Consider the following 56,467-nt stretch of genomic DNA (forward strand, 5'->3'; position numbering starts at 1 on the left):
GTAGGCGGGTGAGTGCGGTGTCGATCTCCTTGGCGACGCCGGGGCCGTGCCAGTGAGTGCCGGCGCCGATGGCGTCCGGGCCGTCGGGGCGCAGGCGGTGAGCATAGTGCTCGGTGCGGGCGGCGAGTGGCAGCATGGCGAGGGGCGAGTCGTGCGGTGCGGTTTCCGCGGCGCGTCTGGCGAACTCGTCCATGCCGATGAGGGACCCGCATTCGCGAGGGGAGATGGGAGTGGGGTCGGCCGGGCAGGCTTCGGGGGCGCGTAGGCAGAGATTTTCGGCGCGGGCCGCGGCCGCCCGGCCGTGCTCGGGGGACCGGCCGGCCAGTACGTGGGCCTGGACGACAGTCGCATCCGGTGATTCGGGGTGGGCGGTGGCCCAGCGGTCGGCGACGGCCGGCGGCAGGGTCCGGGCAAGTACGCAGATCCGGTGAGAACGGCGGTCCCAGTCGGAGCCGGTCGCGCGGAGTAGATCGGCGACGGGCTGCCAGGCTGCGTGGGCCGGCGCCGAGGCCATGCAGTTGGTGGGAGGGGCGGATCTCTGCGAGGGCGCGGCGCAGGTCGCGGTCGTCGAGTTCGAGGCTGATGCGGACCTTTCGGATCCGGTCTCGGCGTCGCAGCATCTGGGGTCCTGGAGGGGAGGGGGTGCCGCGCTGGGATAACGGCGCGGCACCCCGGGTCGGTCAGCAGCAGCGGCTGCTCGGGTGGGTCTCCCGGTGCTGTGTGCGCAACTGCTCGTACTCCCGGCGGGTGGGGACGGGGGCGTACGGGTGGTTGCGGCGGTGGCGTTCGCAGTAGCGGTCGTAGGCGGTCTCGCCGGTGAACTCCCGTACGTACCAGCGCAGTCCGTCCAGAACGTGACGGAGCGTCATTCGCGGGCTCCGGCAAGCTCCTTGCGGTGTCCCGGTACCGGTGCTTCGATCTGCGAGGCGACGTACGGGGCCTCCGTGGTCGGCAACGGGGCGGGCGAGCGCAGAGCGCGGACGCACACCACGGCCGCGTTGGCGATCACGATCGCGACCAGTAGGAGGAAGACGGCGATGAGGACGCCGTCGACGGTGGAGTTGGTGACCACGGTGTGCATGTCATCCATGTTCTTGGCGGGAGGAAGGATGGTGCCGGCGTCAATGCCGTCGGCGTACTTCTGCCGCTGGGCGAAGAAGCCGACGCGCGGGTCGTCGGAGAAGATCTTCTGCCAGCCGGCTGTGAAGGTGACGGCGACCACCCAGGCCAGTGGGACGGCAGTGACCCATGCCCAGCGCAGCCGTCCGGACTTGACGAGGACGGTGGTGCAGACGGTCAGGGCGACGACGGCAAGCAGCTGGTTGGCGATGCCGAAGAGCGGGAAGAGCTGATTGATCCCGCCGAGCGGGTCGGTGGCACCGGTGTAGAGGAAGTAGCCCCAGGCGGTCACGACCAGTGCACTGGTGATCCAGATGCCCGGCTTCCAGTTGACGCGGCCGATCGGCTTCCAGACGTTGCCGAGCATGTCCTGGAGCATGAAGCGGCCCACCCGGGTGCCCGCGTCGACCGTGGTGAGGATGAACAGCGCCTCAAACATGATCGCGAAGTGGTACCAGAAGGCCTTCATCGCGGCGCCTCCGAAGACCCCGGAGAAGATCTCCGACATTCCGACGGCGAGGGTGGGCGCACCGCCGGAGCGGGCGATCAGCGTCTGCTCCTCCACCGCCTTGGCGGCGGCGGTCAACTGGTCGGGAGTGATGGAAAAGCCGAGGCCGGCCACCGCCTGGGAGGCGGATTCGGCGGTGGTGCCGAGCAGTCCCGCGGGGGCGTTCATGGCGTAGTACAGGCCCGGGTCGAGGACCGCGGCGGCGATCAGGGCCATGACGGCTACGAAGGACTCCATCAGCATCGCGCCGTAGCCGATCATCCGTACCTGGGATTCCTTCTGGATCAGCTTCGGGGTGGTCCCGGAGGCGACCAGGGAGTGGAAGCCGGACAGAGCGCCGCAGGCGATGGTGATGAACAGGAACGGGAAGAGGGAGCCGGCGAAGACCGGTCCGGTGCCGGAGGCGGCGAAGTCGCTCACCGCGTCCGCCTGCAGCGTGGGCGCCGCCACCAGCACGCCGACCGCCAGCAGCGCGATGGTGCCGATCTTCATGAAGGTGGAGAGGTAGTCGCGCGGCGCGAGCAGCATCCACACCGGCAGGACGGACGCGACGAATCCGTAGCCGGCCAGGCAGAAGACGAGGGTCGTGGGGCTCCAGGTGAAGGCGTCCGCGAGTGAGGAGTTCTCGATCCAGCCGCCGCCGACGATGGCGAGGAGCAGCAGCGCGACACCGATCAGGCTGGTCTCGGTGACCCGTCCGGGGCGCAGGTATTGCAGGTAGAAGCCCATGAAGAGGGCAACTGGGACGGTCATGGCAACCGAGAAGGTGCCCCACGGGGAGTGGGCGAGGGCGTTGACCACGACCAGCGCCAGCACACCCAGCAGGATGATCATGATGACGAAGACGGCGATCAGCGCGGCCGCCCCGCCGACCTTGCCGATCTCCTCGCGTGCCATCTGGCCCAGGCTCTTGCCGTCACGTCGCATGGACAGGAAGAGCACCACCATGTCCTGCACCGCCCCGGCGAAGATCACGCCGACGACGATCCAGATGGTCCCCGGCAGATACCCCATCTGGGCCGCGAGCACCGGCCCGACCAGCGGCCCGGCCCCGGCGATCGCCGCGAAATGATGGCCCAGTAGCACCCGGCGGTCGGTCGGCTGGAAGTCGACCCCGTCCTCCAGCCGCTCGGCGGGAGTGGCCCGGCTGTCGTCGAGCTTCAGCACGCGCCGGGCGATGAAGCGTGAGTAGAAGCGGTACGCGATGGCGTACGAACCCAGCGCCGCGACCACCAGCCAGACGGCAGAGATCTCCTCGCCGCGGGCCAGGGCCACCATGCCCCAGGCGACGGCCCCAAGGAGGGCGATACAGGTCCACAAAATAATGGATTTCGGACGCGCGTGGGTGGTTTTGGGCATGGCGGATCCTCGCCTCGGTGGGTCAGGAGAAGGCTGAAAGGGAAGGCGTCAGGGTTTGGGCGGACGCCGGGTCAGCAGATACGCCGCGAGCAGGGCGAGGCTGCACCCCGGCACCCAGGCGAGCTGGTACCAGTAGAAGAACGGCACCCCAGCCAGCTGCGGCCGGTCCTGCGAGTACCAGGGCGCCCAGAGCAGGGCGACCACAGGAGCGACGAGGCAGACACCGGCCGCGACCCGGCGCCAGACGTGGTGAGGGGGTGCGATCCGTACCACAGCGCCTCCTCGTTCCTGTCGGTCTGTGCAAGAGTTGCCGATGTCCGCGATTCGGTTGACAGCAGATTTCCAAGAAATTTCCCCGGAGTTCCTGTCATCGCAGCCGGCTCCCCGCGCAACTCGTATGCGACAGGGATCGCGCACCCCAGGACACCAAGGACGGTGACCGATGATCGAAGGCCCCATGGCCGCGGCGTTCCTCGCCGTCATCGGCGGTGCGTCCCTGCTCGCCGTCACTGCCCGCCGCCTGCATACCAGCAACGACCTGCCCTCCCTGGAGGTCTGGGCGCTGGCCGACCGAAGCCTCGGCACCCTCTGGACGTGGCTGCTGCTGGGCGGCACGATCTTTACCGCGTACACCTTCGCCGCCGTACCCGGCCTGGTGTACGGCAACGGTGCGCCCGCCTTCTTCGCCCTCCCCTACACCGTGATCGTCTGTCCGCTCGCCTTCATTCTGCTGCCCCGGATGTGGAGCGTGGCGCGGGACCACGGCTATGTCACCGCAGCCGACTTCGTGCGCGGACGCTACGGTTCTGCGCCGCTGGCCCTGGTGGTCGCGCTCACGGGCATCCTCGCCACGATGCCCTACCTTGCCCTGCAGCTCCTGGGCATCCGCGCCGTGCTCACCGCGGGCGGGCTCTACCCGAGTGCCGTCACCGGTGACCTGGCGATGGCCGCGGTCTTCGCCGGTCTCGCGGTGGCGACCTACCGGCACGGTCTGCGCGCACCCACCGTCATCTCCGCGCTCAAGGGCGTGGCGGTCTTCGGCTCGGTACTCGCCGTCAGCTGGCTCGTCCTGGCCCGTCTTGGCGGCCCCGGGGCGGTCTTCGACCGGGCCGCCCACCGGCTCACCGGCCCGGACTCCGGCGGCGCCGCCCTCGTCCTCACCCCTGACCAGCAGCCGGCCTTCGCCACTCTGGCTCTGGGTTCGGCACTGGCCCTGCTGATGTACCCGCACGTCCTCACCGCCGCCTTCGCCGCCTCCGGTCCGCGCGTCCTGCGCCGGGTCGCCGTCGCCCTGCCCGCCTGGACCGCGCTGCTCGCGCTGTTCGGACTGCTCGGCATTGCGGCGCTTGCCTCGGGCGTCGAGGCCCCCGAGGGCGGCGCCGAGGCCGCCGTCCCCATCCTGGTGAACCGCCTGATGCCGGCGCCGCTGGCGGGTGTGGTCTTCGGCGCGATCACCGTGGGGGCGCTGGTCCCGGCCGCCGTCATGTCGATCGCGGCCGCGACCTCGTTCGTACGCAATGTGTACACCGAGTACTTCCACCCCACCGCCACCCCCAAGCGTCAGGTACGGATCGCCAAGGCTGTCTCCCTCACTGCGAAGGCGGGAGCGGTCGCGTTCGTCTTCGGGCTGCGGGACCAGGACGCCATCAACCTCCAGCTCCTCGGTGGCATCTGGATCCTCCAGATCTTCCCCGCGGTGGCCATCGGACTGTTCACCCGCCGGCTGCATCACCGGGCACTGCTCACCGGATGGGCCGCCGGGATGGTGTGGGGCACGGTCATGGTCGTACGCGAGGGCTTCTCACCCGTCGTCTCACTCGGCCTGCCCGGCATGTCCGGCCATCCCCCGGAGATCTACGCGGGACTGGCCGCCCTGATCATCAACCTGGTGATCGCGCTGACCGGCACCGCGGTACTGGACCGGATCGGCACACCCCGAGGCACGGACTCCACCACACTTTCCCCCTGCCTGAAAGTCAGGCACCGGCCCGGGACGGGAGCGAGCAACTCATGAGACGCACCATCAGAACCACGGCTGTCCCGCGGCCCGCGGGACACCCGGTGGTGAACGGCAGCGCTGCCGCTGACGCTGCCAGGCCGGGCCGGACGGCCGCGCCGGCTCCTGCGTCCCCCTCGGCCTCGGCCGACCCGGCCGGACAGGAGCGAGAGACTGCCGTCGCCCGGCTCTTCGACCAGCACTATGCCTCAATGCTCCGCCTCGCCGCGCTGCTGGGCGCCGACGACCCTGAGAACATCGTGGCCGAGGCCTACTACCAGATCTACCGGAAGTGGCGAAAACTTCTCGATGCCGAGTCCGCGGAGGCGTATCTGCGCTCCACCGTCTGCAATCTGACCCGCATGCGCATACGCCATCTCCAGGTCGTCCGTCGGCATGCCGAGGTCTCGCCGGCCGACCCGGTCACCTCGGCCGAGAACTCGGCTCTGCTCCGTGATGATCAGCAGGTGCTGGTCAACGCCCTCCAGCAACTGCCCACCCGGCAGCGCGAAGCCCTCGTGCTGCGCCACTGGCTCGGCCTCAAGGAAAGCGAGATCGCCGCGGCGATGGGCATTTCGGCAGGATCGGTCAAGACCCACACCGCGCGCGGCCTCGCCGCTCTCACCCAGGCGATGGAGGCCCGGCGATGACCACCACCCCGGGCTCCCCCGGCACAGAGAAGCAGCTCCGCGAGACCCTTGAAGCCCTCGCCCACCAGGTGCAACCCGCCCCTGACGCCTACCGCACCGCCCGCGGCGACTGGCTCCGCCGAGAACGCAGGCGCCGCTTGGTCCTCGCGGTCCTCATCACGGTCGTCTTCACCCTCGCCGTACTGATCGGCCTCTGGGTCCTCAACCAAGCGCCCTCCGGCTCCGGAGCGATCTTCACCGGCGCCCACAGCCCGGCCGGCTCAGCACCCCACACGCCGATCCGGCCGGTCATCAGCCCATGAACGTGTAGTGCGTATGGGGCGATGGCAGGCCCGAGCTTGATCCGCTTTGACGGACATTCGAGATCAGGGGTTCTGCCCCGGGAGGATGTCCATCATGGAGAGCATGGGGAAGAAGAAGCCTCGCCCCGCCGTTGGTGTTCGACCACCTGGTCCTCAACGTCGCCGATGTCGAACGGTCCCTGGACTTTTACACCAACCTGCTCGGACTGGAGCCGATGCGTAGCGGGGTGGCGGGCTGGCAAGATCCCCTTCCCGTCGGTGCGGATCACCCCCTTTTCGGAGTTCGGCGGTATGAGGATGTCGAGAACGTGCCGCCGGCTCCGTCCCAGGCACATCAGCGGCCGCCACCGCCGTACGCGGAAGAAGGAGAAGCCAGCATGGCGTCCGCTGTGACATCGCGATGGTCCGGACCCCGGACGGTCACAGCCGGCTCGAGCTGGCGAAGTACCGCAGCCCCGCGGTGATCAGCGCCGGGCCGCGCAACCGGCCGCACAACATTCTGGGCACGCACCGTGTCATGTTCGCCGTTGACCACATCGAGGACACCGTTGCCCACCTGCGCCCTCACGGCGCCGAACTCGTCGGCGAGATCGCCCGGTTCGAGGACAGCCATCTGCTCTGCTACGTCCGCGGCCCGGAGGGCCTCATCGTCGGACTGGCCGAGCAACTGCGCTGAGGTTCTGGCCAGAACAAGCGCTTCACTCCACGCCGGTGGAATCCGGATTGCGCGCGGATGCCGCACGTCGGCTCAGTCGATCTGGTCTGCTGGTCAGCCCCTCAACTGGGTGACCTTCCCGGGGCGTCAGCAGTGGTGGGCAATTGCTGCGGACATTGCCTTTTGCAGGACGGGGACGGGCTTTGACTGTGTGGGAGAGGGCGGGTAGACGGTCCTGCCCTCCTTGATGGTCTCCACGACGGTGATGTCCTTGATCTTTTGCTCGGGGATCGTGAGCGGGTTGTGGCTGAGGAGCACGAAGTCGGCGAGCTTGCCCACCTCGATGCTGCCCTTGGTGTCCTCTTCGAAGTACTGGCGGGCGGCGTTGATGGTGATGGACTTCACCGCGTCCAGGACCGACACGCACTGGTCCGGGCCCAGGACGCTTCCTGAGGTGCGGGTGACGCGGGTGACCTGGCTGGACAGGATGGCGATCGAGTTGGGCAGGGCGACGGGGGCGTCGTGGTGTGAGGTGTAGGCCATGCCGCGGTCCACCGCCCACCGGGCCGGCGAGATGTTGACAGCGCGTTCGGGGCCGAGCACGGTCTTGCGGTACCAGTCGCCCCAGTAGTAGGTGTGCATGGAGAAGAACGACGGGATGATGCCGAGTTCCCGAAAAGCCTCGACCTGGTCCTCGCGGGCGGTCTGGCAGTGGATGGCCGTCGTACGCCGGTCCTGTCCGGCTTCCTTGGTGGCCGCGCGCACGCACTGGAGGAGTTGGTCGATGGCGGCGTCGCCGTTCACGTGCGCGATGACGTGCCAGTTGTTGGCGAAACCCGCCCGGACCTGGGCCAGGACGTCCTTGTCCGGCAGGGTCGCATAGCCGCGGTAGTCCTCGTCCTGACCGTCGGGCGGGGTGAGGTAGGGCTCGGTGAGCCAAGCGGTACGCCCTTGGGGTGAGCCATCCAGGACCAGCTTCACCCCGGCTGCGCGCAGGCCCTTCGTGTACTCCCGGCTCGCCCGGACCGCGTCAGGAGATTTCATGGCCTGGTCAGCCTTCACGTAGACGACCACGTCGGTGGGCAGGCCGGCGGGGTGGGCGTCCGCGACCTGCCGCAGGAGGCCCAGGACCTCCAGGCTCGCTGCCCCCTCCTGCACGGTCGTGAAGCCGAAACTCGCCGCCGACAGGAGACCCACGGGCAGGAACTGCCCGCTGTCGATGGGGTCCATCCCAGCGACGGCCAGGTCGGCGGCGGGGGCGAACGCGGTCTCCTCCAGCACCCCGTTCGGCTCCCCGTACACGGGCCCGGATTCGGTCCCGCGCTGCAACCTCCGCCGGATCACCCCGCCCTCCGGGTCCGGTGTCATGGCGGTGTACTTGAGCCGTTCGAGCCCAAGGCTGTTGACCGCTCCCAGATGGAAGGACTGATGGATCGCCAGGACAGGCTTCCCGGTGGATACCATGTCCAGGTCGTGGCGGGTGGGGTGCCTGCCCTCGGTGAGCATGGAGTCGTCGTAACCGAAACCGACGATCCAATCCGAGCGCTTCCCGACCGCACTTTCGGCGAACTCGCGCAGCTTGCCCTGGAGGGAAGCGATGTTGGTGACGTTGCCGTCGGGAGCGGCCAGGAGATTGGCGATCGTGGCCTGCAGGCCGGTGCCGACCACGTGGCCGTGCGCATCGATGAAACCCGGCAGCAGGGCCTGCTCCGGCAGCAATTCGCGCAACCGCGTGTCCGGCCCCCGCCACTCGGCCTGCGCCTGGGACAGGTTGCCGACGAAGACGATCCGGCCGTCCTTGACCGCCACCGCCTCAGGCGCCGCCGACTTCTCATCGGTAACCGTCACGATGGAACCGCCGGAGAAGATGATGTCGGCATCTCCAGACCGCGTACCCAGCGAGATTTCCTGGGACATCACGCACCACCTGCTTCCCTGCGAATGATCAGCCTTCTCTGCGAAGGGTAGTCGCTCGCATGCGGAGCGTGATCGATCGTGGTCGGCCGGTAGCCAGATGAAGCCGACTCGACGCATCGCACACGAAACTCACAGATCTACATCGAGACGGGACGCCAGCGGGCCAGACGCCCGGCTTCGCCTCGACGGCCCGGGTGGCTGCGTGGGCGGTGGTATCGGCCACGAAGGGTGGAGCCAGGAGCCGCCCCAGGGTTGACCGCCGGTCTCACGGTGTGCGACCGGGGAGTGGGCGCTCTCGACTGAGTGGCACATCCGCCACGACCGCGTCTCCGCAGCGGCCGCGCAAACGGGGCTGCTGCTGGTGACCAGCCCCAGGAGCTGCTGAGGTTGTCGACGACGTGAAGACCGCGTCCACGGTCCGCGGTGGCGTCGGCGGAGAGAAGTTCCGGTGGGTGCGGGATCGGGTCGGTGGCCGCGCAGATGAGTTCGTTGGGGAGGAGATGGAGGGCGAGCCAGATGCGTTGGCCATCGGCTGTCCTTGTGTGGCGGATGGCGTTGGCGACGAGCTCGCTCACGATGAGGGTTGCATCATCGACGAGGGGTGTGAGGTTCCACTGGGATAGCGCTGTTAGGAGGAACCGTCGTGCTCTGCCTGCGCTTTGTGGCTCCAGGGCGAGTTCGTGAGCGGCGAAGGCGGCGGGACTGGTCCCCAGGTCCAGGCTTGGGTGTGTCCGGTGGGTCGGTACGCTGCAGCGCCCTTGCCCACTGCAGCGGCGGGATGCAGCTCCCCGACCCGGCCCGTTTGCGCGCGGCGTGGCAGGATATGCGGCATGCCGAGCGACCACGGGACCCATGCCGCGTAGGCCCCCGCGCAACGTCCGGGCCGGGTTCCCCGCCCGCCGACCGGACAGTGATGCCGTGGCCGACATCGACGGCCTATCCGCGCGGACCATGTCCGAGATCCGGCGGATCGAGCGCACTCGCAGCTACCTGGAACCGGGGCAGACTGTAGCTGCGGTGCGGCTCTGGAAGGACCATGTGCGGCTCCCCATGCGCCAGTTGTGGACAGACTGGGAGTGGGGTGACGAACTGCACTGGGACTGCTGCGGCAATCCTTTCCACGCCAGGGATCTTCTGGAGGACATGGTGAACGCCCTCCCGGCCCGCAGCGCGGCCGAGCTGCGCAGGCTGGTCGAGCGGCTCGACGCGCTGGCCGGACGCCAGGACGTACCGCGCCAGGTGCCGCCGGCGGTACCGCCGTGGCATGTGTGGTGACCACGCCCGTACCACTGGGCGGCACCCCAGCCAGCAGCCGTAGCTCGCCATGCCGACGTCTTCGGGCCGCAGCCTGGAGCGTCGGGCGCGCAGGAAGTCTCCCAGGGCGTTGTCGGACATACCCCCAGGTTAAGCAGGCGATGGTTGCGCTGCCTGGGTGTGTGGCACCCAGGCAGCAAACGTCCTGGTTAGCGGCTTCTGGGGCGTCCAGACTCGGTGGCGAGAGGGACGACATCGGACGGGAGGAGGGCCTCGTGCCGCAGGCGAGTGAGGACAGCGTTGACGTGGTCGGGTTGTGGGTGACCGCGGACGGTGACATCCATCAGGAGCTACGGGCGGACGGTCGCTACGACGAAGCCCGCGGGAAGCGACCAAGCGCGTACACGGGCCGCTACACAGTGACCGGCAACCGTCTGCAGTACGTCGATGACTCCGGATTCACCGCGACCGGTGAGGTGCGTGATGGCGTGCTCTATCACGAGCACCTGGTGCTCCACCGCAAGGAGGAGCACCAGTCATGAGGGGCATCGGCAGCCGGCTGTCGCGAAGGCCGTGGCCCGCTCAGTCAGCCGGCCGCCAGGGGCGACATCGACGAGATCGGGGTCGGCCCCGTCGCCAGTGCGCAGCAGCAGCGACCTCGGGCACAGCGGACAGTACGTGTGCGCCCATGGACGCCAGTACAGGCCCTTGAGCGGGAGAACGAAGATGACGACAGACACCGACCGACGCCCCACGCGGGATGGTGACGCCCTGCGTGGCACGGTTGCGGTGGTGACCGGCGCCGCGCGCGGCGTGGGCAGGGCCACCGTGGCGTGGTTGCACGCCCGTGGAGTACGCGTCCTGGCCGAGGACATCCGGCCCGAGGTGGAGGACCTGACCGCGGAGTTCGACGGTGTGACCACCCTGGTCGGCGACGTCTCCCGGGAGGAGACGGCCCTGCGTGCGGTAGAGCTGGCGCAGGAGCGTTTCGGTGGCCTGGACATTCTGGTCAACAACGCGGGTCGGACGCTGAACAAACCCTTCACCGAGACCACGGCAGAAGACTGGGACACCCTGATGGCCGTCAACGCCCGCGGCGCGTTCCTCCATGCCCGGGAGGCGTTCCGTGCCATGCGCGAGCACGGACGAGGCGGGGCGATCGTCAACGTCGGCTCCTACACCTGCACGGTCGCGCTGCCAGAGGGGTCGGCCTACACCGCGTCCAAAGGAGCCCTGGCACAGCTGACCAAGGTCATCGCGCTGGAGGGCGGCCCCCACAACATCCGGGCCAACGTCGTGGCACCGGGCGTGATCGAGACCGACATGCTCGACAACATCCGTGACGACAGCCGCGCCTACCTGCGCTCCTTCGCCGGCGCGCACCCGCTGGGCCGCGTGGCCCAGCCGGAGGAGATCGCCGAGATCATCGGATTCCTCGCCTCGGCGCGCTCCAGCTTCATGACCGGCGCCGTCGTCGCCGCCGACGGCGGCTTCACTGCCGCCTGACCCCACACACCGCCCGCCCCGTTCGAGCGCGGGGCGGTACTGCCCCAGCGAACCACCACCGAGAGAGGACGACACCGCTATGACTGGCCAACGACTTGACGGCAAGGTCGCACTGATCACCGGTGCGACGGGAGGAATCGGCGCAGCGACCGCCAAGCTGTTCGCCCGCGAAGGCGCGCGGCTGGTCGTTACCGATGTCCGCCAGGAGCGCCTCACAGCACTCACGGAGGAGATTGAGGAGACCGGCGCGGAAATCTTCTCCGCTTGCCTGGATGTCTCCTCCGCCCAGCAATGGGACGGGGTGATCACCATCGTCCGCGAGCGGTTCGGCAGTCTGGACACCCTCGTCAACCTCGCGGGCATCCTGGACTGGCCGGGCATCGAAGACACCCGGGAAGACGCGTGGAACCGCGTCATCGACGTGAACCAGAAAGGCACTTGGCTCGGGATGAAGGCTGCCCTACCCCTGCTGCGCGCCACCGGCAATGCCTCGGTGATCAATACCTCGTCCGTCCTGGGACTGGTGGGGAGCGGAGCAGCCGCGGCCTACCAGGCATCCAAGGGCGCGGTGCGCCTGCTCAGCAAAACCGCGGCGGTCGAGTACGCCCGCCAGGGAGTACGGGTCAACTCCATCCACCCCGGAGTCATCGCCACGCCGATGATCCAGGAACTCCTGGACGAGCAGGGCGACCAGCAGCCGGACATCGTGCGTACCCCGATGCGCCGCGCGGGCCGCGCCGACGAGATCGCCTCGGCCATGCTCTTCCTCGCCAGCGACGAGTCCTCGTTCATCACCGGTACCGAGCTGGTGGTCGACGGCGGCCTCACCGCCCACTGACCCCGCCCCACGCGGACGGAGAAGATCCAATAGGTCGCTCACCAGCGACTCCCCGCACCGTCTGACCCCGTCGCCGCGATGTCGCCCAGCGGAGGTCGAGGAGGGTGTCCATATCCAGAGCCGTGGAACGCGGCGCCCACCCGGCACGACAGTCGGGCCGCCGTCACGCCCGAAGAACACCGTCGAACGCAGATCGGCCGCCAGCAAGAGCCGACGGCCAATCACGAAAGATCGAGCCGCGGACCGCCGGGTGACGGTGGACTGCCTCTATGGCTTGACTTTCGTTGGCTCCAGGCGTCGCCTTCCGGTACTGCTGCTCATCCGAAAGGCGACGCTGCGGCTGCGGTATTCTCCTCGGCCAGGGTGCTCGGGTGCTGTGGGGCACTGAAGGAGATACCGCCGGCCACCACAGTCGCCAGCTCCAGGAATTCTTCCTGAGCCCCGAGTTCCTCCGTGGACAATGTGACCGCTACTGCTTGGGGCGTGCGGGGGAATGCCATCTGGAAACTGACGGAGAGTACTTCGGCGGCTCCGTCTGTCGGGACTCCGAAGAATGCTCCTGGCACCGGTACCACGGCGTCTGACACCACGACCGCAGCGATTCCCGCGGGAAGCTCGATGACGCCTTTTTGCAGACTGGTGCCGCCATCTGGATGGGCGTCAAGCACGCTGCAGGCAAAGAGGTTGGGGTCTCCCGGCGGTCGGTCGGCCACAGAGATCTGGCAGGTTCCGGTAAGGAGCAGATCGTCGTCCGTGCAGAGAGTGAAGGAGCTTAAGTGGACCAGCCCGTCCTCGGCCAGCTTGCTCAGTGCGGCTTCGAAGCTGAAGACGCTGGTGATGAGCTGTCTTTGGGTTGCCGAGGGACAGATCTGGGCGAGCGCGTCGTAGTTGGCATCCATACGCGCCGCGGCATCTCCCGAGACATCGATGGGGTGGAAGCCTTCGGGGAGCGTGTACCACATCGGCAGGAGTCCGGTGGATCCTGGAGTCACGGCTTCTTGCATCATCACAGGCCCTTAGCGACGGAAAAAATCTTTTTCAGTGGATCAACTGCCATACCGGCACCGACGATGCCATCGTTCATTTCCGTGCCCTGCGTTGCTCTGTCGGTAGTGCTGTCGCTGTGAGTCCAACCCATATCCAGGGTCTGGGCGGTGGGGACTGCGAGACCCCCGGTCACGACTGCCTGTGTCACGTCAGCGGCCATCTCAGCAGCCCCTTGTGACGACCCGAGTTTCTTGGCTGCCCATTCAATCGGTGTCCCTATGACGCGATTCGAGGGGCTTGCTGCTTTGGCGAAATCCTTGAAGTGCACGGCGCCGGTTTTCGCTGCCTGCGAGACGGTTGTGGCAGTCTTCGCCACCGCGCCGGCGCCACGTGCCGCGCCGAAACCTGCGCGCCCCGCACCGATGGCCGCTTTGGCCCCCCTTACGGCCGGGCCGACGCCGGGGACCGCGCCGAGCACGTCTCCGCCGAGGGTTGCCCATTCACTGATGTTCTTCGATGTCGGCGGGAACATGTCCTTGCCGCTCTTAGCGTACTGGTTGGCGTGTTGGGCTGCCGCAGCCAGGCTGAGACCGATTGCGAGCGGTGCGAGCACCGGGACGAAGATGGCGGCGATGCCGGCAACCGTGGCCGCAATGGTCAGCAGGTCGCCCCCGTGCTCGTCCCACCAGTCCCCGACTGTGTCCCAGAATCCGCCCCCTGGCGCGTGGTCGCTGGAGTGCTTGCGTATCTGGTCGGCGAAGTCCTGCGCGGTATCACCGTGGTGACTTTCCAGCTTCTTCGCGTCGTCGATGAGATCCTGCAGCTTGGTGCTCGCGTGGTCCAATGCCTTTGATGCACTGTCCACACGGCCCTGGGCGATATCAAGGCGGCGTTGGGCACTGTCGAGTTCGGTCTTGGTCTCGAAAGTCTGCCCCGCCAGCCTCAGATCGGGGTGGGTTCGGGCCGTCTCGTACTGTTGCTCAGCGTTTTCGGATTTTTTCCTCGCGTCCTTGGCGTCTTCTTCGAAGTTGTTCGCTTTCACCTTCATGTCGTGCAGCGCGTCGCTCCACTTTCCCAGTTCACCACCAGCGGCTTTGAGCGAGTCATGGGCACGCTTGAGGTAATCGGGAAGATCCGTCACTTTCTCGGCAAATGCCTTGGCCGCTTCTCCGGTCCAGTAGGAGCTTTCCTTGTCCAAGGAGTCCAGAAGGTTATAGGTACTCTGGAGGGTTTCTGCGGTCGCCTTGAGGTTGTCGGCAAGGTTGGTCGCCAAATGGGGGTGGCCCGGAGCCGGGTTCCAGCCAAGTCCGCTCCAGTCGTCGCTCACTTCGCTCCCCCTCCGGCCTTCGCGAACCCGCTCTTGATCTCCTCTTCGGTCTTCTCATACGCCTTGAGGATGGCCGGCAATGCCTCGTTGAGCGTCTTCAGTCGCTTCTTCGTTTCCTTCAGTCCGTGCTCCCAGTCGCCCTCGAAGTCTTCGCATGCCTTGTCGAGCGACCGCTTCCCGAGATTCTTCGGGCCCGTGTCCTTCATCCTGCGCAGAGCCTCTTCCAGCTGACTTTCACTGTCTTCCAGCTTCTTCTTCAGATTCCGCAGCTGAGCCAGGTCGGTCGTGAAATCCGCCATGCCTCCCCCTACTGTTCGATTGATGCGCTTCTTCTCGTACGGTTCTACTGGCCTGGTTTCTTCTGCTGGTTCTCACGTGCGGCGACGGTCTCCCGGTAGGCAGCGACAGTCTTACCGTGCAACCGGTTTCCTTCCTTGCGCAGCCGCCGAGACCGCGTGATCAACCGGATGCTCAGAATCAGTAGCGCCACGGCGCACACCTGGAGAACGGCGTAAGGCAGCCAGAAGCCCCAGGCGATCCCTGCGATTCCTTCTGCTGACAGGCCGGCCAGCATGGCCAGGGCCGCGCCCACGATGGCCCGTTCGCTCTTGGCGCGGGATTGCAGCAATCCCCTTTCCGCCGCTTCCAGGGTGGCTTCGTCCAGGGGGTCGAATCCTTCGCGCTCACGGATCCAACCGGCCGTGCGCTGAGCTGCCGCGTTCTCTCGTACGACCTCAGGAGCGGGGCCACCCCGCACATCCGAATCCGTCGATGAACCTGGCTGCGTGCCCATGCGATAGAAGAGCCACTGCCCCCTTGCTCCATGAGACTGCCGCAGGAACCCCTCTTCACGTGCGATGTCCTCAGCCTGCCCGACGGACGTACCTGGATAGCTGGATGGATCGATTCGAATATGCCCCCGGACATTTGGGGTCCCTGAACGCAAATCATGCCGCAATTCTTCGACAAGCCGCTCCGACGGAACGTTCTGGCGCTGCCTGCGCGTGTCCCAGGAAGCGAAGACACCCAAAAGAAACAACACTCCCAGGCCGACTGCCACCCATTTCAGAAAGCTGGGATCGGCGTGTCCGCCTGGTGGGGCCGCCCACTGGTCGACAGCAAGGAATATCTGACTCACGCCCACCCCTTTAGACGCGCCGGCAACGCCCGGCTTTCGCTACAGAACTGACCAGGATCGCCCTGGTGGAATCATCTCGAGAACAAGTTGCTGCGGCAAAGAACGGCTGACACCTTGCCCATAGTCGGAGATCCGGAATTTGGAGTGCAGATCCCCCAGCGCCAGCGCGTCATTGCCTGCCGTCCCGCAACTCGGCCGGGTTCTCCACCTGGGTGGCGCCGAAGAGCCCGGAGCCGGTGCTCACACCATGCACGCCCTGAGGGTGTGCTGCAGCCGTCGTGACGAATGCATCAGAACTCATCACACATGCCCCCCGAAGTGCCCCGTACGTTCGACGGCCGAACGCCTGAAGCACGAAGATCTTTTCCCGTAACGTATCCCGTGCCGAGGTATCCCCGTAGCAATGGCCTGTGTTTTTGATGCGCCACATACGCGACTGCTGCGGTGGTGCTCATCCTTTTCCGTAACCAAGCGTCACGCTAGCCAGCGTTTCCCGGGTGATCGCCGACGTCTCAGTGGTAGGACCGGTCCTTGGGGCAGTGCCAGTACGGCCACTGGCCTGCGCCGTCGGAGGCCAGTGACATGGGGTGCGGGTGTCTGGCGCGGCAGTGCGGCCAGGCGCGGCCGTTCCGCTTCCTATGGATCGTCGGTTCGCGTGTCACACGGCATGTGAGGGTCGATGCGCCCAGTGGCACGCCTACGGTTTGAATGTGCAGTTGTCGCGCGGCATTGAGCCAGCAGGGCCGTCAAGTCGGCCCCTCTGTGAGGCCCGGACGGTCGGTTCGGATGGGGTTGTCGGCCTGCCCGCTATTCGATGTGGTCAGCGGGAGCGCCACGCCGCATGCGACGGCCGTGCGTATCCGGCGACTGGCCAATACGGTGCCCCCAAGCGCCCTGCGCGGCAAGGGAGATGCGCGCACTTACCAAAGGTAGGCCGGGCGGCGGGATCCTTTCCGCGGCGATCGTCGTTCAACCCAGCCCGGGAATCGCGGAGATCAGCAGATCGATGAGTTTGATACCAAGGAACGGGGCAATCAGACCGCCGAGGCCGTACCGGGCGAGGTTGCGGCGCAGGAGGTCGTGCGCCGACGAGGGCGTGTAACGGACACCACGTAGGGCGAGCGGAATGAGCGCCACGATGATCAATGCGTTGAAGATGATCGCCGAGGTGATCGCCGAGGTCGGGCTGTGCAGGCCCATGATGTTGAGCGTGGCCAGGCCCGGATAGGCGCCGGCGAACATGGCCGGAATGATCGCGAAGTACTTGGCGACGTCATTGGTGATCGAGAAGGTGGTCAACGCACCGCGGGTGATGAGGAGTTGCTTGCCGATCTCGACGATGTCGATGAGCTTGGTGGGGTTGGAGTCGAGGTCGACCATGTTGCCGGCCTCCTTGGCGGCGGAGGTGCCGGTGTTCATGGCGACACCGACGTCCGCCTGCGCCAGGGCCGGGGCGTCGTTGGTGCCGTCGCCGGTCATCGCGACGAGCTTGCTGCCCTCCTGTTCCTGAATGATCAGGGCGAGTTTGTCCTCGGGAGTGGCCTCGGCGAGGTATTCGTCCACGCCCGCTTCCTGGGCGATGGCCTTGGCCGTGAGGGGGTTGTCGCCGGTGATCATCACCGTGCGGATGCCCATGCGGCGCAGTTCGGCGAAGCGTTCGCGGATGCCGTCCTTGACGATGTCCTTGAGGTGGATGATGCCGAGGACCCGTGCCGTGTGCCTGTCGTGCATCGCCACCAGCAGAGGCGTGCCGCCGGACGAGGCAATGGCATCGGTGAACCACCTGGCTTCGGAGGGCACTTCGACGCCGCGCCGTGCCACCCATTCGATGATCTCGGCGGCCGCGCCCTTGCGGATGGCGCACCCCGAACCGTCTGCCCAGTGCAGATTGACGCCGCTCATCCGGGTCTGGGCGCTGAAGTCCACGTATTCGGCGGGTTGCAGTTCTCCCTCGGCCGGCTGGCTCAGCCCGTACTTCTCCTTAGCGAGGACGACGATGGAGTGCCCCTCCGGTGTTTCGTCGGCCAGGGAGGACAGTTGGGCGGCGTCGGCGAGCTGGAGTTCGTCGACGCCGGGCAGGGGGACGAAGGCGACCGCCTCGCGGTTGCCGAGGGTGATAGTGCCGGTCTTGTCGAGGAGCAGGGTGTTGATGTCGCCCGCCGCCTCGACGGCGCGGCCGGACATGGCGAGGACGTTGCGCTGGACGAGGCGGTCCATGCCGGCGATGCCGATCGCGGAGAGAAGAGCGCCGATCGTGGTGGGGATGAGGGTGACGAGGAGGGCGACGAGCACCGTCGTTGTCTGGACCGCGCCGGCGTAGGAGGCCATCGGCTGCAGGGTGATCACGACGAGGATGAACACGATGGTGAGCGCGGCGAGCAGGATGTGCAGGGCGATCTCGTTTGGGGTCCGCTGTCGGCTCGCCCCCTCGACCAGAGCGATCATCCGGTCCAGGAAGGTCTGCCCGGGGCGGGAAGTGACCCGTACCACGAGGCGGTCCGACAGTACCGTCGTGCCGCCAGTGACGCCGGAGCGGTCGCCGCCCGACTCGCGGATGACCGGCGCCGATTCACCGGTCACTGCTGACTCGTCGACGGCGGCGACCCCCTCGACCACCTCACCGTCGGCCGGGATCGCCTCGCCCGCCTGGACGAGTACGAAGTCGAAGGGCTGGAGGTCGGTGGCGGGAACCGACTCGGTCTCGGCGCCGCCGAGGTCGATGCCGACCCGCCAGTTGTCGCGTAGCCGCCGGGCGACGATGTCCGTACGCGCCTTGCGCAACGAATCGGCCTGAGCCTTGCCCCGGCCCTCGGCGACCGCCTCCGCAAGGTTGGCGAAGACCACCGTCAGCCACAGCCAGCCGCTGATTACCCATGCGAAGACGGACGGGCGCAGGAGCGCGGAGAGCGTGGTGAGGACCGAGCCACAGGCCACCACGAACAGCACGGGATTGGTGGCCAGCGCCCGCGGATGGAGCTTGCGCAGTGCCTCGGGGAAAGAGGCCGGCAGAGCCCTTGCCTCGAAGAGCCCCGCTGTCCCACGACGTCGCCGCCGGGCTCTGGCTCTCGCTCCGCCCCGGCCAGGTGTGGGGACGGTCGGGTCGGTCGAGGTTGTCGGCGCCGTCGGGATGTGGGGCGGGGCGGGTGGCATGCGGAATCTTTCCAGGAGACGGCCACCCGGCCGGGTGGCTGAGCGACTGATGGGCCGGCGGATGGATCGCGCATGGGCACGCGAGGGTGTGCCTGCAATCGGTGACAGGGGGCGAATCTATGGCTCAGCCGAAAGGCGCACGTCTGGTTGAGGACCGGATTTGCGGCTCTCTTACGCGCCGTCAACGCTCCGCGTCATGAGGGCATCAACAGCGCCGCAAGGGACGTCAACAGCACATCAACGCCGATCGCGTCGCTGGGCACCGTGATCCTGGCCTTGCCGGTACCGAGGTGCAACTCGATGTCGACCACCGGATGCTCGATGACCGCCCGAGACAGGTCCAGGTGCACCTTTCCGTATGCGGACGCGATTTTCAGGAATCGAGCTGCTCGCCAAGCGCCGCGCCGATAAGCCGGGCGTTGACTGAGAGGCTGCGTGAACTCCCTCCATACGGAACTTTGACGACGAACTCATGTGCGTATCGGAACCACGTGTCAGGTCCCGGCAATCTTGACGATGTGATGTCAACTCTCCATCTGCGTATTCCCGTTGGGCCGCGCTCCCAGCACATGGTGATCTGCGGCGACGACGGGCTCGCACGTCGCCTGGCAGTCACGCTGGACGCGGTGTGCGGCGAGGCGGTCACCGTCGTGCTGCCTTCGCGGCGCGAGGGTCACGCGCCGGACATAGCCGCGCTGCACCGCGATCCGCTGTCGCCGGTCGAGCTGTTGGTGGCCGTCCCGGGTCGATCCGGGGCACCCGAATCGCGTCCATCACGGCGGTGAACTGGGTGCAGTCGTTGGTGTTCCCGCCTGTGACAGTGAAGGCGAGCGGGCGGCCGGTGGCGTCGCAGGCCAGGTGAATCTTGCTGGTCAGACTGCCTCGGGAGCGTCCGAGTCCCGGGAGGCGGCACCCCCTTTTCGGGCCCCGGCGGCGTGCTGGTGGGCACGGACGGCGGTGGAGTCGACCGACACGAGCCAGTTGATGCCCTCCGCCTCGTCCGCCCTGGCCTGGGCGGCGCTGAGCATCCGCTCGAAGGTGCCGTCCAGGGCCCACCGGCGGAAGCGGGTGTGCAGCGTGGCCCACGAACCGTACCGCTCGGGCACGTCCCGCCAGGCCGTGCCGGTCCGGAACTTCCACACGATCCCGTTGAGCACGGTGCGGTCATCCAACCGCTTCCGATCCCGCAAGGAATCAGGTAGCAGCGGCCGAACGAACTCCCATTCGGCATCGGACAGTTCATGGCGACGTATCACCCAACCATGATCCACCACTCAAGATCATTTGAAGACACCACCCAGCGCCGCACTCCTCCACGGGAACCGAGGTCGCTCCGCACCTCAACATGGCACATTGTGGCTATGGCTTCTTCCCCTTCTGCTGTCGATCTGCGTGCCGAGCCGGTCGACGAGGTGCTCGACCGGGTCGAGCGGTTTTTGGGCGTTCTTTTGGAGCGGGGAAGCGTGGTGCGCAAGCGTCGCTCGGTCGGCGCGCGCACGGACCGCGGGACCTGGGTGCGGTTGGAGCGCCGGCCTTTGGCGCGGGTCGACGGCCAGGGGTGGAACGGCACGGAGGCCGCGGCAGCGCTGGAGGGCGTCGCTATGCCGCGGTGGCTGGCCGGCGTCGCGTGGCGGGACGCGTCAGGCGAGGCGATGTGGCGGGCGGATGAGGCGACCCTGCTTCCCGGTGCCCGGTAAAGCCCGGGGGAACCCTTACCGTCGATCCGCAGCTCCCCGGCGCCTGGTGGGGGCAGCTGAACAGGTCCCTGGACGCCCTGGCCGGCCAGACCACCACCCGCGTCGCGACGCCGGACACGGTCACCATCACGCAGGCCCGGGTCACACAGGAGATCACTTCGACCTTCGGCGACCTCGACACCACCCTCGCGGACTGGAGGCCGGCCCACGCGGACTTGAACTGGGCGAACGTGACGGGCCCGACGTTTTGCCTGTTCGACTGGGAGGACTGGGGCATGGCACCCAGGGGCCTGGATTCTGCCTCGCTGTGGGGGAATTCTCTGGCGGCCCCCGGCCTTGCGGAACGGGTGTGGCGGGAGCGCCGCGAGGACTTGGAAAGTAGGGAGGGGCTGCTGATGGCGCTGTTCTACTGCACGAAGGTCGTTGGCCGCTGGGCCGACGAGGCTGATCCCAAGCTCGCGCCAGCCCGGATCGCGGCTGAACGGATCGTGGGCGAACTTCAGGCCCGTTGACGACGCGAGTGGTCGCGCAGCAGCTTTCGGTACTGGCGCACCGTCGCCTCGTTGGCATTGAGGTGCAGTGCGTCGACCAGCTCACGCAGGTGTTCTGCGTCGTCCGAGCCCACCGCGACCGAGGCGACAGGAGGCAGGAGGCAGGAGGTAGGCGGCGCGGAACGCGGCCTGCACCCGCGAGGCTCCGCGGTGCTCGGGCTGCAGGAACATACGGGCGTCTGTGACTCAGTTCACAGTAGATCCAGAACCTGCGCGCCGCACCGGGCGTCTGGCTGGTGTGAGATCACGCAGGAGAGCACTGGACGAACTGGACGAGGAACGCCTTGTCCGGCTGGTGGCCAGAGGTGACCGCGGGGCGTTCGACGAGTTGTACCGGCGCACCTCGCCGTGGCTGGCGGTGCGGTTGCGCCGCCGCTGCGCGGACGAGCAGATCGTCGCCGAGGTCATGCAGGAGACCTATCTGGCGGTGTGGCGCGCGGCCGGCGCGTTCGCCGGGAGCGCGGTCGGCGGGACGGCCGTCGGGTGGCTGTGGACGATCGCGGCGCGTCGCCTCGTCGACGCGTTCCGGCGCCGTGCCCACCACGCCGAACCGCCGGTCGCCGCCGCCGAGCGGGCGGTGATGCCCGCGGCGGAGGAAGAGGCACTCGCCGGGACCGTCGGCGGCGACGTCGGCGACGCCCTGGGGCGGCTGGCGCCGGAACTCCGAGAAGTGCTACGGGCCACGGTGCTCGACGGGCTCTCCATCCGGGAGACCGCCGTCCTGCTCAGACTGCCCGAAGGCACGGTCAAGACCCGCGCCCGCCGGGCCCGGATCGCGATGCGGGAGGCGCTGACATGAGCGGGGAACACGCGTCGAGGCAGTTGATCGACGACTACGCACGTGGTGACGCGACGATGGCCGCGGACACGGTATGGGCGTTGGAGGCCCATCTGGAGACCTGCGCGTTGTGCCGGAGCCACCTGGCGGCCTGTGTGGCCACCGAGGCGCCGGGCATCGCCGCGCTCATCGACACCGTCCGGGCCGGTCTGGAACCGCAGTTGGACGCGGCCGTCAGGGCGCTCTCGCGGCGACACCGCCCGAGGTGGGTCGCTGCCTGGCTGACGCCGGTCATGGCCCCGTGGTTGGTCATGACCGTCCTCGTCACCCTGATGGCGCTGCTGCTGGACGCAGTGGCGCGGCCCATGTTCCTCGGCGGCGTCTCTCCCGTGTTGGCGATCGCACCCGTGCTGCCGCTGTGCGGTGTCGCCGCATCGTGGTCGCGCGGCCTGGACCCGGCGCACGAACTGACGGCCTCGACCGCCCGAGCCGGCCTGCCCCTGCTCCTCCGGCGCACCGCGGCGGTTCTCGTGGTGGTCCTGCCCGCGCTCGTGGTGGAGGGATGGCTGACCGGAACGATGTCGGCCGCGCAGTGGCTGCTGCCCTCCCTGGCCTTCACCTCCACCGCCCTGGCGCTGGGCAGCGTGGTCGGCGTGACCCGCGCCGCCACCGGGCTGGTGGGCGCCTGGGGCGTCGTCGTGGTACTCGCGTGGGCCACCGACCACGGACCCGTGGACCTGGAGCGTGTCCTTCAGCCGGACCAACTGCCCGCGTGGGGGCTGTTCTTGGCGCTCGGCATCGGCGCCGTGATCGCCCGCAGAAACGCGTACTCAACGCTGTGAAACCATCGTCGACCCTCGCAAGGGACTACCGCATGACGCCCACCACGAGCGCAGCCGACACCGCGCCGAAAACCTACGCCTGGCAGATCCGGGCCAGTGGCCTGAGAGTACGCGTCGGACGGAAGAAGATGGCCGTCGACGGGCTCGACCTCTCCCTGGGCATCGGCACCCACGGCCTCCTGGGGCCCAACGGCGCGGGAAAGACCACCCTGATCCGGACGCTGGCCACCGTGCTGCGCCCCACCGAGGGCGAACTGGAGCTGCTCGGCACCTCCCTGGGCAGGATGGTCGACCACCGGGCCCTGCGTCGCCGGATCGGCTACCTGCCGCAGGACTTCGGCTACTACAAGCGCTTCACGGTGCGCGAGTTCGTCGAGTACATGGCCTGGTTGAAAGAGGTCCCGAAGGCGGACGTCCCCGCGGCCGTCCAGCGGGCCGTGGAACGGGTGGGCCTGGCGGACCGCGCCGACCATCGGATGAAGACCCTGTCCGGCGGCATGGTGCGGCGGGCCGGCATCGCCCAGGCCATCGTCAACGACCCCGCGGTGCTGCTGCTGGACGAGCCGACGGCCGGCCTGGACCCGGCGCAGCGACTGCGCTTTCGCGAGCTGCTCCAGGAACTGGGCCGCGACACCTGTGTGGTCGTCTCCACCCACCTGGTCGAGGACGTCGCGGCCGCCTGCTCCGATGTGGTGCTCTTCGCCGACGGCCGCCTCGTCTTCCAGGGCACGCCGGAGGACCTGGCCGCGGCGGGCAGCACCGATTTCCCGGGCGACAGCCCCCTGGAGCGCGGCTACTCGGCGCTGCTCCGCAACTCCGGGCAGCGGGGAGGCACCTGGTGACCGGACGTGTTCTGCGCATCGAGCTGAAGCGCTCCGTCGCCCCGTGGCCCGGCATCGTCGTCCTGGGCGGCAGCCTGGCGATCTTCTGTCTGTACGACGGGCTCTGGTGGAGGGGCACCGCGGGGTGGACGGCCCAGTGGACCTCCATGGCCCTGTGGACCCGGTCCCTGCTGACCTTCTTGTGGCCGCTCGCGGTGGGCACGGGAGCGGTGTACGGGCTGCGCGAACCCCGCTCGCGGATGGCCGAACTGCTGACGACCGTGCCGCGACCGGCCTGGCGCCGTGCGGCGCTGCCGGCCGGTGCGATGGCGCTCGCGCTGGCGTCGGGCTTCGGCCTCCTGGTCCTCGTGGGCGGGGTCCAGGTGGCCCTCGGTGGGACCACCTACACGCCGCTCGATTGGCTGCCGATCTCGCTCGTGGCGGCGCTGGCCCTCGTCGCGGGGGCCGTGTTCGGCATGGGCGTCGCGCGAGCCCTGCCCTCCGTGCTCACCCCGCCGGGCCTGGTCTTGTTCTTCCTCATGCTGACGGCCCTTCTACAGCAGAACAGTGACGAGACACTGCCGTCGAGCATCGCGCCGAACCGGCTCGCCCAGCTGCTCCCGGTGACCGCGGAGCCGCGGGAGATGCTGCTGACCCTGTCCGGCTCCGTGCACCTCGGTCAGACGCTCTGGCTGCTCGGCCTGCTCGCCACCGGCTTCGCACTGCTGTCGGCCGTGACCCGCCGGGCCCGGCTGCTCGCGGTGATCCCCGTCCTGGCCGGTGCGGCCCTGGCCCTGCTGGTCCTCCCGGCCGCTGCACGCGACATCTACGTCGTCGACAAGGCCGCCGCCGCCCTGGTCTGCGACGGACCGGTGTGCGTGACACAGGCAAACCGCTCACGCCTGCCCGAGCTCGCACGGCGCGGCAAGGAGGCGCTGCGCGTGCTGCACGAGGTCCTGGGCGACAAGGCGCCGAACGCGGTGCGGGAGGACACCAGGCTGCGCGCGATCGCCGACAAACGCGAACCCTCCGGCGACGTGGTGCTGGTCGACTTCGACGACCGGCTGCTCGCCGATGCGACAGGTGAGAAACTGACCCGCGCGCTGATCGCCCAGGGTCTGGCACCCAGCTGCTACGGGAACAACGACCGGGAGGGCGGGGGGCAAGGCAACCTCCCTGTCCAGAGCGTCGCCGTGAGCTGGGCCCTGCACGATTCCCGGCTCCAACCGCTGGCGGAGAGGGGCAGCGACCCGTACTTGCGCACGATCTGGCCGGACGCCGACGTCGCCTGGCAGAGGCTGACGGCGCTGTCACCGGCCGAGCAGCGCTCGCGGATCGCCGAACTGCACACGGCCGGCCTCTCCTGCGCGGCGGACAACCAGCTTGCGGTGCTGGCGGGGAAGGCGACGCGATGAGGTGGCTGATCCTGCACGCCCGTTCACGGCAGGTGCCTGCCTCGGCCGCCGCGGTCGCGCTCGTCGCGCTGGCGGTGTGGGCTCTCCACCGCCCAGGGCCGGTGGATCAGGCGATGGCGGTCCTGGTCCTCACCGCGAACGTGGCGGCCGCTTCCGTCGGGCTCGGTGGGTGGGACGTCGTGCTGGAGAGGACGGCCGCGATCCGGTGGATGCCCCGCCGGGCGGCGCACGTGCTGCTGGCCGGCGCGTGCGCCGGTGCGGCGCTGCTGACGGTCCAGGCGGCGGGAGTGAAGCTCGCCCCCGCCGAGGTCGTCGTCCGGGACAGCGCGGGCCTGGTCGGCCTGGCCGCGCTCGGGGCGGCGCTGTGCGGGGCACAGTTCGCATGGACCCTGCCGACCGGCTGGCTCGCGTTCACCCTCTTCGGACCGCCTCCGGGCGGCACCGCGGGAGACGTGGTCATGTGGATGATCTATTCCCCCGCCACGACGGCGTCCACCGGGACCGCGTGGGCCCTGTTCGCGAGCGGCACCGTGGTGTATGCCATCGCAGGACCAAGACGGTAACGGACACGCCCCGCGCCACTGGTGGAGTGTCGGTATTCGAGAGTTGCAGTATTCGCCCGCAGGGCGAGCAGGCCCGCATCCGGCCCGGTCACGTCAGCGAACACGCCGCCCGGAGGCTCCTTCTGCAGATCGCCGTGCTTCCGAGCCCCGGCCGCGTGCTGAAAGACCCGACCCCACGGCCCGTACTCAACAGGCAAGTCCCGCCACGGAACGCCGGTCCGGACCCGGAACCGTATGCCGTCGATCAACTGCCGCCGAGGCCAGACGGGCGGCCGCCAAGTTGCGTTCCGGCTTGTCCGTACTCGGGGGCCGCACAGGACGCCCTCCAGGTTCACCTGTCTCTGATCTTGGGGTAGTTGGCTGTGCCATCGTTCGGGGCCTGAAGAGCGGTCTCCGGTGGCCTGAACTGCCCCCGGCGCAGTCCCACCGCGTTTACACGCCCCCCGGTTCTGAAGAGGTATTGGGCGGCCTAGATCCACGAGGAGGGTTTGTGAGTGACCTGATTGAAGGCAGCCAGTACCTGATCAAGAACAGGAAGACCGGGTTGTACCTGACCGGGAAGCCCAATCCGGACCGCGCCGAGCACGGGACCGTCGAGCTGCAGCCCCTGCGGGAGGGGGAGGCGCGCCAGACGCAGCTGTGGGAGTTGCGGCAGGGCGACGCCCAGGGATGCTTCATGCTGCGGAATATGCAGCGGGGGCAGTCGTACCTGCATCCCGCCGGGCACAGTGGTGCCGCCGGTGCCCGGCTGGAGGAGTTCGTCTACGAGCCGGATCACGCCGACAGCTACATGTGGGAGGTCATCAAGGAGACCACCCCGGACGGTGATGCCTGGATGCTGAAGTGCGTGGCCGGGGGGCGCTGGCTCAACATCGTGGGTCACAATGATGCGGCGGGTGCCCTGACGGAGCTGTGGGACGACCCGTCGGAGTCTCACGCGTACCGGCAGTGGTCGCTGGAACGGGTCGCTTCGCCACAGGCCGGGGCCGGGGTTGAGCTGCCGCTGACGTTCTCCGTCCCCCAGGAGTTCCACTCCCTCGACCTTGCGGCGTCCGCGGAGGAGAACACCGACCTGCTGCTCGAACGGCTCGGGCAGCTGGAGAGCCGGCCGCCGCAGGAGGAGCTCGCCCACGCCGTTCTGGCGCAGCAGACGATGTACGAGATGCTGACCGCGGCCGGTGCCGTCTATGCCGGCGTCCTGCTGGCCAAGACACCGACGGACGCCCCGCCCGAGCAGCAGCATCTGAGCTCGGTGATCCTGACAGTCGTCGCCCGGCCCAGCGAGCTGGCCAACGAGCACACGGTCACGCGCCTGGCACGCACCCTGGGTGCGATCCATCCCGATGCTGAGGTCGGCGTCACCAGGCTGCCCTCGGGGCCCGCAGTGCTGCTGACCCAGGACAGCAAGGTCGAGAAACCGGTCAACCTCCTCGTGAACGACGACCAGCCCACCGTGGTGCGCCAGCTGCATGTCTTCGTGCCCATCCCGGGCCGGCTGGCGATGGCGGACTTCTCCATCGCCAGCGAGAACCTCGCCGAGTGGGATCACTGCGTCGACATCCTGGCCGGTGTCTGCAACACCATCGCCTTCACCTGAAGCCGCCTGCCGCCACGGACAAAGGACCTCGCCATGACGAAGCCGCTGTACACACCCGAAAGCGAAGCCGACACCAAGCTGGACCACCTCGGCTACAACGCCTCCGTGCACGACCTGGTCGTGCAGGCCGCACACATTGAGCTCAACCGGTTCCTTGAGAATGAGGGCGAAGCAGTGCGGATGTGGGGCTGGGACCCCAACTCCCTGCATGCCGCGGACCGGTACCGCATCGCCCAGCTCCTGCGCTCCTTCATCTACCAGGAGCAGTGCATCGTCACCGCTCTGCGCGGGCTGGACGAGGAATACCGCGCCTACGTCGACTCATCGCCGCAGGCCCGCGCGAACGCCGAGGCGTTCATCGCCTCCCTCAACCAGGCCGCCGCCCGCCGCGCGGTCGATCTCATGGCCGACCGCCGGCCGTGGGACGCAGGGGCTTCGTGGCTCACGGATGACGTGCGTGACCGCGCGGCCAAGGATCTGGTGGCCCTGTGGCAGGGCGCGGCCCCGGTTGCCGACGCTCATGCCTCCCAGACAGAGCAGCGTGCGGGTGATGACGGGCCGTCGGCGCGTGCGGCCGATCGGCTTGTGGCTGGGGTGTTCGCGAACGGTCTCAAAGGCACGCCCGGCTTTTCGAAGGTGGCCAAGGCTGTCGCTGAAGACGCCAGGTACCTCACGTCGGGCAGCGACGTTGAGCCCCTCCCGCAATTCGAGCCCGGCACCGACGACGGGCCCAGCATCCCGGTCCCACGCGTCGAGCCCGTCACCGACAACCGGCCCAGCATCCCGGTCCCGCAATTCGAGCCCGTCACCGACGACGGGCCCAGCATCCCGGTCCCGCCCGTCGAGCCCGTCACCGACGTCGCCGAGCGCGTCCCGGACACCGTTGAGGGCCTCTTGGCCGGCGTGTACGTCGCATACCCCGGCAACGGCCCGTCGGCGGGCGAATATCTGCAGCCCCCCTTCCGCCGCATCCACACCATGCGCAGCATCGTGGACTTCCACGCCCCCGAGATCGCTCGCGAACTCGGCCCGCGCAGCGGCATGTTCCCCTTCCGCCGTTTGGACTCGGAAGGGAATGAGGTGCCCGAGGACACGTCATTCAAGGGGTCGGGCTTCGACATGGTTCTGTGGCGGCTGAGGGACCTCGGCTACCCCAGGGAGCGCATCCCCGACGGCCTGCTCTACGACCTGGTGGACACCGTCCTGGCCGTGCAGGCGGAGTATCAGCTCCAGTGCTTCTTCGTGGACCGGGAATTGGCCAGGATCATCGACACCCGGGGCAAGGAAGAGCAGTGGCTGTATCAGAAGACCGCGGAATGGGCCGCCGAGCGTGCCAGGGCTGAAATGGAGGCGAAGGCGAAGAGCAGCGCCTTCTGGGGCCTGGTAGGGGACATCCTCGGACTGGTCAGCGCCGCCGCCGGCGTCCTGGCGCTCATCCCGGTGCTCACCCCGATCATGGCCCCCGTTGCCATCGTCACCGCTGTCGCCTCGATGGGCGCGCACGCGGCGGCCGCCTCCATCTCGGGTAACTGGGACGCCGCCACGATCGCCGGTCTCGGAGCGGATGCGCTGGCCGCCATCCCTGCCGTCGGCGCCGTGGCCAAGGGCGCCAAGGGCGCCTGGGCCGCAGCCCGCATGAACAAGGTCGCCAACGTAATCTTCAGCGAAAGCGGGCGGGCCTTCGTCGGGGCGATCGCCGGCAAGGGCGCCTCCAATGCCGCACGCATCTTCGACCACGTCGGCAAGAAGGGCGCCGCGCTCGTCGAAGGCACCGTCAGCCAGGGCCAGCTCGCCGGGAAGGTGCTGCAGGGATCGGTCAGCCTGGCCACCCAGGTGCCCCTCGTCATCGAACTGTCCAGCGGCTCCACCGTGGACCAAGCGGCGAAGAACGCGGCCACCGGCACCGCACTGACCGCCAATTTCGGCCAGACCGTCGGCGAATGGGACACCGTCGGCACCGCCGTGAAGAAGGCCGGCACCATCAGCATTGAACGCTTCAGCCGCTTCTTCAGCCGGTAGATCTCACTCCCCCGGAACAGGGACCACCCTGTACGGGCGGGCTCCCACCGGTCGCTGGGCCCGCAGAGACCCGGCGGCCGTATTTGCGACACGCTGTGAGCTCCCCGAGCCCTGCCGGCAGCACCTCTTGCGCGTCGAGCGGGTCCAGCCATGCGATTCACCGGACACGCCCTGGGACGGCGCAGTGTCAGGCTCGGGCACTGTTGTACTCCGGCTCTCCGCTTTCGAGCACGCGGAGCAGGGACGCGGTGACGACACGGTGCTACGGCCGATACGCAGCACACGGCATGGAAACTCCCCGCGACGAGCCAGGTCGTACCCCTTCGCCCGCGAGAACCCCAACGCTCTGGAAGCGTCCTCCACGCTTCCCGTTCCATCCCAGGTGGCGCGGGATGCTCGTAGGGCTATATCGGGCGCCTTGCACCTCGTTGGGCCGTTCGTGCATTTTGCGATCTCCGGCGCAAGAATAGTGCAGCCCGCTCCCCTCCTGCGCGGCAGTCGCCACGCGGCCCACACGGCTGCCGCCCGCACGGATTAGCCGATACGAGGGCATCGTCCGCACCGAGGTACTGATCGCGACCCGCCCGTGTCAACAGCGCTACACGTTGTAAGAGCCGTCCATGAGTGTCCATCAGGTCCAGGGAGTCTCCTGAGGCCAGGCCAGGCCCCCTCGTATACGGGGGAGTCCAGGGCGGTTCGGGTGGTCAGGCCTCGTACGTGGGGACCATGACGGCGCGGGCGAGGGTGTGGCTGAACAGCGTGAACCCGAGGAAAGCTGGGGTAGCTGCCGCCGGCAGCTCGAGGGTCGGGACGTCGACCGCATGCACAGCGACGTAGTAGTGGTGTGTGCCATGGCCCGCAGGCGGGGCGGCCCCCAAGTACTGGCGCAGACCGGCATCGTTGGCCAACTGGAACGCACCGCTGGGCAGTTTCTCTCCGCTGCCGTCGCCGGTACCCGACTCCAGCTCGGTGACACGGGCCGGGATGTCGACGACGGCCCAGTGCCAGAAGCCGCTGGCGGTCGGTGCGTCCGGGTCGTATACGGTCACGGCGAAGCTGGCCGTTTCGGCAGGAAAGCCGGACCAGCTCAGGTGCGGGGAGACATCCTCGCCGCCGGCCCCGAAGATTCCGCTGCGCTGTGCCGGCGGGAGAGTTTCCCCATGGGCGACATCGTCGCTGACCACAGTGAAGGCCGGGACCTGCGGCAAAGCGTCATACGGGTGGTGTGTCATGGTGCTTCTCCTGTTCGTCTGAGTGCTACTGCGGGAGGAGGAGGGGCGGCCGGACGGTTCGCGGAATCGGAGCCGGACCGGACGTGGGTGGCCGTCAGGCGTCAGCGGCCCTCGGGCACCAGGATTGCCCGGCCGGTGACCTTGCCGGCCTCCAGATCGCGGATCGCCTCGGCATACGCACCGAGCGGGTAGCTGCTGGTGTGCAGGGTGACCCTGCCATCGGCCGTCAGGGCCATCAGTTCCTCAAGATCGGTGTAGGTGCCGACCAGATTGCCGACGACGCTGATCTCACGGGATATGAGGTCGAGAGTGGGAAGGCTGACCTCGCCCCCGTAACCGATGGTGAAATAGCTCCCGCGATTGCGCAGAAAGGCAAGGCCCAGCTCAGGTGTGCCGTGCTCACCCACGTAGTCGAAGACGACGTCGGCCCCTCCGCCGGTGAGGTCCTGCACCCGTGTGGCCAAGGTGTCGTTCGGCTCGACCGGATTGAGGATGTGGTCTGCACCGAGCTTCCTGATGATGTCCCACATGGCCGAGCCCGCCGAACTGGCCCGGCAGGCCAAGATGATGGAGTCCTACGGCGCGCACTGCGTCTGCGTCACCGACTCAGGCGGCCGCCTCACCATGGACCGCGTACGTGACCGCTTGCGCGCCTACCGCGACGTCCTCGACCCGTCCACCGAGCTGGGCATCCACGCCCACCACAACCTCGGGCTCGGCGTGGCCAACTCGGTCGTCGCAGTCGAAAACGGCGCCACCCGCACCGACGCCTCCCTCGTCGGCCAGGGAGCCGGAGCCGGGAACTGCCCCTGGAAGCGTTCGTCGCGGTCGCCGACCTGAGGGGCTGGGAGCACGGCTGCGACCTGTTCCCCCTGATGGACGCCGCCGACGACGTCGTACGCCCCCTCCAGGACGGCGAGGCGCGGGTGGACCGTGAGGCCCTCACCCTCGGCTACACCGGCGTGTACTCCAGCTTCCTGCGCCACGCTGAGTAGGCCGCCAGCCGCCACGGCATCGACGCCCGCGCCATCCTGATCGAAGTCGGTAGACCGCGCTATGCTTGCATCGGCTGGACCGGGAAGAGGCCCCAGCCCAGCGCTGAGGGAACTGCGACTGGCCCGCGAATGGGGCGTGCCCCTGGAAGGCCTACTTTCTGGCCGCGGTGAACGAGTCCGATGATGCGCAAAACACTGCTGGGCGAGAACGGCGTATTTCACCCCGAGCTACTCCGTTCCATCGCCGACCGCAAACAACGGCTGGGCAAATGCGCCCGAGCTGTCCGGCGTGAGCCGAGGCGGTTACCCGGGACCGACCCTTCGATGTGCGGTTGAGGCACGATGGCAGCAGAACCGGTGATCCACAGGCCGTAGCCCGGCGTCCGTGCTCAGTGATTCCTCGTATGCATAACGAGAAGGGGCCGCCCGAAGTGAACCGATCAAGCTCGGGAAAGCCTTGACTGCCAGGTGCTGGCCCTAAGAGTGCCCTGCCACTACCAGGGCGGCAGGCTGATCGGAGGACGAAAGCATGCCAACTACACCCGTGCTGAATCCGCAGGTCGTGCAGGAGCTGGTGGCCTCGCTCGAAGCTCCGTTCGTCATAGAGCTCGTCAACACGTTCTTGGAAGACTCTCCCCAACTGATCGACGAGATCCACCAGGGTATCCAGGGCAACGAGACGGAACAGGTACACCGTGCCGCGCACACGCTGAAATCGTTCAGCAAGACTTTCGGGCTCGAGCAGCTGGGGTCGTTGTGCCAGGGGCTGGAAAAACTCTCAGCACACGGCGAACTGTCCGAGGGCACGAAGTCGGCCGCAAAGGACACCGAAGCCGCCTACCGCCCCGCTCGACAGGCTCTGGCAGACCTTCGACAGGAGCTTGTCCCCATGACGGCGCCCAGCAGCCGGCCACGGGAGAGCTGATCCCGGGAGGAGGGCGATGAAGAGTCGCCACGCTGCGGTGACCGGCCAAGGCCCGGATGAACCTGGGGCGCAACCGCGGGTAGCGTACGAGCGCGGAGCGAGACGTCGACGGTGCAGGCCACGGATATGGCATAAGCTCGCTGCCATCTGGGTGGCGTTTATGCTCCCTCTGGTACTCGCAACTTTCTTCCTCCTGAATCAGCAGAACTCAGGGATCAGTTTTGCTCGCGCTGAATTGGCGGGGACGCAGTACCTGCGCCCCCTGAGTGCTCTGATCGAAAACGTATTGCAGCACCGGACGCTGTCTCGTCGCGCCACAGAGGAACCGTCTGCCGCGCATCGGGCACAGCTGCTGGAAAAGCGGATCGACCGGCTGTTCTCCGACCTGACTGCCGTGAACGATCGGTTGAGGGAGCGGCTGCAGACCACGCACGGCGAGATGTCCGGTGCCGGCCGGGCGGCACAGCTACCGTCGGCCATGGCCGACCAGTGGGCCAAGATCAAGGACACCCAATCGCCGCGGACCGCGGCTGCGGCCGACACTCGGCTCATTTCCCACTTGCTGCAGCAGTTCTCCTACATTGGCGACACATCCAAGATCATTCTCGATCCGGACTTGGACACCTACTACACAATGGCTGGTCTGCTCCTGACTGAGCCCAGACTGATGGAACGGATTTCCAGCCTCGGCGACACCGCAGATGCGCGGCTGCGTGACGGTGTCCTCAACTTGGCCGACCGGAGAGAGCTCGCACAGGCAGCGGGGTTCCTGACCCAGGACACCAGCGAACTGCGCCGGCAGCTCGACAGAGCCTTTGAAAGCACTGGTGCGTTCAATGACAACAAGCAGCTTCGACCTGTCCTGGCCCCACTGCTGCGCCGTGCGGAACGGAGTACGGGTGCGCTGAAGAGTGCAACCGTTGCCCAAGCCGATCGCCCCGTGAGCCCGCCGGTGGCAGCCGACCGGTATGCGACATTGGTTTCTCGGGCTGCACAGGCGAACTCGTCGCTGTGGCGTGCCATGTTCGACCAGCAAGACGTGATGCTGCGAGCCCGTCTGGACGGTTTCACGGAACGCCGGGCGATTGCGTTCGCCGCCATCGGCGCGGCAATGGCCACATCGGCGACGATCGCCACACTCATGTCCCGGCGCATCACCCGCAATGTGTCCGAGGTGGCCAGGGCCTCGCACATCCTCGCTGAAGGCGACCTGACACGGCGGGCCGGAGTCCGCAGTCAGGACGAGATCGGCGAAATGGCAATCGCATTCAACACAATGGCCGACCGCCTCCAGGGAAGCTACGAGGCCGTTGAACAGCAGGTCCGTCATCGCACAGCCGAACTAAAACGACGTACCGATTCCCTGAGTCTCCTCCAGGCCGTGTCCGCCGCGGCCAGTGAGGCTGCCACCAGGGACGAGGCGCTGCTGAGCGTGTTGAGGCTGGTCTGCCGTCACATGGGCTGGCCGGTCGGGCAGGCCTACCCAGTGGTGTCCAAAGGGGCGGACAGCGCCCCCGAGCTGGGCCCGCCGGTGGGTAGGCAGGTGGAAGAACAAGCCGTAGCCGCTACGCAGCTACGTCGGTTCACTGTCGGGCCCTCGTCGGCCGCGCGGACTGCGCTCGCCTTGCGCCGGCCTGTGGGTCCTCAGCCCGTCGCCACGGAGAAAGGCATCACCTCCGGAGCTGCCGAGGAGTCTTGCATCGCAGGAGTCATGGCATTCCCAGTGATGACGGACAACGAAGTGACCACCGTCCTGGAATTCTTCACTACCGAGGTTTCACCTCTCAGCGACTCCACCCGGGCTCTGATTGACAATCTCACCACACAGTTGGGACGTGTGGAAGAACGGCAGCGGGCGGTAGCGCTTCGACTGTCCATGGAGGCCGCCCAATCAGCCAACCGCGCCAAGAGTGCTTTCCTGGCGACTATGAGCCACGAAGTCAGAACTCCAATGAACGCGGTCATCGGCATGACGGAACTCCTGCTTGACACTCCCCTCACAGCGGAGCAACACAACTTCGCGGAGATCGTTCGTAACAGTGCAGACAATCTTCTGGCGATCACCAACGACATCCTTGACTTCTCCAAGTTCGAGGCGGGGAAATTCGACCTGGAATACATTCCCTTGAACCTGGGCGCTTGTGTTGAATCCGCCTTCGATGTCATCATGACCCGCGCGGACGAAAAGGAAACCCTGGAACTGAGGCACGTCATCGATCCTCGTCTGCCGGATGAGGTGTTGGGGGACAGCGTGCGTATCCGTCAAATTTTGATCAACCTGCTCGACAATGCAGTTAAATTCACCCAATCTGGAGAGGTTGTGCTGTACGTCCGGCGCTTCTCGGGCAAGCGCAGCGGCAACGGCACATCCAGTCACAAAGACTTTCTCCTGCACTTCACCATATGTGACACCGGAATCGGAATACCGCCGGACCGCATTGCGGAGCTGTTCCAGCCATTTGAACAGCTTGACAGCTCCACCACCCGCAGGTTCGGTGGCACGGGGCTGGGGCTGGCCATCAGCCGCCAGTTGACCGAGCTCATGGGAGGTTCCATCTGGGTCGAGAGTGAAGTGGGTCAGGGGTCGAAATTCCACTTCACCATCCGTACTCGGGAAGTTCCTGCGGAGATGCGCCGCCAGGACGCCATGGGCGCGATCCAGCTCACTGATAAACGGCTTCTGATCGTTGACGGCAACCCCACCGACCGTATGATCCTCGCTCGTCAGGCGGAAACCTGGGGCATGCGGGTGCGCGACACCGGATTCCCCACCGAGGCCGCCCAGTGGATCAATAGAGGGGACCCATTCGACGTCGCTATCCTCACCATGCAGATGCCTGACATGGACGGTGTTATGCTCGCGCGCCAGATCCGCAAATACCAGGACGCCAAGGGCTTGCCGTTGATAGCGATGGCCTCCCCGGGCGAGCCGGATGCGAGCGCCGAGGACACGGTCATGTTCTTTGCCCACCACACCAAGCCCGTCAAAGCAGCGCTGCTGCATGCCGACCTGTGCCGCATTCTCTTGGAAAAGCAGGATTCCTCTCCCGCATCGCCCCAGCCGACGCAGCAGGTCCGCCCGGGGGTGACCACGCTGCGCATCCTGCTGGCGGAGGACCACAACGTCAACCGTCAGCTGGCCCTGCGCATGTTGCAGAAACTCGGGTATACCGCAGATGCCGTGGAAAACGGTGTCGAGGCTGTGAACGCTCTCCGGAAGGAGAAATACGATGTGGTCCTCATGGACATCCACATGCCAATGATGAGCGGACTCCAAGCCGCCAGGGAGATCCATCAGGAATTGCCCGCACATCGACGCCCCAGAATCGTGGCGCTGACAGCCAGTGCAATGGCGGAAGACTACGACGCCTGCCTGGCCGCAGGAATGGATGACTTCATCAGCAAACCACTCCATCTGAATGACCTGAGAGCTGTACTGGACAAATGCATCCCGCTGGCCTCAGGTGCCCCCGATGATCCTCACGACGGTCGATAGAAGAGTGGCCAGGCCCCGGCCACCGAAGACCAGCTAAGTGCTTCGCACCGGCGCCCACAGCCCGTCTGTCCGGCTCGCCGACCCGCTGCACCGGTCACTGGTTGGATACCCTGGGAATCGGCAAATGGCACCTGGCTCATTAGGGTGTGAGAGCCGGCTGTACGCCGACATCGACGAGAGACGCCCAGCTACACACCGAGATCGACGAGCGACGCCAGGGTGTCCTGTCGGAGGAGTAGTGGCGATGAAGCGTTCTGTGCGGCGGCGGGTGGGTGTGTCGCTCCGAATGCTCGTGCGTGTTTTCGTCGTGGTCAATGCCCTGTTGCTTGCCGTTGTGCTTACCCTGAGCGTGATTGCAGTGCAGAGCATGCAGGACGCTGCACGGGCCGAGAGCCGGCGGTCGGAATCGCTGCGCCTGGCCGACGAACTGCGCCAGACCTCCGATGACTTGACTCGCATGGCAAGGACGTACACAGTCACCGGAGAGCCACGCTACCGGGACTACTTCGCCGAGATCCTGGCAATCCGTGACGGCAGAGCCCCGCGCCCCGAGCAGTACGACCGTGTCTACTGGGACGTGATCACCGACACCGGACGGCCGCCGACTTCCTCCGGACCGGCCGTCAGCTTCGATACGCTGGCCGCGCGGGCAGGGTTCACCGGTGAAGAGTTGAGCCTGCTCAAGACGGCCCGGTCGCGTTCCGACGCGCTGGCACGACTCGAAGAGAAGGCCTTCGCTGAGATCGACAGGACCGCTGGAACGTCGAGGGCAGCTACCGGCCGGGACAGGGCCGCCGCACTGCTCTACGGTGCGGATTACCACCACGCCAAGGCTCGGATCATGCAACCGATAGGACGCGTGTTCGATCTGGTCGACGTGCGTACACACCGAGAAACCGCGCAGGCAGTCGGCCGGGCGACGGCATACTCGTCGGCAGCGGTCGGCGTCGCACTGGTGATGCTGTGCGGTATGGGGGGCGTCGCGGTGGTGGCGCGGCGAGCGATCATCCGTCCGGTCGGCATGCTCGACCACGCTACCGCGCGCATCGCCGAGGGCGACTTGCGCGTGCGTGCGCCGGTCGGGGGCGTGAGCGAGATCAGCTCACTCGCCACGCGCTTCAACGGCATGACTGAGCGGGTACGGCTCCGAACCGGAGAACTCGAGCTGCTTCAACGCGTCGCGGTCACCGCCAACGAGGCCGCTGACCTGACTGAGGCGACGCAGGTTGTCCTCGACCTCGTCTGTGGCTACACCGGCTGGCAGGTGGGCCATGCATACTGGCTCGCCCCCGATGCGGCACGAGCCGAGGGCGCCGAGCTGATCCCCTCGCGGGTCTGGCACTCCCATGACTCCGCTGAGCTTCGAGTATTCCGGCAGGCGCGGGAAGCCAGCCCGCTGACCCCGGGAGAGGGGTTGCCCGGACGCGTATTTGCCAGCGGCAAGGCTGCGTGGATCGTTGATGTGACCAAGGACGCGGAATTCTCCCGCATCGGACGTGCGGACGACATCGGTGTGCATGCCGCCATGGGATTCCCCGTGCTGGTGGGCGACGAAGTCGTCGCCGTGCTGGAGTTCTTCTCGTTCCAGTCAGCCGAGCCCGACGGGGCATTGCTCGACCTGATGGCAAACATAGGCACGCAGCTGGGCCGGGTCGTGGACCGTATGCGTGCAGAGACTGCGGCACGCAACGTCAATTTGTTGCTGGAATCGACCGCCGAAGGTATCTACGCCACCGACCTCCAAGGAAAGTCCACGTTCGTCAACAAGGCCGCAGCCGAAATGCTGGGATACGAGCCCGACTCCCTGGTCGGCAAGCACATGCACGAGCTGTGCGGCCACACCCACCGCAACGGTCTTCCCTGCTCGATCGAGAAATGTCCGATCTGTGCGGCGTATCGGACCGGTCGTGGGCGCCAGACCGAGGGCGAGATGTTCAGACGGCGCAATGGAACCCTCTTTCCTGTAGCTTGCACTTCCTACCCGATCAGCGAGAAGGGGGAGGTCCGCGGGGCGGTTGTCACCTTCTCCGACGTCACAGCCCGGCGGCGTGCCGAGGAGGCGCTGCAGCAGGCGAAGGAGGCAGCCGAGAGCGCCAACAACGCCAAGAGTGCATTCCTGGCGACAATGAGCCATGAGATCCGCACACCGATGAACACGATCATCGGCATGACCGGACTACTGCTCGACACGGAGCTCGACCACGAGCAGCGCGACTTCGCCGGCGTCGTCCGTGAGAGCGCGGAGGCCTTGCTCGCGCTGATCAATGACATCCTCGACTTCTCGAAGATCGAGGCCAGTAAACTCAAGCTGGAGCACCAGCCGTTCCATGTCGGCGAGTGCGTTGAGGCCACGCTCGAACTCGTGGCCGCCGAGGCGGCCACGAAGAACATCGAGTTGGCCTGCCTGATTGACCCGGACGCGCCCGAGGGCATGGTGGGTGACGTCACCCGGCTCCGGCAGGTGCTGCTCAATCTGCTGAGTAACGCGGTGAAATTCACCGAACGAGGCGAGATAGTAGTTACGGTCGATGCTGAGCCTCTGGCGGATGCCGGCGACGGGTCGGCCGTGTCCCCGCGGTGCCGGTGGCACTTTGCCGTGCGGGATACCGGAATCGGCATCCCGCCCCATCGAATCGAAGGCTTGTTCGATCTCTTCAGTCAGGTCGATGTCTCAACGACCCGCCGCTACGGTGGCACTGGTCTTGGCCTGGCCATCTCAAAGCGCCTATGCGAACTCATGGGCGGGACGATCTTCGTATCCAGTCGGCAAGGTGAGGGCTCGACGTTCCGCTTCACCGTCGAGGGTGGGACCGCAGACGTCCGGCGGCGCGGCCCCGTGCCGGAGGTAAGGCAGGAGCTGGCGGGAAAACGGGTGCTCGTCATCGACGGGAGTGCGGTCAACCGCCAGATCCTGATGACACAGATGGCGGCGTGGGGCATGCAGCCGATCACCACCGAGTCACCGGCCGAAGCGGTCGAGTGGCTTTCGGCCGGAGCCCACTTCGACCTCGGAATCCTTGACGCAAAGATGCCGGAGGGGAATGGCCCCAGCCTCACCGAAACCATCCAGGCGACCCAGCAGCATCACTCCATCCCGCTCCTCATGCTGACTTCGCTCGGTCAGCAGCGCAACGACCTCCCCGACTCCCAGATAGCCGCCTACCTGACCAAGCCGATCAGGCCGTCCCAGCTCTTCGACACCATCATCAGCGTCTTCACAGGGCAGTTGGCCGGTGCTATTTCTGCCGTGGAGAGCGCATCCGGAACGCAACGGAGCGCGCCCCAGGGCACTTTGCGGATCCTCGTCGCAGAAGACCACGCGGTCAATCAGCGACTGGCAATACTGCTGCTGGACAAGCTCGGATACCGAGCCGATGTCGCGAGCACTGGTCTGGAGGTATTGGCGGCGCTCGAACGTCAACCCTACGACGTGATTCTCATGGACGTGCAGATGCCGGAGATGGACGGCCTGGAGGCGACGCAGCGTATCCGCTTGCGTTGGCCGGGCGAGGGGCGCCCCTACATCGTCGCAGTCACCGCCAACGCGATGGAGGGCGATCGGGAACCTTGTATCGAAGCCGGGATGGATGACTACCTCACCAAGCCCATCAATCTCAAGGAGCTGGGCAAAGCCCTCGCCCGCTGTGCACGCCGGGGCGAGCGCCCTCGTGGTGACTTCGACTCGTCAGAGTGACGCCGGAGTGCCGAACACAAAGTAGTCCTGCGGCACCTGGACCGGACCCTCACCGACCACGACGCCAACCTGCTGCGCGACCACATCTACGCCGCCGTTCACCAGGGCAGCGCCCACCAATGGGCGGCAACCCGCTGAGGAGAACCGAGGCCGGCGCCGCCCTACGAGGAAGGCGCCGGCCCACCGGCAGATCACCCGTCCGTTGGGGGAAGCCGGGTCGCGCAGTGGGCGCAGGCCGCCAGGCAGGTCGGGCAGGTGGAAGGAGTAGCAGCCGAGCATGTTGATGTGCTGCCTGACGAACGGCGAGAGGCGGGCCACGTCCTCGCCGCGGACGTCGAAGCCGTCCGCGCGCAGTTGGTCGTGCGGCCTTCTTGCGCTGCTGGTGGCGCACGGGCCCTTCGGGCGGTGCGTGCCACAGGCCGGAGCCCTGTTCGCACTCGCCTCGATGGTGGCCTACGGGCTCCAGATCAGCAGTCGGCAGGCCGACCTGACCATCCCCGCGATGGCTGCCCCCTCCTGCTGTTCGGCATCGGCTTCGGCTCGATCGGCACACCAATCGCCGACATGTCTCGCTAAGTTCCGCACGAGAACGCCGGATCGGCCTCGGGCCTGTCCAACCCCGCGACCCAGCTGGGCATCGCCTTCGGAGCCGCGCTGACCGCCCTCGTGTTCTTCTCCGCCACCGGCGGCTCACCCGACGGCGAAGCCAACCGCGACGCGTTCACCGGCGTGCTCTGGCGGCTCGGCGGCACCTTCGCCGCGATGCGGGCCCTGATGTTCTCCCTGCCCGAACACACGAACAGCCAGGCTGAGTAGGCCAGTTCACTGCGGCGGCGGCACCCGCCCCGGTGCCGCCGCCCCTCACCCTCTTCGCTTCGCGCAGCCACGAGGAGCGAAGCCCTCATGCCCATTAACCAGATCACCGAGAAACGCCTCCCATTGATCTTGGCGTGGCAGGGGCGAGCTCTCATCCGGGGGCGGCGCGTCTATCCGGCGAGGGTGAGGTGGTGCAGGCGGGCGATGCCGCTGATGGCGTGATGAACGCCGTCGCCCTTGAGGCGACAGTCGCGCAGGATCTTCCAGGTCTTCATACGGGCGAAAGCGGGCTCGACGCGGGCGCGGACCTGTTTGTGGGACTTGTTGTGTTCCTGCTTCCAGCCCGGGGAGCTCTTCGCCTTTGCGGCGCCGGTGGGGCATTGCTAGGCCAGTGCCCGGGTAGCCGCCGTCGGCGATGGCCATGGTGTTACCGATGGCGGCCTTGGCCCCGGATTCCTCCCATGCCTTGCAGTTGTTGCGATTCCCGGGAAGGGGCCGGCCGACCACGACGACATGTCGGGTGTCGGCGTCGATGACGACCTGATGAGTGGTGGAGTACCTGTAGTTCTTCGACTGCTCGGCGATGCTGTGGTCACGGGTAGGGACCAGAGTGCCGTCCACGATGAGCACCGTGTCCTTGCGGAAACGCTGCCGCTGCTTGAGCGCGAGCAGTGGGCTGGTGCGGGCAACGATCCGATCGGCTGCGGACTTCGAAATGCCGAACAGCGGGGCGAGCTGCCGGAGTGTCAGATTGGTTCGCCAGTACGCGACGACGAGCAATACCCGGTCCTCCAACGGCAGTGACCACCGGCGCCCTGGCCGCAGCGCCTCAGCTCCTTCGCGGCGGAGCATCGTGATCAGCTTGTAGAAGGCGCGCGGGTTCAGGCCGGTGAACGGGACTATCCAAGACGGCTCCGACGCCGTGATCACTGCTGTCACATCAAGATCGTCCCACCGCGTCGAAGGCCACACTCGCTTAGATCGTTAACTGCCGAGATCTGGCTGGGCGGTCTCGCCGTCGGCCGGTACCGTGCGATGCAGAACGAGGAGGGGTGGGCTGGTGCGCCCAGTGCTGTTGGTGGATGTCGACGGGCCGCTGAATCCGTATGCCGCGAAGCCGCACCGACCGCCCGAGGGTTATCAGACCCACCGGCTTCTGACGCCCCGCTGGGAGGCCGCCGAACGGCGCCGGCTGGCTGAGTGGGGGCTACCGAACAAGCCGGTGAAACCGCTGCGGGTGTGGCTCAACCCGGCTCACGGCCAGGCATTGGACGCGCTCCCCTTCGAGCTGGTGTGGGCGACCACGTGGGAGGAAGAAGCCAACGCTTTCGTCGCACCGGTCCTGGGACTGCCCGAGCTGCCCTTCATCGCAGGCCGAGCCCGGGGACGGTGTGTTCTGGAAGACGCCGGAGATCGTCGTGTGGGCGAAAGGCCGGGCGTTCGCCTGGATCGACGACGAGATCACCGAGGCGGATCGCGCCTGGGTGAGCGAGCATCACAGCGGCCCCGCTCTCCTACACCGGGTCGATCCCCGCTGCGGTCTCACCAGCAACGACTTCGCCACACTCACGGCATGGGCGACCGGTCTGCGCTGACCCACGGCCAGCCGGCAGCCGCCTGCGACGCCGTTCCGCACGATCATTGCGGGACAGCCCTTAGGCCTGGCTTATGCCCAGGCCGACCGGCTGGATGACGCAACAGCGCAGCTGACCGAAGCACTGAGGATCTTTCACGAGAACCATCAACCGTTCTGGGAGGGGCAGGCGAACGTCAGACTCGCGGAGACGTATATGCGGGCACACAGGGGTGATACGGCGGCCAACCACGCCGAGCAGGCGCTCATCGCCTTGAAGGAGTCCGGTGGAAACAGGCACCGAGCCACTGCCCTGATGGTTCTCGCCAAGGCGCTGAATCAGATCGGGCAGACCCGGCGTGCGCGAGTGTGCTCGATAGAAGCGCTCCACATTTCCACCTCTCTGGGTGCGCAAGACCGTGAGCGGGGCGCCGGACTGCTGGGTACCCCTGACGTGTCCCTGCTGGAGCGCCGTACGAGTTGAGCAACTCAGCCCAGCTGAGCCCGTCGCCATGCCGTGTACCCCACCGATCAGAGTCGCCGCCGCAGACCCCCTCGGCCCCTGGTCTTGCTGCCGGGGGTGCGCAGTTCGAACCAGACGGTCTTCCCCGCGGCGGTGTGCCGTGCGCCCCAGCGGGTCGAGAGCTGGTCGACCAGGTGCAGCCCTCGGCCGTGGTCCTCGTCGGCGCGGGCGGGTGGACGGTCAGCGGACGGAGCGGCGGAGCGGCCGTCGGCGATGTCGCAGCGCAGCGTCCGGTCAACGGGGGAGTGGGACATCCGCAGGTGGAGGGGGCCCCAGGCGTGCTGGAGCGCGTTGGTGACCAGTTCGCTCACCAGGAGTTCGGCGATCTCGACATGCTCGGGCAGCCCCCATCGGGCCAGCTCGGTCCGGATGATCCGCCGGGCCTGGGGCACGGCGCACACATGCGACTCGAGCGGCTGTGAGATCACTTTGCCGCGTGTCCCCCTCAGGTACCGGGCCAGCTGAGCAACCAGCGCGGCGGCGGTCGCCGCCAGCCGCCCCAACAGACGGCACAGCGGGAGCAGTACGCCCTCACGTACGGCGACAGAGCGGGTGCGAATGCCGGTGCTCATCACGATGCGGTCCGGGCGAGCGGGATCCGCCGCAGCGGGGGGCTGGAATGGCAGGGGTGGGGGCCGCCATACAGGAGCCCTCGCGTGAGGCTCGGACCAGGAGAGGCCGTACGGCGTCAGGTCTGTGTCCGCCGTCGGTTGTCGGGCCGTGCCCAGGGACGATTCCAGTTTCGGGAACATCTTTCCGCCCTCGCTTCTCTCCGGGACCGTGGGCGGCCGGTGGAGTCAGGAGGCCACCCGGGCTCCGGTGGGGCACCCGGGAGGGCTGTGGTGTGCGAACAACGACCCGGGGCATCACGTCCGCCCCACCTCTTTCCGTGCCGTCGGCTGTGCCGGGGAGCTGATGTATGCCTTCACCGTGCACCCGGCGCCCTGTGGCAGTCGTTAGGGGAACCCCCTAGTACGACCCCTAATCGGGGCGCCGGGTGCACGGCGGTGCGGTGGACGGAGAAACGGGGCGGTGGTGGAGGAGGCGGGGGCGGGCCGGCGCCGGTGTACCGCACCCGCCCGGCCGGCGCGGGTTGCGTCAGGCGAGCAGAGGTTACTCGGCGTGGCGGGCCGTTCCCGGGCCTCGTGCGCCTACCGCTCCGACGTCACGGCCGCGAGTTGCTGAAGCTGTCGTGCCAGACGGCCGACCGAGTCGGTTTGCCCGGCGACCTGGTCCAGGGCTCCGGCCGGGAGCGGACCGCCGGCCATGGCCTGCACGGCCTCGGTGAGTTCGGCGAGCGCCTTTTCCACCTGTTCGAGCCGGATCTTCAGCAGGATGTTGTTGACCCTGGACGTCAGCAGGAGGTGGTCCAGGGGCTTCGGCAGATAGTCCTCGGCGCCCATTTCGAGGCAGCGGATGACACTGTCCAGCTCGCCGACGGCCGACATCATGATCACGGGCGTGCGGCTGAGCTGCTGATCGTGCTTCATCAGATCGAGCGTCGCGTAGCCGTCCATCCCCGGCATGAGGATGTCGAGCAGCACCACATCGAAGTCGCTCTCCCGCAGCATCTGCAGAGCTTCGAGCCCGTTCTCGGATGTCGCGGTCTCCAGCCCGGCCATTTCCAGGCGATAGGTGAGCATCATGCGGTTCGTGCGATCGTCGTCCACGACCAAGATGCGCCCTTTCCTTTCGGTTCTGTCCGTCACGGCGTTGCTATCGGTCATGACCAAGCTCCGCTCTCTGGGCGACCAGCCCGTCTCTCGCAGCGCGGTACTCTCCTTCGATGCGGGTCACCAGCGGTGCTGCTGCGCTGGGATCCCCACTGGCGCCGGTCGTGTGCAGCGGCTCCCTCAGCCGCCGGTCGACCTGCATGAGCGCCGTGAAGTCCGCCCTGACGACGCGGTCGGCTGCCGCGAAGCGGCTCCTCGGTACGGACTCTCCGGTGATCTCGCGGTGCAGCAGCGCGCGGCGGTCGGAGACGTCCTGCACCAATGCGCTCAAGGGACGCAGGTACCGGACGCCGCTCAGCTCGGTCCGAGTAAAGTCGATCTTGCTGTTCTGCTGGTCGACCAGGGAGAACGTGGCCACCCCGAGAGGGACCATGAGGGCGATGCAGAGGGCCAGCAGCTTGTGCCGGATTCGGGGCGCGAAGCGCATTCTGCGGCTGCTGCGGGCTCTGCCCTGCGGTCCATCCGGGGCTGGGGGTGGCTTCGCGTCGGGCACTGCGGACATGAGTTACTCCGGTTCGTCCGCAGTGTGGGACGGCTCCGAGAGTCCACCGAGCTGGCGTCGGCTGGTGACGCCGAGCTTCCGGTAGACGCTGGACAGGTGGACCTCCACTGTCTTGGCCGTGACGAACAGCTGCTGCGCGATCTCCCGGTTGGTGTGCCCGCCGACGGCGAGGTCGTAGACCCGTTGCTCACTCGGTGTCAGCGACTGCAGACCGGTGACCGCATGGCGCCGCGGGCGAATTCCGGCCACATGCAGCTCGTCCTTGATCTGCTGGACGAGGGGCGCCGCGCTACGGGACTCGGCGATGTCCAGGGCGTCGCTGAGCAAGGTCCGCGCCTGGCTCCGTACGCCGTGCCGGCGCAGCGCCGCCCCGTAGTCCGCCAGCGCCTTGGCGTACTCCAGGCGGGCCGGGGAGCCCTCCAGCCGGGTGACCGCCTGGCGCAGCAGACCGACGTCCGCGTTGCCCTCGCACAGCGTGCCGGCGATGCGCAGCGCGCGGCCGAGGGCCCGGGGCGCGCTCCAGTAACGGGCCAGTCTGAGCTCGGCGTCGGCCATGGTCCTGGCCTCCTCGTCCCGGCCGAGCAGATGCAGGCACAGGGCAGCCTCCGACCGCCAGGGGACGATGGCGGGGTTGTCCCCGCCGGCCGCGCTGAACGACGCGCCTGCAGCCAGCGCGGTATTGAGGGCCTCCGTCGTGCGGCCCTGGAGGCGCAGGAGGTGGGAGCGGCTGTACAGCACGCAGTACATCAGCCCGGTGAGCGGCGCGGGATCGGGAACTCCGGTCCACTCCAGTGTGGCCTGCGCACGCGACAGCGCACCCTGCTCGATCTGCACCTCGGCCTGGACGGGGCCGAGGAGCAGCCGGCGCAGATGCAGCGAGGACGCGTCGACGGCGTGCATCGCGTCCGAGGCGTCCGCGGCGGCCTCGTCGAGATTGCCCTGGTACAGCCACGCCATCGCGCGGTAGCACAGGGCGCCGGTCAGGTCGTTGACCGACCCCTGCCGGTGCGCCTGCTCGACCGCGGCGTCCAGACTGCCCAGGACCTCCCTGCGGTCGGCGCTGATCAGAGCCAGCCAGCCGAAGGACAGCGACATCTGTCCGTCGGACGGCCTGGTCGGCGCGTCGTGGAGCGCGCGCTGTGCCCGGACGACCGCCCGCGGGTCGCCGATGACCGCGTCGTGCCCGGCGATGACGCAGTCCAGGTACCGGCCGCCCATGCTCTCGCTCGGTTTGGGGGAGCGCAGTGCCGCAACGCGGCCGAGGATGTCCTTACGCAGATCCGGCCGGCCGGGTTCGTAGAGCGGGATCGACAGGATGCAGGCGTTCAGCTGGTAGATCAGCTCGGTGTCCTGCGGTGTCGTATCGGCCAGGGCCTGCTGCCAGATCGCCAGGGCTTCTTCGGCGCGCCGCAGCGCGAGCAGCGCGTCGCCGAGGGCCAGTGCGATTTCGACGCGCTGCCGGGACGGCCCGGACAGCTCGTGTGCCTCCGTGAGATACGGAACGGCTGCCGCGCTGTCCACCCGCCGCATGGCGCTGCCGAGGGTGAAGAGCAGGTCGAGCCGGTCACCGGTTGGCGGGGGCTCGGCCAGGGCGCGGCGCAGATACTTCGCCGCGGTCTCCGGGGAGCCGCGGGCCAGGGCGCTCCGCGCCGCCGCCCACAGCAGGTTCACGGTCTCGGCGTCCCCGGAGGGCAAGGTGCGCAGCAGGTGCAGGGCGACTTTCTCGATCTCGACCTTGGAGTCCCGGAGCAGGTGCGCGGCGGTCCGGTGTGCGCGGTGGCAATCGGCCGGTGGGATCTCCTCGTACACGGCGGCACGCACGAGCGGATGCACAAACCCCCACCGGGGGTTCATCACGTCCATCGGTACGGCGGTGTGGAGGATTTGGGCGTGTTCGAGGTTCTTCGCTGCCTGAAGTGCCTCGTCTCTGTCAAGCCCCGCCAGCTCCGCCGCATGACTGAGGTTCGCACCGTCTCCGAGCACCGCGATGGCCCAGGTCAGTGGCCCACAGCTTTGGGGGAGGCGCCGCATCCACATCGCCACCCGCCGGGCGATCGCGCGCGGGCCCAGGGCGTAGACCTGCGGAATGTGCACCGCGATGGGTACGACGTGCTCGGCGGCGAGTGCCTCGGTGAGCTCCTTGAGCAGGAGGGGATTCCCGCCGGTAGCAGACCAGCAGGCGGAGAGGAAGTCGCGGTCCTCCGGTTCGGGTGCCCCGGATTTCGCGAATTCACTGATGACGAGCGAGGCCGATGCCTCGGCACTCAACCTGGACGGACAAACGAGCACCGATGGCGATGCGGTGACAATCTGGTCGAGTGTATGCGACTGGGAATTCGTTTCAAATGGTCTGAGGGTCCCCACCACGCAGACCGGGATGTCCTCGAGGCGCGGCATAAGATAATTGAGAAACTTCAGCGAATCGCTGTCCGCCCAGTGCAGATCGTCGACGGCAATGATGAGGGGCTGCTCATCGCAGATATCTGCGGTCAGCCAGTACAGCCCATGAAGCATGGAGAAATCCCCGCCGGGGGAGCGTTCGGGAACCACTCTCTTCAGTACGATCGCCGCCTGACCTGCGGTGCCGGACAGGATACGTTGTCGATCTTCCACCGTCATCCGTGCAAGGAGCGGTTCGAAGAGCTGCCGTACCACTCCGAAGGGGAAGTCGCTCTCGAATTCCGATCCTCGCGCGCAGGCCACCTGAAAACCGGCGGAAACAGCGATCCGCTTGGCTTCGGACAGCAGACTGGTTTTTCCGATTCCGGGCGCACCTTCGATCATCACGGCTTCTCCATGGCCGCCGCGGGTCGCATCCATCGCCGCCCGCAAGACCTTGAGCTCGCCGCTTCGCTCGTACAGTCCGGCCATATGCGGCATACATTCCAGTATGCGCGACAGGGCCATGGGGGTGCCCGTTCAGGAGTGCCCGTGGACCCGGTTCGGCCGGGGATCCGGCGGGCCGTGCAGCTCAAGCACCTGGAGGATCTGCGCCGCGGCCTTGGTGAGTCGACCGCGTCGGAACCCCTGTGCGGGTCCTATGCCCTGGATCTCAGCATCCGCTTCTCCCGCGCGCCATGAGTGGGCGAGCGCCACGGGCTGCGGACCTGGAGGGCCGTCGGCGCGTGGAACAGCGCATCTGCGTGGTGTCCAGGTGCTGCCCACTGCCGGGCCCGTGCGGCGCGCCAAGGGAGATTTTATCGGTCTGCTCCGTAGCGGAGCCCGTCGAGGAGCCGGTCGAGGAGGCGGCCGGCCCGTTCACGTTGGGTGGGAGCGCCGGTGATCAGTGCGACGCCGGCGAGGCTGAAGCCGACGTCGAGGGGGTCGATGTCCGGTCGCATGAGGCCCGCTTCGGCGTCGGCGTGCAGCAGGGTGCCGATCGCGGTGCCGAGCTTGTCGAGCGTCTCGGCGAAGGGGTCCGCGCCGGATGCGACCGCGGCCCGCAGGGCGTCCGCCATGCCGTGCTTGGCGCATGGGTAGAGGGACGGTGCGCGTTTTGCCTCCCTTGGGGAGGTAAAAGTACGGCCGACCTTTCGAGTCCCACCTGAGCTGGCGCCGGACGTTCACCACGCCCGCTGCGAAATCGAAGTCATCCTTGGCCAGCCCAAAGGCCCTCCTTGCTTGCGAAATGATGGGCCTACGTACCGTTTACTGGGCCTTTGAGAGACTTGCCTCCAATTAGCGGTGTTCTGAGAAGCTTCCGCTTAATTCCGTTACATGACCGGCGATACAAGGACACAGGCCACTTCTAGCCTGCTTCTCCAGACGAAGGCGGTAGCCAGCTCAACGGCCCACCTACCTGGCAGAGGCCGCCCGTTCGCGCCTTCGTGTTCTGTCCGGATCGACACCTCCTGGAGTGACACATGTTGAAGCAGTTATCGCCGCGCCGTGGTGGCCTTCGTCTCGCGGCAGGAGTCGCAGTGGCGGCCACCGCGGCGCTCGGTCGGAGCCTGTGCGGTTCCTCGGATCCACATTGCGTACCGCCGGAAAGCATGGCATTCGTGCCGAGGCATCCCTCTGCATTGCCTCACCTGGCTGAGGGACTGAGTGCGGCACCCACACGGTCGGCCCAGCAGCCTAGTGATCACCGGCGGGTGCGGTGCGTTCTGTGCCCGTCGTCCCGGCCACCTCACCGGTCGGCGGCCCTGTGCCCCCGCCTCCCGTTCCAGGAGCGTCCGGCAGGCACAGGGGCGAGGAAGCGCTGCCAGCGATGTCGTCGACGAGCAGCACGTCCAGGCCCGTCAGGTCGCCGAGCGAGGCGGGGTTTCGGGCGGCCGGCAGCCGGGTCTTGGCGGCATTGATGCCGTCGTCGGTGGTGTGGGTGACCTCGACGGTCCGCACGTCGCGGATCCCGAGACGATGGGCGAGCCAAACCGCCGGGAGCACACCGCCGCGCATGGTGCCTACCACGGCTTGCCGATGTGGAGGCTGGGTGGAGATCCGCCCAGCCTCCGGTGCGTCGGCGGGCAGGCATCCGCCTGGCCGGAGCTCCGTGCGGGGCCGGTGGAGTGGGGCGTTCCGCCGCACTGGAGGCCCGTCAGCGTTCAGTGCGACCAAAGAGCTCTTCGTCTCACACATCTCTCACAAACGAGAGCGCACGGGAGCACGCGAGAACCTCTGACCTGGACATTCGCCGTTGCCACGGACCACGGCGGACCAGGTAGATATTACATAGGCTAGGAGCATGGCCTACGAAATTCCGGTGACGCAAGCCCGAGCGGAGCTGGCGGATCTGATCAACCGCGTTGTCTATGGCGGTGAGCGGGTGGTCGTCACCCGTCACGGCAAGCCGCTGGTTGCCCTGGTGTCCGCCGCTGACCTGCAGCTACTTGAAGAGCTGGGGCGGCGTGAGCAGGGTGCGGAGGAGGAGCAGGTGATCAGCACGGTCTCCACCGTGCGGCAGCTGCCGTCCGCTCCGGGCGAATGGCGACGGTTCGGTATCGCCGCAGAACACCGCGACCCGGCTGCCGGGGACCGGCGGCCGGGTCGCGAGAGCTGACGGTCAGCGTGTGCTGACCGTGCGAGGGTGCAGGTGGATCAGGAGCTGAGCTCCCACAGCGCGTGCGCGATGGCGTCGGTGTTGTTGTCCAGCGCCTTGTCGTCGATGTTCTTCGAGGTGTCGCAGGACTGGTGGTAGCAGGCGTCGAACGCCTTGCCGGCCTCGCCGCCCCAGTTCTTCGCCTGCTCCTCGGTCTTCTTGTAGTCGGCGCCGGAGAAGAGGCCGCCGACGCGGATGCCGACGTCCTTGAAGGAGGCGTGGTCCGAGCGGCCGTCGCCCTCGGTCTCCTTCTCGGTGGCGAGGTTCTTCTTGGCGAAGAAGTCCTTGAAGACCTTCTCCAGGCGGGTGTCGTCGTCGTAGACGAAGTAGCCCGGGTTCGGCGAGCCGATCATGTCGAAGTTCAGATATGAGTCGATCTTCGACTTGTCGGCGCCGAGCTTGTCGACGTAGGCCCGCGAGCCGACCATGCCGTCCTCTTCGTCGCCGAACCAGGCGAACCGGAGGTGCTTGGTGGGCTTGAGCTCCGCCTTGGCGACGGCGAGCGCCACCTCGAGGATGCCGGCCGAACCCGAGCCGTTGTCGTTGATGCCGGGGCCCTCGGACACCGAGTCCAGGTGGGCGCCGGCCATCACGGTCTTGCTCTCGTCACCGCCGGGCCAGTCGGCGACGAGGTTGTAGCCCTTGGCGCCGCCGCCGTCGAACTCCTCGACCTTGGTGGTGAATCCGGCCTTGTCCAGCTTGCCCTTGATGAAGTCGACGGACGCCTTGTAGCCCGGCTGCCCGTGGGCGCGGTTGCCGCCGTTGGCGTCGGCGATCGACTGGAGCTGGTCCAGATCGCCCTTGACGGCCTTGACGTCGATGTCCGGGGCGGCCGCCGGAGCGGTCCCGGCGTAGGCGCCGGCCGCGGTGAAGACGGTGGCGGCAACGGCGGCGACGGCGCCGGTGGCCAGCGCGGCCCGGCGTATTCGGGTGGAACGAGTCACGATATGGCTCCTGGTGTGGGGGGTTGGAGCTTGTTTTGACGCGCACATGAGAATTGCGATCACTTTCGAAATCGTCAAGAGCGCATACCGGACAGTCGTGTTCGGCGAGCGAGATGGGTCTGGTTTACGCCGATAGTGGTGATTCATGGCGCATGGCGGTCATCTGTTCCGTGGGCTTGAGTGGCCTTCAAGGGGTGGATTTCGCCACCGGATCCCCTGCCCGGCCCGGGAGGTGACGGGCCTGCGGTCGTTCCGGGAGTCGGTGGCCGCTCCGTAACGGGTGGTGATGACGCCGCGTTACCTCAGGCGTAAGAAGGGGTGCCGACACGTCCCTGGTTGTAACGCCGATGAAATCCCGCCGAACTAGCCTCCTGGCGTGGGGCTCTTGATGGCCAAGTGCTGGAAGTCGGTTTGCTCCTCCTTTAATCGCTGCGTGCTACATCTATCGACACGGGTGTGCCCACGCCTGTGACCTGGGCGAATGTGTCCGGGCGGGAAGACTGTGAGGTGGAAGGTATGCAACTGACCCCGCATGAACAGGAGCGCCTGATGATTCATGTGGCGGCAGACGTGGCCGAAAAACGCCGCTCCCGGGGGGTGAAGCTGAACCATCCGGAGTCGATTGCGCTGCTCACCGTGCACATCCTCGAAGGCGCCCGGGACGGCCGTACCGTCGCCGAGCTGATGTCCTCCGGTCGCAAGGTGCTCACTCGCGACGACGTCATGGACGGCGTCCCCGAGATGATCCACGACGTGCAGGTCGAGGCCACCTTCCCCGACGGCACCAAGCTCGTCACCGTTCACGAACCCATCAACTGAACGGGGAGAGCAGACAATGATCCCGGGCCAGATCCTCCACGCCGACGAGCCGGTGCGCCTCAACGAAGGCCTTCCCTGCACACGGATGACCGTCCTCAACGCCGCCGACCGCCCCGTCCAGGTCGGCTCCCACTACCACTTCGCCGAGGCTAATCCCGGCCTCGACTTCGATCGCGCGGCCGCGCACGGCAAGCGGCTGAACGTCCCGGCCGGCTCCGCCGTGCGCTTCGAGCCCGGCATCCCCACCGAGGTCGAACTCGTCCCCATCGGGGGCAAGCGCATCGTCATGGGCCTGCGGGGCGAGACCGGAGGCACCCTCGATGGCTGAACTCACCCGCCAGGCGTACGCCGACCTCTTCGGCCCCACCGCCGGCGACCGCATCCGGCTCGCCGACACCGACCTCGTCATCGAGATCACCGAAGACCGCTCGGGCGGGCCCGGCCGGGCCGGCGACGAGGCCGTCTTCGGCGGTGGCAAGGTGATCCGCGAATCGATGGGCCAGTCCCGCGCCACCCGTGCCGAGGGCACCCCCGACACCGTGATCACCGGCGCGGTCGTGCTCGACCACTGGGGCATCGTCAAGGCCGACGTCGGCATCCGCGACGGCCGGATCGCCGCCCTCGGCAAGGCCGGCAACCCCGAGACCATGGACGGCGTCCACCCCGACCTGGTCATCGGCCCCGAGACCGAGGTCATCGCGGGCAACGGCAAGATCCTCACCGCCGGCGCCATCGACACCCATGTGCACTTCATCTGCCCGCAGCAGGCGGACGAGGCGCTGGCCTCCGGCGTCACCACGATGATCGGCGGCGGCACCGGACCTGCCGAGGGCAGCAAGGCCACCACCATCACCCCCGGCGCCTGGCATGTCGCCCGGATGCTGGAGTCGATGGACTCGCTCCCGGTCAACGTGGGACTGCTCGGCAAGGGCAACACCACCTCCCTCGCGTCGATGCGGGACCAGCTGCGGGCCGGCATCCTCGGCTTCAAGATCCACGAGGACTGGGGCGCCACGCCCGCCGTCCTCGACGCCTGTCTGACCGTCTGCGAGGAGAGCGGCGCGCAGCTCGCCGTCCACACCGACACCCTCAACGAGGCCGGCTTCCTCGGCGACACCCTCGCCGCCATCGCCGGCCGGTCGATCCACGCCTTCCATGTCGAAGGCGCCGGCGGCGGCCACGCCCCCGACATGATCGCGATGGTCTCCGAGCCGAACGTCCTGCCCGCCTCCACCAACCCCACCCGGCCGCACACCGTCAACACCGTCGAGGAGCACCTCGACATGCTGATGGTCTGTCATCACCTCAACCCGGCCGTCCCCGAGGACCTGGCCTTCGCCGAGTCCCGGATCCGGCCCTCCACCATCGCCGCCGAGGACATCCTGCATGACCTCGGCGCCATCTCGATCATGGCCTCGGACGCCCAGGCGATGGGCCGGATCGGCGAGGTCGTGCTGCGCACCTGGCAGACCGCGCATGTGATGAAGCGGCGCCGCGGCGCCCTGCCCGGCGACGGCCGCGCGGACAACCACCGAGCCCGCCGCTATGTCGCGAAGTACACCCTCAACGCGGCCGTCGCCCAGGGCATCGACCATCTCGTCGGCTCCGTCGAGGACGGTAAGCTCGCCGACCTCGTCCTGTGGGACCCGGCGTTCTTCGGCGTCAAGCCGCAGCTGGTCATCAAGGGCGGCCAGATCGCCTATGCGCAGATGGGCGACGCCAATGCGTCCATCCCTACTCCGCAGCCGGTCCTGCCCCGCCCGATGTTCGGCGCCACCGGCAGGGCCCCGGGCAGCAACTCGGTCAACTTCGTCTCCCCGCAGGCCCTGGCGGACGGTCTCCCCGAGCGCCTCCCGCTGGCCAAGTCCTTCGAGGCGATCCGCAGCACCCGCGGCGTCACCAAGGCCGATATGCGGAACAACGACGCCCTGCCGCGCGTCCATGTCGACCCGGACACCTTCACGGTGACCATCGACGACGAGGTGGTCGAACCCCGTCCCGCCACCGAACTCCCCATGGCCCAGCGGTACTTCCTCTTCTGAGGTGTCACCGATGAGCACCCTGACGAAGGACACGTACCACCGATGAGCCGCGCAGCGCTGCTCGTCCTCGCCGACGGCCGGTTCCCCGCCGGCGGGCACGCCCACTCGGGCGGCGCCGAACCGGCCGTCGCCGCGGGACGTATCAAGGACGCCGCCACCCTGGAGGCCTTCTGCCGGGGCCGGCTGCACACCGCGGGCCTGGTCGCCGCGGGGCTCGCCGCCGCGGCCGCGGCCGGCCACGACCCGCTCCTTCTGGACGACGCCGCCGACGCCCGTACGCCCGTACCGGCGCTGCGGCAGGTCGCCCGGCGGCTCGGCCGGCAGATGATGCGGGCCGCCCGCGCCACCTGGCCGAGCGCCGCACTCGACGCACTCGCCGTGGCCCGCCCCCGGGGTGCCCACCAGCCCGTCGTCCTGGGCCTGGCCGCCCGGTCCGCCGGACTGCCGCCGCTCGATGCCGCGTACGCCGTGGCCTACGAGAACATCAGCGGCCCGGCCACCGCTGCGGTCCGGCTGCTGAGCCTGGACCCCTTCGACGCCACCGCGGTGCTCGCCCGCCTCACCGCCGACCTCGACCGGGTCGCGGAACAGGGCGCCGAAGCCGCGCGACGCGTCGCCACCGAAGGAGCCGACGCACTGCCCGCCGCCTCCGCGCCGCTGCTGGACATCACCGCACAGCAGCATGCCGCCTGGCCGGTACGCCTCTTCGCGTCCTGAACGCCCTCACCACACCCCTGAACGCTTACGGAGACCGGATGCATCTCGACCACAAGGACACCTTCCCCGAGCGCTACACCTACAGCGCCCCCGACCCGGTACGGGAGGACGGCACCCGGCGCGCCCTGCGGATCGGGCTGGGCGGCCCGGTCGGCACCGGCAAGACCGCCACGGTCGCCGCGCTCTGCCGGGCGCTGCGCGACGAGCTGTCCCTCGCCGTCGTCACCAACGACATCTACACCCGCGAGGACGCCGAATTCCTGCTCCGCGAGGCCGTCCTGCCCGCCGAGCGGATCTCCGCCGTCGAGACCGGCGCCTGCCCGCACACCGCCATCCGCGATGACATCTCCGCCAACCTCGAAGCCGTCGAGGACCTGGAAGAAGCGGTCGGTCCACTCGATCTCGTGCTGGTCGAATCGGGCGGCGACAACCTCACCGCGACCTTCTCGAAGGGCCTGGTCGACGCCCAGATCTTCGTCATCGACGTCGCCGGCGGCGACGACATCCCCCGCAAGGGCGGCCCCGGCGTCACCACCTCCGACCTCCTCGTCATCAACAAGACCGACCTCGCCCCCTACGTCGGCGTCGACCTCGACGGCATGGCCCGCGACGCCAAGGCCCAACGCGGCGACCTCCCCGTCGCCTTCACCGCGCTGAAGTCGGCGAACGGCGTCCAGCCCGTGACGGAGTGGGTCCGGGAGCGGCTGGCGGACTGGACCGCGGGCCCGGCATGACCCTCGCCCTCCCCACGTCGGTGGTGCCGCCGCAGACCGTCGCCGCGCCGGCCGCCGGCCTGCGCGCCACCGCCCGCATCGTCGCGCGGGCCGATGAGGGGGGAGGCACCGCCCGGCTGCCCGTCCTCGACGGCGACGGCCCGCTCGCGCTGCGCCGGATCCGCGGGCCCGGCCGGGAGGCCCGGGTCTGCGTCGTGGGCGCCATGAGCGCTCCCCTCGGCGGCGACCGGCTGGCCATCGAAGCCACCGCCGAGGCGGGCACCGCACTGCAGGTCACGGCCGCCGCCGCGACCGTTGCGCTGCCCGGCCGCACGGCCGACCACGCCACCTACGATGTGCGGTTGACGGTGGGCGACGGTGCCCGGCTCGACTGGCTGCCCGAACCGCTGATCTCCGCGGCCGGCAGCGCGCTGCGGATGACCACCACCGTGGAACTGGCCCCCACCGCGCACCTGGTACTCCGCGAGGAACAGGTCCTGGGGCGCAGCGGTGAGGAGACCGGCGCGCTGCGCAGCCGGCTGATCGTCCGCCGGGGCGGGCGGACCCTGCTCGACCAGGAGACGGCGTACGGGCCCGGCGCCCCCGGCTGGGACACCTCGGCCGTCCTGGACGGACACCGCGCCCTCGGTCAACTGCTCGTCGTGAAGCCGGAGTTCGAGCAGTGTCCAGTCGAGGTGCGGCTGTTGGGTGATGCGGCAGGGGAGCGGTCCGACGGCGGCGCGGCGGGGGAGCGGTCCGACGGCGGCGCGGGACAGGGGGTCCTGGCGCAGCTCGCCGGTCCCGCGGCCCTGGCCACGGCCGTCGCCCCGGACGCGCTACGGCTGCGGCGCCTGCTGGACGAGGCCGCCCGGAGCGCCGCCGCCGGGTGACGGCGGCGCTCCGCTCAGACCTCCAGGTCGGCCTCCAGCCGGGCCAGACGGTGGCGCGCCAGCGCGAGGTTGGCGCGCTTGCGGTCCAGTACCAGATACAGGAAGAGGCCGCTGCCGCTCTTGCCCGACACCGGGCGGATGATGTGGTACTGCGCGGTCAGGGTGATGAGCATGTCCTCAATGGCGCCCTGGAGTTCCAGCATCTCCATGGTGCGCATCTTGGCGCGTACGACATCGGTGTTGCCGGCCGCCGCGATATTGAGGTCCAGCGCCTGATTGTCGCCCAGGGTGGCCAGCGCCATACCGCTGGTGTAGTCGACCAGGGCGACGCCGACCGCGCCCTCGATGGTCGACATCGCGTCGGCGAGAGCGGATTCCATTTGAGCCATGAGGGGTCAGACCTTTCGATTCCTTGACGGTGTTTCCGGGTTCCGGGGGTTCCGGGGTTCTGGAATTTCTGCGTGTGGGCGGGGACGTGGGGGGTGTGCTCCAGGCGGGTGCGTGTTCCTATCGGTGGGGCGCCGTGTCCACGAGGGCGCCGATCCGTTCCGCGGCCTTCCGGGCCTGCAGATGGAGTCGCCCCACGTTGGTGTCCGTGCTGGCCACGGCCGTCAGGACCGCTCGGCGCCCGGCCGAATAGGCGGCGATGTAGCCGCCGGCACCGCGGGTCAGGGATTCCTCGAAGGCGCCCTGTCCGGTGGCCTCGGTGAGGCGTTTGGCGACGCCGATCGCGGCGGCGGTGAGCGCGGCCAGTCCGTCCGGTTCGATGTCCGGCAGATCGTGGGCGATCACCATGCCGTCCACGCTCGCCACCATCCCGCCCTGG

General features: G+C 67.9%; 52 protein-coding genes and 8 pseudogenes (2 of these 60 cut by a window edge). 30 read left to right on the forward strand and 30 right to left on the reverse strand.

The genetic code is table 11. From position 1 onward, the window contains the following. From AB0C46_RS07020 to AB0C46_RS07035, 4 genes are all read right to left on the reverse strand, one after another. A protein-coding gene (locus AB0C46_RS07020) for a hypothetical protein (RefSeq protein ID WP_362826303.1) crosses the window boundary here: on the reverse strand, positions 1-514 show its 5' portion. It extends 131 nt beyond the left edge of the window; 514 of the gene's 645 nt are visible here — the first part of the coding sequence; its start codon is at positions 512-514; its stop codon lies off the left edge, out of view. Between the two features lie 166 nt (positions 515-680). Continuing rightward, positions 681-869: a YbdD/YjiX family protein gene (locus AB0C46_RS07025; protein WP_362826304.1), complete on the reverse strand. Its 189-nt coding sequence runs from the start codon at positions 867-869 to the stop codon at positions 681-683. After that, the gene (locus AB0C46_RS07030; RefSeq protein ID WP_362826306.1) at positions 866-2,986 is read right to left on the reverse strand and encodes a carbon starvation CstA family protein; all 2,121 of its coding nucleotides are present in this window, start codon (positions 2,984-2,986) and stop codon (positions 866-868) included. The genes AB0C46_RS07025 and AB0C46_RS07030 overlap by 4 nt, the downstream gene beginning before the upstream one ends. Before the next feature lie 48 nt (positions 2,987-3,034). Then, positions 3,035-3,259 (reverse strand): DUF3311 domain-containing protein, encoded by a 225-nt coding sequence (locus AB0C46_RS07035; RefSeq protein WP_362826308.1) that lies wholly within the window; start codon positions 3,257-3,259, stop codon positions 3,035-3,037. A gap of 169 nt (positions 3,260-3,428) precedes the next feature. On the opposite strand from AB0C46_RS07035, the gene AB0C46_RS07040 reads away from it, so the two are divergent. From AB0C46_RS07040 to AB0C46_RS07060, 5 genes and pseudogenes are all read left to right on the forward strand, one after another. Further along, on the forward strand, positions 3,429-5,000 hold the full coding sequence (locus tag AB0C46_RS07040) for a sodium:solute symporter (protein WP_362826310.1): 1,572 nt from the start codon (positions 3,429-3,431) through the stop codon (positions 4,998-5,000). Beyond that, complete coding sequence (locus AB0C46_RS07045; protein WP_362826311.1) at positions 4,997-5,632, forward strand: sigma-70 family RNA polymerase sigma factor; 636 nt, start codon at positions 4,997-4,999, stop codon at positions 5,630-5,632. The genes AB0C46_RS07040 and AB0C46_RS07045 overlap by 4 nt, the downstream gene beginning before the upstream one ends. Beyond that, complete coding sequence (locus tag AB0C46_RS07050) at positions 5,629-5,934, forward strand: hypothetical protein (RefSeq protein WP_362826313.1); 306 nt, start codon at positions 5,629-5,631, stop codon at positions 5,932-5,934. Before AB0C46_RS07045 ends, AB0C46_RS07050 begins: the two co-directional genes overlap by 4 nt. Before the next feature lie 131 nt (positions 5,935-6,065). Further along, positions 6,066-6,207, forward strand: a pseudogene (locus tag AB0C46_RS07055) (VOC family protein); the annotation flags it as partial. A gap of 106 nt (positions 6,208-6,313) precedes the next feature. Next, positions 6,314-6,610 (forward strand): annotated as a pseudogene (locus AB0C46_RS07060) (VOC family protein); the annotation flags it as partial. A 126-nt stretch (positions 6,611-6,736) separates the two neighbouring features. On the opposite strand, the gene AB0C46_RS07065 reads toward AB0C46_RS07060, so the two are convergent. Together AB0C46_RS07065 and AB0C46_RS07070 are read right to left on the reverse strand one after the other, a co-directional pair. Next, positions 6,737-8,506, reverse strand: a complete 1,770-nt coding sequence (locus AB0C46_RS07065) for an amidohydrolase (RefSeq protein ID WP_362826314.1) — start codon at positions 8,504-8,506, stop codon at positions 6,737-6,739. A 137-nt stretch (positions 8,507-8,643) separates the two neighbouring features. Beyond that, complete coding sequence (locus AB0C46_RS07070; RefSeq protein WP_362826316.1) at positions 8,644-9,459, reverse strand: ATP-binding protein; 816 nt, start codon at positions 9,457-9,459, stop codon at positions 8,644-8,646. On the opposite strand from AB0C46_RS07070, the gene AB0C46_RS07075 reads away from it, so the two are divergent. From AB0C46_RS07075 to AB0C46_RS07090, 4 genes are all read left to right on the forward strand, one after another. Further along, the gene (locus tag AB0C46_RS07075; RefSeq protein WP_362826455.1) at positions 9,425-9,781 is read left to right on the forward strand and encodes a hypothetical protein; all 357 of its coding nucleotides are present in this window, start codon (positions 9,425-9,427) and stop codon (positions 9,779-9,781) included. The genes AB0C46_RS07070 and AB0C46_RS07075 overlap by 35 nt on opposite strands. Positions 9,782-10,035: 254 nt before the next feature. Continuing rightward, positions 10,036-10,302, forward strand: a complete 267-nt coding sequence (locus AB0C46_RS07080; protein WP_362826318.1) for an Atu4866 domain-containing protein — start codon at positions 10,036-10,038, stop codon at positions 10,300-10,302. A 184-nt stretch (positions 10,303-10,486) separates the two neighbouring features. After that, positions 10,487-11,266 (forward strand): SDR family oxidoreductase, encoded by a 780-nt coding sequence (locus AB0C46_RS07085; protein WP_362826319.1) that lies wholly within the window; start codon positions 10,487-10,489, stop codon positions 11,264-11,266. Positions 11,267-11,345: 79 nt separating this feature from the next. After that, positions 11,346-12,104 (forward strand): glucose 1-dehydrogenase, encoded by a 759-nt coding sequence (locus tag AB0C46_RS07090; RefSeq protein ID WP_362826320.1) that lies wholly within the window; start codon positions 11,346-11,348, stop codon positions 12,102-12,104. Positions 12,105-12,421: 317 nt separating this feature from the next. Here AB0C46_RS07090 and AB0C46_RS07095 read toward each other — a convergent pair whose 3' ends face one another. The 8 genes from AB0C46_RS07095 to AB0C46_RS07130 all read right to left on the reverse strand — a co-directional run bounded on the left by AB0C46_RS07095 (position 12,422) and on the right by AB0C46_RS07130 (position 19,980). Further along, positions 12,422-13,066, reverse strand: a complete 645-nt coding sequence (locus AB0C46_RS07095) for a hypothetical protein (RefSeq protein ID WP_362826322.1) — start codon at positions 13,064-13,066, stop codon at positions 12,422-12,424. Between the two features lie 44 nt (positions 13,067-13,110). Further along, the gene (locus AB0C46_RS07100) at positions 13,111-14,418 is read right to left on the reverse strand and encodes a putative T7SS-secreted protein (protein WP_362826324.1); all 1,308 of its coding nucleotides are present in this window, start codon (positions 14,416-14,418) and stop codon (positions 13,111-13,113) included. Then, positions 14,415-14,717 (reverse strand): hypothetical protein, encoded by a 303-nt coding sequence (locus tag AB0C46_RS07105; protein WP_168476973.1) that lies wholly within the window; start codon positions 14,715-14,717, stop codon positions 14,415-14,417. Before AB0C46_RS07105 ends, AB0C46_RS07100 begins: the two co-directional genes overlap by 4 nt. Before the next feature lie 44 nt (positions 14,718-14,761). Continuing rightward, positions 14,762-15,556, reverse strand: coding sequence for a hypothetical protein (locus AB0C46_RS07110; RefSeq protein WP_362826326.1), 795 nt, complete (start codon positions 15,554-15,556; stop codon positions 14,762-14,764). 969 nt (positions 15,557-16,525) lie between these two features. Further along, positions 16,526-18,706, reverse strand: a complete 2,181-nt coding sequence (gene kdpB / locus AB0C46_RS07115) for a potassium-transporting ATPase subunit KdpB (protein WP_362826328.1) — start codon at positions 18,704-18,706, stop codon at positions 16,526-16,528. Positions 18,707-18,900: 194 nt separating this feature from the next. After that, positions 18,901-19,056 (reverse strand): hypothetical protein, encoded by a 156-nt coding sequence (locus AB0C46_RS07120; RefSeq protein WP_362826330.1) that lies wholly within the window; start codon positions 19,054-19,056, stop codon positions 18,901-18,903. A 292-nt stretch (positions 19,057-19,348) separates the two neighbouring features. After that, complete coding sequence (locus AB0C46_RS07125) at positions 19,349-19,687, reverse strand: transposase (protein WP_362826449.1); 339 nt, start codon at positions 19,685-19,687, stop codon at positions 19,349-19,351. Further along, positions 19,579-19,980 carry an IS5 family transposase gene (locus AB0C46_RS07130; protein ID WP_362826332.1) on the reverse strand — a complete coding sequence of 134 codons (402 nt, stop codon included), beginning with the start codon at positions 19,978-19,980 and terminating at the stop codon, positions 19,579-19,581. The genes AB0C46_RS07125 and AB0C46_RS07130 overlap by 109 nt, the downstream gene beginning before the upstream one ends. A gap of 87 nt (positions 19,981-20,067) precedes the next feature. Between AB0C46_RS07130 and AB0C46_RS07135 the strand changes: the two are divergent. Next, positions 20,068-20,915: pseudogene (locus tag AB0C46_RS07135) on the forward strand (hypothetical protein). Here AB0C46_RS07135 and AB0C46_RS07140 read toward each other — a convergent pair. Continuing rightward, positions 20,903-21,028, reverse strand: coding sequence for a hypothetical protein (locus tag AB0C46_RS07140; protein ID WP_362826333.1), 126 nt, complete (start codon positions 21,026-21,028; stop codon positions 20,903-20,905). The pseudogene AB0C46_RS07135 and the gene AB0C46_RS07140 sit on opposite strands and share 13 nt — an antisense overlap. Before the next feature lie 164 nt (positions 21,029-21,192). On the opposite strand from AB0C46_RS07140, the gene AB0C46_RS07145 reads away from it, so the two are divergent. From AB0C46_RS07145 to AB0C46_RS07165, 5 genes are read left to right on the forward strand one after another with little or no spacing between them, the layout of a single operon-like run. Beyond that, positions 21,193-21,753: an RNA polymerase sigma factor gene (locus AB0C46_RS07145; RefSeq protein ID WP_362826335.1), complete on the forward strand. Its 561-nt coding sequence runs from the start codon at positions 21,193-21,195 to the stop codon at positions 21,751-21,753. Next, positions 21,750-22,574: a zf-HC2 domain-containing protein gene (locus tag AB0C46_RS07150; RefSeq protein ID WP_362826337.1), complete on the forward strand. Its 825-nt coding sequence runs from the start codon at positions 21,750-21,752 to the stop codon at positions 22,572-22,574. The genes AB0C46_RS07145 and AB0C46_RS07150 overlap by 4 nt, the downstream gene beginning before the upstream one ends. A gap of 32 nt (positions 22,575-22,606) precedes the next feature. Next, positions 22,607-23,416, forward strand: coding sequence for an ABC transporter ATP-binding protein (locus tag AB0C46_RS07155; protein ID WP_362826338.1), 810 nt, complete (start codon positions 22,607-22,609; stop codon positions 23,414-23,416). Continuing rightward, complete coding sequence (locus tag AB0C46_RS07160) at positions 23,413-24,810, forward strand: hypothetical protein (protein ID WP_362826340.1); 1,398 nt, start codon at positions 23,413-23,415, stop codon at positions 24,808-24,810. The genes AB0C46_RS07155 and AB0C46_RS07160 overlap by 4 nt, the downstream gene beginning before the upstream one ends. After that, positions 24,807-25,373 carry a hypothetical protein gene (locus AB0C46_RS07165; RefSeq protein WP_362826341.1) on the forward strand — a complete coding sequence of 189 codons (567 nt, stop codon included), beginning with the start codon at positions 24,807-24,809 and terminating at the stop codon, positions 25,371-25,373. The genes AB0C46_RS07160 and AB0C46_RS07165 overlap by 4 nt, the downstream gene beginning before the upstream one ends. 131 nt (positions 25,374-25,504) lie before the next feature. Here AB0C46_RS07165 and AB0C46_RS07170 read toward each other — a convergent pair. Continuing rightward, positions 25,505-25,702: pseudogene (locus tag AB0C46_RS07170) on the reverse strand (transposase); the annotation flags it as partial. 161 nt (positions 25,703-25,863) lie between these two features. Between AB0C46_RS07170 and AB0C46_RS07175 the strand changes: the two are divergent. Both AB0C46_RS07175 and AB0C46_RS07180 read left to right on the forward strand, forming a co-directional pair. After that, a complete protein-coding gene (locus tag AB0C46_RS07175; RefSeq protein ID WP_362826343.1) occupies positions 25,864-26,970 on the forward strand; it encodes a hypothetical protein in 1,107 nt (368 codons plus the stop codon). Between the two features lie 33 nt (positions 26,971-27,003). Then, a complete protein-coding gene (locus AB0C46_RS07180; RefSeq protein ID WP_362826345.1) occupies positions 27,004-28,989 on the forward strand; it encodes a hypothetical protein in 1,986 nt (661 codons plus the stop codon). Between the two features lie 704 nt (positions 28,990-29,693). On the opposite strand, the gene AB0C46_RS07185 is transcribed toward AB0C46_RS07180, so the two are convergent. Together AB0C46_RS07185 and AB0C46_RS07190 are read right to left on the reverse strand one after the other, a co-directional pair. Continuing rightward, positions 29,694-30,221: a YbhB/YbcL family Raf kinase inhibitor-like protein gene (locus AB0C46_RS07185; RefSeq protein ID WP_362826347.1), complete on the reverse strand. Its 528-nt coding sequence runs from the start codon at positions 30,219-30,221 to the stop codon at positions 29,694-29,696. A 101-nt stretch (positions 30,222-30,322) separates the two neighbouring features. Further along, complete coding sequence (locus AB0C46_RS07190) at positions 30,323-30,751, reverse strand: zinc-binding dehydrogenase (protein WP_362826349.1); 429 nt, start codon at positions 30,749-30,751, stop codon at positions 30,323-30,325. Between AB0C46_RS07190 and dmpG the strand changes: the two are divergent. From dmpG to AB0C46_RS07210, 4 genes and pseudogenes are all read left to right on the forward strand, one after another. Beyond that, positions 30,732-31,387: pseudogene (gene dmpG, locus AB0C46_RS07195) on the forward strand (4-hydroxy-2-oxovalerate aldolase); the annotation flags it as partial. The gene AB0C46_RS07190 and the pseudogene dmpG overlap by 20 nt on opposite strands. 373 nt (positions 31,388-31,760) lie before the next feature. Continuing rightward, the gene (locus tag AB0C46_RS07200; RefSeq protein ID WP_362826351.1) at positions 31,761-32,141 is read left to right on the forward strand and encodes an Hpt domain-containing protein; all 381 of its coding nucleotides are present in this window, start codon (positions 31,761-31,763) and stop codon (positions 32,139-32,141) included. A 160-nt stretch (positions 32,142-32,301) separates the two neighbouring features. Next, entirely contained in the window at positions 32,302-35,637 is a 3,336-nt protein-coding gene (locus AB0C46_RS07205) for a response regulator (protein WP_362826352.1), read from the forward strand. A 244-nt stretch (positions 35,638-35,881) separates the two neighbouring features. Further along, positions 35,882-39,331 (forward strand): response regulator, encoded by a 3,450-nt coding sequence (locus AB0C46_RS07210; protein ID WP_362826354.1) that lies wholly within the window; start codon positions 35,882-35,884, stop codon positions 39,329-39,331. On the opposite strand, the gene AB0C46_RS07215 is transcribed toward AB0C46_RS07210, so the two are convergent. Next, complete coding sequence (locus tag AB0C46_RS07215) at positions 39,323-39,649, reverse strand: hypothetical protein (RefSeq protein ID WP_362826356.1); 327 nt, start codon at positions 39,647-39,649, stop codon at positions 39,323-39,325. The two genes, AB0C46_RS07210 and AB0C46_RS07215, sit on opposite strands and share 9 nt — an antisense overlap. Before the next feature lie 348 nt (positions 39,650-39,997). Between AB0C46_RS07215 and AB0C46_RS07220 the strand changes: the two genes are divergently transcribed. After that, positions 39,998-40,147 (forward strand): hypothetical protein, encoded by a 150-nt coding sequence (locus tag AB0C46_RS07220; protein WP_362826357.1) that lies wholly within the window; start codon positions 39,998-40,000, stop codon positions 40,145-40,147. 170 nt (positions 40,148-40,317) lie between these two features. Here the strand turns inward: AB0C46_RS07220 and AB0C46_RS07225 are convergent. Further along, a pseudogene (locus AB0C46_RS07225) lies at positions 40,318-41,086 on the reverse strand (transposase). 118 nt (positions 41,087-41,204) lie between these two features. Between AB0C46_RS07225 and AB0C46_RS07230 the strand changes: the two are divergent. Next, a pseudogene (locus AB0C46_RS07230) lies at positions 41,205-41,742 on the forward strand (HAD domain-containing protein). 509 nt (positions 41,743-42,251) lie between these two features. Here AB0C46_RS07230 and AB0C46_RS07235 read toward each other — a convergent pair. The 7 genes and pseudogenes from AB0C46_RS07235 to AB0C46_RS07265 form a co-directional block, all read right to left on the reverse strand. Next, a complete protein-coding gene (locus tag AB0C46_RS07235; protein ID WP_362826358.1) occupies positions 42,252-42,815 on the reverse strand; it encodes an ATP-binding protein in 564 nt (187 codons plus the stop codon). Positions 42,816-43,394: 579 nt separating this feature from the next. Then, complete coding sequence (locus AB0C46_RS07240) at positions 43,395-43,913, reverse strand: response regulator (RefSeq protein WP_362826360.1); 519 nt, start codon at positions 43,911-43,913, stop codon at positions 43,395-43,397. Positions 43,914-43,959: 46 nt separating this feature from the next. Next, entirely contained in the window at positions 43,960-44,403 is a 444-nt protein-coding gene (locus AB0C46_RS07245) for a hypothetical protein (protein WP_362826362.1), read from the reverse strand. Between the two features lie 78 nt (positions 44,404-44,481). Beyond that, on the reverse strand, positions 44,482-46,746 hold the full coding sequence (locus AB0C46_RS07250) for a LuxR C-terminal-related transcriptional regulator (protein WP_362826450.1): 2,265 nt from the start codon (positions 46,744-46,746) through the stop codon (positions 44,482-44,484). A 153-nt stretch (positions 46,747-46,899) separates the two neighbouring features. Beyond that, positions 46,900-47,385 (reverse strand): annotated as a pseudogene (locus AB0C46_RS07255) (AAA family ATPase); the annotation flags it as partial. A gap of 290 nt (positions 47,386-47,675) precedes the next feature. Beyond that, positions 47,676-47,936 carry a hypothetical protein gene (locus tag AB0C46_RS07260; RefSeq protein ID WP_362826364.1) on the reverse strand — a complete coding sequence of 87 codons (261 nt, stop codon included), beginning with the start codon at positions 47,934-47,936 and terminating at the stop codon, positions 47,676-47,678. Between the two features lie 619 nt (positions 47,937-48,555). After that, complete coding sequence (locus AB0C46_RS07265; RefSeq protein WP_362826365.1) at positions 48,556-49,056, reverse strand: phosphoribosyltransferase family protein; 501 nt, start codon at positions 49,054-49,056, stop codon at positions 48,556-48,558. Between the two features lie 106 nt (positions 49,057-49,162). On the opposite strand from AB0C46_RS07265, the gene AB0C46_RS07270 reads away from it, so the two are divergent. Continuing rightward, a complete protein-coding gene (locus AB0C46_RS07270) occupies positions 49,163-49,477 on the forward strand; it encodes a type II toxin-antitoxin system Phd/YefM family antitoxin (RefSeq protein ID WP_362826366.1) in 315 nt (104 codons plus the stop codon). 38 nt (positions 49,478-49,515) lie between these two features. Here AB0C46_RS07270 and AB0C46_RS07275 read toward each other — a convergent pair whose 3' ends face one another. Beyond that, the gene (locus AB0C46_RS07275) at positions 49,516-50,460 is read right to left on the reverse strand and encodes a M28 family metallopeptidase (RefSeq protein ID WP_362826368.1); all 945 of its coding nucleotides are present in this window, start codon (positions 50,458-50,460) and stop codon (positions 49,516-49,518) included. A 516-nt stretch (positions 50,461-50,976) separates the two neighbouring features. Between AB0C46_RS07275 and AB0C46_RS07280 the strand changes: the two genes are divergently transcribed. The 6 genes from AB0C46_RS07280 to AB0C46_RS07305 are packed head-to-tail and all read left to right on the forward strand — an operon-like array spanning position 50,977 to position 55,641. Next, entirely contained in the window at positions 50,977-51,279 is a 303-nt protein-coding gene (locus AB0C46_RS07280; RefSeq protein ID WP_362826369.1) for an urease subunit gamma, read from the forward strand. Between the two features lie 16 nt (positions 51,280-51,295). Continuing rightward, a complete protein-coding gene (locus tag AB0C46_RS07285; RefSeq protein ID WP_362826370.1) occupies positions 51,296-51,607 on the forward strand; it encodes an urease subunit beta in 312 nt (103 codons plus the stop codon). Next, the gene (locus AB0C46_RS07290) at positions 51,600-53,321 is read left to right on the forward strand and encodes an urease subunit alpha (protein WP_362826372.1); all 1,722 of its coding nucleotides are present in this window, start codon (positions 51,600-51,602) and stop codon (positions 53,319-53,321) included. The genes AB0C46_RS07285 and AB0C46_RS07290 overlap by 8 nt, the downstream gene beginning before the upstream one ends. A 42-nt stretch (positions 53,322-53,363) precedes the next feature. Then, entirely contained in the window at positions 53,364-54,038 is a 675-nt protein-coding gene (locus tag AB0C46_RS07295) for an urease accessory UreF family protein (protein WP_362826373.1), read from the forward strand. A 38-nt stretch (positions 54,039-54,076) separates the two neighbouring features. Next, positions 54,077-54,772 carry an urease accessory protein UreG gene (ureG, locus tag AB0C46_RS07300; RefSeq protein WP_362826375.1) on the forward strand — a complete coding sequence of 232 codons (696 nt, stop codon included), beginning with the start codon at positions 54,077-54,079 and terminating at the stop codon, positions 54,770-54,772. Beyond that, positions 54,769-55,641 carry an urease accessory protein UreD gene (locus AB0C46_RS07305; RefSeq protein WP_362826377.1) on the forward strand — a complete coding sequence of 291 codons (873 nt, stop codon included), beginning with the start codon at positions 54,769-54,771 and terminating at the stop codon, positions 55,639-55,641. Before ureG ends, AB0C46_RS07305 begins: the two co-directional genes overlap by 4 nt. 14 nt (positions 55,642-55,655) lie before the next feature. Here AB0C46_RS07305 and AB0C46_RS07310 read toward each other — a convergent pair whose 3' ends face one another. Together AB0C46_RS07310 and AB0C46_RS07315 are read right to left on the reverse strand one after the other, a co-directional pair. After that, complete coding sequence (locus AB0C46_RS07310; protein ID WP_362826379.1) at positions 55,656-56,030, reverse strand: hypothetical protein; 375 nt, start codon at positions 56,028-56,030, stop codon at positions 55,656-55,658. Positions 56,031-56,148: 118 nt separating this feature from the next. Then, positions 56,149-56,467: the 3' portion of a roadblock/LC7 domain-containing protein gene (locus AB0C46_RS07315; protein WP_362826381.1), read on the reverse strand. Its footprint extends 62 nt past the window's final position; only the last 319 of its 381 coding nucleotides appear in the window; its start codon lies off the right edge, out of view — the gene reads right to left on this strand; its stop codon occupies positions 56,149-56,151.

The sequence above is a fragment of the Streptomyces sp. NPDC048637 genome, assembly GCF_040650675.1.
Classification (GTDB): Bacteria; Actinomycetota; Actinomycetes; order Streptomycetales; family Streptomycetaceae; genus Streptomyces.

Coding starts and splice junctions, on each gene's coding strand:
- AB0C46_RS07025 (WP_362826304.1), bottom strand. CDS start 869: ATGACGCTCCGTCACGTTCTGGACGGACTGCGCTGGTACGTACGGGAG.
- AB0C46_RS07030 (WP_362826306.1), bottom strand. CDS start 2,986: ATGCCCAAAACCACCCACGCGCGTCCGAAATCCATTATTTTGTGGACC.
- AB0C46_RS07040 (WP_362826310.1), top strand. CDS start 3,429: ATGATCGAAGGCCCCATGGCCGCGGCGTTCCTCGCCGTCATCGGCGGT.
- AB0C46_RS07045 (WP_362826311.1), top strand. CDS start 4,997: ATGAGACGCACCATCAGAACCACGGCTGTCCCGCGGCCCGCGGGACAC.
- AB0C46_RS07050 (WP_362826313.1), top strand. CDS start 5,629: ATGACCACCACCCCGGGCTCCCCCGGCACAGAGAAGCAGCTCCGCGAG.
- AB0C46_RS07065 (WP_362826314.1), bottom strand. CDS start 8,506: ATGTCCCAGGAAATCTCGCTGGGTACGCGGTCTGGAGATGCCGACATC.
- AB0C46_RS07070 (WP_362826316.1), bottom strand. CDS start 9,459: ATGGTCCGCGCGGATAGGCCGTCGATGTCGGCCACGGCATCACTGTCC.
- AB0C46_RS07085 (WP_362826319.1), top strand. CDS start 10,487: ATGACGACAGACACCGACCGACGCCCCACGCGGGATGGTGACGCCCTG.
- AB0C46_RS07090 (WP_362826320.1), top strand. CDS start 11,346: ATGACTGGCCAACGACTTGACGGCAAGGTCGCACTGATCACCGGTGCG.
- AB0C46_RS07095 (WP_362826322.1), bottom strand. CDS start 13,066: ATGTGGTACACGCTCCCCGAAGGCTTCCACCCCATCGATGTCTCGGGA.
- AB0C46_RS07105 (WP_168476973.1), bottom strand. CDS start 14,717: ATGGCGGATTTCACGACCGACCTGGCTCAGCTGCGGAATCTGAAGAAG.
- kdpB (WP_362826328.1), bottom strand. CDS start 18,706: ATGCCACCCGCCCCGCCCCACATCCCGACGGCGCCGACAACCTCGACC.
- AB0C46_RS07150 (WP_362826337.1), top strand. CDS start 21,750: ATGAGCGGGGAACACGCGTCGAGGCAGTTGATCGACGACTACGCACGT.
- AB0C46_RS07155 (WP_362826338.1), top strand. CDS start 22,607: ATGACGCCCACCACGAGCGCAGCCGACACCGCGCCGAAAACCTACGCC.
- AB0C46_RS07165 (WP_362826341.1), top strand. CDS start 24,807: ATGAGGTGGCTGATCCTGCACGCCCGTTCACGGCAGGTGCCTGCCTCG.
- AB0C46_RS07180 (WP_362826345.1), top strand. CDS start 27,004: ATGACGAAGCCGCTGTACACACCCGAAAGCGAAGCCGACACCAAGCTG.
- AB0C46_RS07185 (WP_362826347.1), bottom strand. CDS start 30,221: ATGACACACCACCCGTATGACGCTTTGCCGCAGGTCCCGGCCTTCACT.
- AB0C46_RS07190 (WP_362826349.1), bottom strand. CDS start 30,751: ATGTGGGACATCATCAGGAAGCTCGGTGCAGACCACATCCTCAATCCG.
- AB0C46_RS07205 (WP_362826352.1), top strand. CDS start 32,302: ATGCTCCCTCTGGTACTCGCAACTTTCTTCCTCCTGAATCAGCAGAAC.
- AB0C46_RS07210 (WP_362826354.1), top strand. CDS start 35,882: ATGAAGCGTTCTGTGCGGCGGCGGGTGGGTGTGTCGCTCCGAATGCTC.
- AB0C46_RS07235 (WP_362826358.1), bottom strand. CDS start 42,815: ATGAGCACCGGCATTCGCACCCGCTCTGTCGCCGTACGTGAGGGCGTA.
- AB0C46_RS07245 (WP_362826362.1), bottom strand. CDS start 44,403: ATGCGCTTCGCGCCCCGAATCCGGCACAAGCTGCTGGCCCTCTGCATC.
- AB0C46_RS07260 (WP_362826364.1), bottom strand. CDS start 47,936: ATGGCGGACGCCCTGCGGGCCGCGGTCGCATCCGGCGCGGACCCCTTC.
- AB0C46_RS07265 (WP_362826365.1), bottom strand. CDS start 49,056: ATGTGTGAGACGAAGAGCTCTTTGGTCGCACTGAACGCTGACGGGCCT.
- AB0C46_RS07270 (WP_362826366.1), top strand. CDS start 49,163: ATGGCCTACGAAATTCCGGTGACGCAAGCCCGAGCGGAGCTGGCGGAT.
- AB0C46_RS07280 (WP_362826369.1), top strand. CDS start 50,977: ATGCAACTGACCCCGCATGAACAGGAGCGCCTGATGATTCATGTGGCG.
- AB0C46_RS07285 (WP_362826370.1), top strand. CDS start 51,296: ATGATCCCGGGCCAGATCCTCCACGCCGACGAGCCGGTGCGCCTCAAC.
- AB0C46_RS07290 (WP_362826372.1), top strand. CDS start 51,600: ATGGCTGAACTCACCCGCCAGGCGTACGCCGACCTCTTCGGCCCCACC.
- AB0C46_RS07295 (WP_362826373.1), top strand. CDS start 53,364: ATGAGCCGCGCAGCGCTGCTCGTCCTCGCCGACGGCCGGTTCCCCGCC.
- ureG (WP_362826375.1), top strand. CDS start 54,077: ATGCATCTCGACCACAAGGACACCTTCCCCGAGCGCTACACCTACAGC.
- AB0C46_RS07305 (WP_362826377.1), top strand. CDS start 54,769: ATGACCCTCGCCCTCCCCACGTCGGTGGTGCCGCCGCAGACCGTCGCC.
- AB0C46_RS07310 (WP_362826379.1), bottom strand. CDS start 56,030: ATGGCTCAAATGGAATCCGCTCTCGCCGACGCGATGTCGACCATCGAG.